The following is a 55,557-nucleotide window of genomic DNA, read 5'->3' on the forward strand; positions in this document are numbered from 1 at the left end:
AGCGGTGGCCGCTGTAGCCGTGGCGCCGGACAGGATCGCGACCATCAGGGCGAAGGGGGCGAATCGGGCGAGCTTGGGCATGGCGGGGCCTCCGTGGGTGCGGCAGGGGTGTGGCAGATCCGGGGATTCCGGCGCCGTATCCGTCCGGGCCCGTCGGCGCCTTCCGGTGAGTGAGAGTCTTCCGTGCAGGTCAGGGCTTCGGAAGAGATCGCCGGTGGCACGAAGGTTCCATGGCACGATCGCGCCACCGACGCCCCAGCACGACGGATGTTCAGCGGTCGCGCGGGCCTGACATCGACTTTGCGGGGCGTCACTGAGGGTGGCTATTGCCTGACTCCGCCCGGCCGTGGCAAGGTTCGAACGCGGGTTTGATGATCACCGGTGTGGGGGGACGCGCATGCTGCGTGAGCTGGGGCTGGACGAGGTGGCCGAGCAGGTCTACCGGACCCTGCTGGACCAGCCGACGATGACGGCCGCGGAGGTCGCCGATCAGCTGGGACTGTCGCAGGACCAGATCATGGGCGCGATGGACGCGCTGTCCGATCTGGCCCTGCTGCGGCTCTCGCGCACCGATCCGGGCCAGCGGCGCGCGGTGAGCCTGGAGCGCGGGATCGCTTTGCTGATCCGGCGGCAGGAAGCCGAGCTCGAAGCCCGGCGCCGGGCCCTGGAGGAGAGCCGCGCCGCCGCCGAGCGCACGGTGAGCACCAGGGCCCACGCGCTGCACCGGATGCCGGCCGGCGTGGAGCTGCTGCGGGATCTGGACGAGATCCAGAGCCGGATGGAGTCGACGACGCAGAGCGCGGTCACCGAGACCTGGTCGATCGTGCCGGCCCTGATGCCGGCCGAGGCGCTGGAGGCCTCACGCCAACTGGACGCCGAGATGGCCGCGCGAGGGGTCCTGCAGAAGGTGCTGTGCCACGAGCACACGCGCACCAACCCGGTCGCCCTGGCCCACAGCCGCTGGATGATCGGCCTGGGGGCCCGGATCCGCACGGCGCCGGCCCTGCCGCACCGGCTCCTGATCATCGACCGCACGACCGCCTTCGTCCCGGCCGACCCGGCCACCCCGCGCGAGGGCGCGATCCTGGTCACCGCGCCCGGGATCGTCGCCGCCCTGGCCGAACTCTTCGACCGGGTCTGGGAGAACGCCACCGATCTGCTCGAGGTCCCCATGCCGGCCGCGGACGGCGGCCTGAGCGTCTCCGAGCAGGAACTCCTCCGCCTGCTGGCGAAAGGCCTCACCGACGACGCGGCCGCCAAGCGGCTCGGCGTGTCGCTGCGCACGGTGAAACGCCGCATGGAGGAGTTGATGCGGCGCCTGGAAGCGGGGTCGCGGTTCGAGGCGGGATTGAAGGCGGGGCAGCGCGGCTGGTTGTAGCCGCCGCGCATGCGGACTGAGCGTTCCGAAGACGCCAAGGGTGGTCCGCTTCCTCAGAAGCGGACCACCCCACAGAGAATTCACGCGGCTTTCACCGCATTACATCAGAACCCTGCTATACCGTTCGGCGTTCCCCAGCCGGTCGGCCCGTCGTAGCCGGTGACCGCGTTGCACTGGTAGTCGCCGCCGCAGTCCTGGAAGACGCCGTTGTTACCGCCCACGACGTCGAACAGAGCACTGTGGTCACTGTAGAAGGCCGAGGCGTTCGGGAACTTCTGAGGGTTCCCGGCCAGGCCGATCACACCGGCGATGAACGGCGAGGAGGCGCTGGTGCCGCCGACGATGCTCCAGCCGGAGGGCAGGCCCTCCAGGTCGGGGGTGTCGGTGACGTAGATGGCCGGGCCGGTGTTGGGGTCGGCGTCGGCGGCCACGTCCGCGACCATGCGGCCGGGGCAGTTGGCGTCGGTCTGCCAGGCCGGCTTGTCGATCCAGGCGGAGCAGCCGCTGCCGGCGCCCTGCCAGGCGGTCTCTGTCCAGCCCCGGGTGGTGTTCGCGGCCTTGGTCAGCGACGTGCCGCCGACCGCGACCACGCTGGTGTACGCGGCCGGGACGCTCGGGATGCCATAGCCGCTGTCACCGGAGGAGGCGACGACCGCGACACCGGGGTGCGTGTAGTCCGGGGCGTAGGCGGCGACGCCGTTGGCCTCGGTGCCTCCGTAGCTGTTGGAGACCTCGGTCGCGCCCAGCGCCACGGCCTCGTTGACCGAGGCTCCCAGGTCGTCGAAGGAGGCTGAGTCGCCCTCGACGAGCAGGATCTTGCACTGCGGGCAGGCCGCCGAGACCATGTCCAGGTCGAGGGCTTCCTCCACGCCCCAGCCCTGGTCGGGCGGCAGCGGGGTGGCCGCGCCCTTCTCGTTCACCTTGTGGAAGCAGCCGTTCGCCGTGGTGCAGGCGGGCAGACCATAGGTGGAGCGGTAGACCGCCAGGTCCGCCTCGGCCGTCGGGTCGTCGCCGGCGTCGACGATCGCGACCGTCTGGTTGGCGCCGCCGGTGGTCGGCAGCTTGTAGGCCGAGCGCAGGTCCGCCGGGCCGAAGCCGGCCGGCAGGGCGGTCGCCGCAGCAGCCGTCTTGCCGGACGCCACGGCCGCCGCGGCCGCCGCGCCCCGGACGCCGGTGCCGCCGTGGACGTCGGTGCGCACCTCGGCGAAACAGCGGGCCTGGCCGGGCCGGGCCGGGCCGCAGGCGTTCTTGACGTTGCCCGCCGGCTTGCCGTGGCCGTTCGGCGCCGCGACGCCCGCGGTGGCCGTGGCCGCCGTGACCGTCAGCGCGGCCACCAGGGTCGAGGCCGCGGCGACGACGGTCGCCACGCGCAGCCCGCGCCGCGGCGCCGAGGCCGAGGCCGAGGCCGGAGCCGGGCTGGAGTTGTTCGGGTTCATCAGGCTCCTCATCGCGTCAGCCGACGGTGTACGGGTTGGTCACGGTCTGGGTGATCGAGCCGCCGAGGCAGTCGGTGGCGGTGACCCGCAGCTGCACCGGGGTGCCGGCCGCCGGGTTGCGCCAGAGCGCGTCGTAGAAGCCGTCGGCGCCGTGGGTCGGGACGTTCTGCCACGTCGTGCCGTTGTCGAAGGACACCGACACCTGCGCGGAGTCGATGTGCGCCCGCGAACCGACGCCGCCGTAGGACAGGTGGCCGACCTGCAGCACCAGGTTCTGCACCGGCGCGTGCGAGGTGTTCGTGTCGCTCAGGGCGTTGAGCTGGTAGTTCAGCGTCAGCGCCGGGAGGATCTGGCACGGCGCGGTCGGGGTGCCGGCGGCCTCGGCCGGACCGCAGCCGATGCCGGAGGGCAGGGCCAGCGAAGGATCAGTCTGCCCCGAGTACGGGACGGTGATGTCGGTGTGGATCTTCGAGGACTGCGTCACGGCGTCGGGGGTGCGGTCGTAGTCGAAGACGGTCCGCACGGTCCCGGGACCCGCCACGTTCTGGAGCAGGTAGCCGAAGTGGTCGGTGTCCGAGGAGACCAGCTGGCCGTTCCAGTACAGCTGCGAGGTGCCGGACGCGGTGAAGTCCAGACCGGTGGTGTCCCGGTTGCTGTCCCCGAGCATCCCGGGGGTCACGTTCAGGCTCCCGGCCCCGGAGCAGGCCTGGCAGCCGAACAGGTCCCCGGCCGGCGACGCGGAGTGCTGGCCGACGTTCGGGGCCTCCGGCGCGTAGGCCCAGGTGCGCTGGGCGAACTGGCCGGCGTGGTACACGGCGCCGTCGTCACTGAGGAGCGCGAAGCTGAAGATCGGGTTGGTGGGGTTGGGGACCGTGGGCAGGAACATGTTGCTGAACCACTGCAGCCCGCCGGTCAGGTATTCGGTGACCGACTTGCCGGGCGCCGGTATCCCCGACAGGGACCAGCCCATGGGCGTGCTGGCCGCGCTGCCGATGCCCGGCTCGTTGGCGCCGTAGGCCGGGTCCAGGTTGAAGGTGTGCCGGAGCGTGGCCAGCGAACTGTCGGCCACCGTGTAGGTCTGGTTCACCGAGATCTGGTCCGAGGACTCGATGAGGTTGTACCGGTACGGGCTGGCGGCCGCCGCCGGGCCGGCACCCACATAGTTGAGGTTGTAGCTGAGCGAACCGGTCGCGGGCTTGGCCTCGGGGCTGACGTACGTCTCCCCGCCGCCGCCGAGCAGCATCAGTCCGCCGCCGATCCCGTTCGGGTCCATGCGGTCGATCCCCACGTAGCCGCCGACCGCGGTCGAGGGCTTCTGCGTGGTGAAGGTGACCTGGCTGGTCGCGGTGCGCTCGTCGATGGTGGCCACCGGAGCGGTGCCCGTGGCCGGCACGCTGATGCCGTCCTGCGAGACGATGTTCGTCCGCGGGGTGTTGCCCGAGGCGTCGAAGGTGAAGTCGAACGCGATCGCGGCGTAGTTCCCGGCTGGCACCGCGACCTTGGCGATGCCGTCCGAGGAGAACACCTGCTGGTTGAACTCTTTCGCGTTGTCGGTGTTGATCAGGATGATCGGCACGCTGGAGGCCGCACCGGTGCTGTCCAGGGTGTTCACCTGCAGGATGTGCAGCGGGTAGAAGGGCTGGACCGGCGGCACGACCCCGGGCGCGGCCATCGACGTCAGGCCGCCGAACAGCGGCGCCGTCCCGGCCTTGTGGCCGGCGGCCAGGTCGGCCTTGATCGAGTCCCGCAGCGCCTGCGCGAACGCCCTACCGGAATCAGGGGTCAGATACCCGCTGGCGCTCTGGCCGCTGACCGAGGTGAGGGTGACGCCGGCCGGAGCGGTCGGCGTGACGCCCGCTGCGAAGGTCAGCTGCACCGGGATGTGCGCGCTCGGGGTGCCGGCGGCGGCCGGCTTGGTCACGTCGAACAGCGACAGATCCAGCGAGCGCCCCACGTACGGCGCGGCCTCCGACGGGATCACGTAGCGGTCCCCGCCGGCCTGGACGCTGGCGAACGCGCTGGACGAGCCGGGGCTCTGGTCGACAGCCAGCCCGGCGTTCGCACCGGTGCCGACCACCAGCCGGTCGCCGGTGGGCAGGACGACGGCGGCGGCGCGCGCACCGGCCGCCGTCACGGTGGGGGCGGCCGCCGGGGCGGTGCCGGAGCCGGTCGAGGCGGTGGCCGAGGCCGCCGCCGGAACAGTCAGAGCGACGGCCGTCAGCAGCGTGGCCGCCGCCGAGGTCGTTCGCATCCTGCGAGAAATCACCTGTGGTCCCTTCGGAAAATCCGTACAACAGGGTTCGCTCCAGTGATCTACCGGAAACCGTGAGTGATGTCAGCTATCTGATTTGACGGCTATACGACAGGAGCCTGATGCAACCCGGGAACGCCCCGCGCGCGTCTTGATATTCGAGGACCCGGCGAACGGAGGCGCCCGTGCCCGATACGATGACCTGGTCGAACCGCCTCGGTTCGGACCACCGCCAGACCCTGGCCAACCTGGTGGCCGGCCTGACCGACCACGCCAGCGCGCATCGCCTGGGGGTGAGCGAGCGCACCGTCCAGCGCCGCATCAGGGAGCTGATGGACTGGTCGGAGTCCGCCAACCGCATGCAGCTCGGCCACCGCGCCGCCCTGGCGGCCGTGGCCGACCTGGCCTGCCTGCCGCTGCCGCACCAGCGCCGGCCCGAGCCCGTGGCACCGCACACCCCCGACGCCTGCGGGATGCACCTGCTGCGGCTCCTGCTGGCCGACGCCGCCGCCGACCGGACCCTGAACATGAGCGCGAGCAGCGTCGAGCGCCGCATCAGGGACCTGATGAAACTGGCCGGCGCGCGGAGCCGGGCCCAGCTCGGATACCGCGCGACATGCTGGGGCTGGCTGTAGGGGCGGACCGGGGTGGGTCGGGGCGGATCCGGGTGGATCGGGTGGATCCGGCCGCGATCGGGGAAGAAGTCGTGCATGGGGACCGAACCCGCGAAGCAGCCTGTGCGCGCCGCCGTCATCGGAGCGGGCGTCCTCGGAGCCTGCGTGGGCTGGAACCTCGCCCGGCGCGGCGCCGAGGTGGTCCTCATCGATGCCGGCCGGCCCGGCGAAGGCGTCACCGACTGGACCTTCTCGTGGGTCAACGCCAGCAACAAGACCGTGCGCCGGTCCTACTTCGACCTGAACGTCGCAGGGCTCGCCGAGTACCGCCGGCTCTCCGAGGCCGTCGGTCCGGAGTCGTGGTGGTATCCCGGCGGCCACCTGCGCTGGTCCGACGATCCGGCGACGGAGGCGAAGTGGCTGCAGATCGCCGATCTGCTGGCCGACTGGGACTACCGGGTCGAGGTCCTGACCGGGGACGAGGCGCGCCGCCTGGAACCGGCGCTCTCCATGCCCGCGGCCACACCGGTCCTGTTCTATCCGGACGAGGCCTGGGTCCATGGACGCCATCTCGTTGAGCGCCTGGTCGGCGCGGCCGCCGCCGCGGGCGCCGAGTGCCGGTTCGGTACCGGGGTCAGCGCCATCCGCACCGACGCGGACGGGAGCGCGGACGGGAGCGGGGGCGGGGGCGGTGACGGGGCCGTACAGGCCGTCGTCCTGTCCGACGGGAGCAGCCTCGCCGTCGACGTCGTCGTGAACGCGGCCGGGCCCGACGCCTCCCAGGTGGCCGGACTCGTCGCGCGGGACCTGCCGATGCGCAGGGAGCCCGGTGCCGTCACGCGGATCGCCTGCGCCCGGGTGCCGATCCGGCACGTCATGCACGCGCCGCACATCGAGATCCGCCCCGACTCGGACGCCTCGATGGTCCTGCACAGCCGCGAGATCGACGCGCTCATCGACACCGTCGAGGATCCGGCGGAGCTCGGAGGGCTGCTGCACGAATCGGTGCGCCGCGTCCTGCCGGAACTCGAAGGCTCCCGCATCGTGGGCACGCGGGTGTCCAACCGGCCCATCCCGGCCGACGGATTCCCCTCGGTGGGGGCGGTGCCGTCCGTCCCCGGCTACTACGAGGCCGTCTCGCACAGCGGCATCACGCTCGGACCGGTGCTCGGCCGGCTGCTCGCGGTGGAGATCCTGAGCGGGACGCGTGATGCGCTGCTCGCGGACTTCCGCCCGGAGCGCTTCCCCGCTCGGTGAACGGCGGGGACCGTCGCGGCGGGCAGCCGGCCGGCCCTCAGATCTCGATGCTCTCGGCCACCACCCGCATCTGGTGGCGGGCCAGCGCCAGGTTCCCGCGGGTGCGGTCGATGGCCAGGTAGAGGAACAGGCCCGAACCGCTGCGGGAGGCCAGGGGCCTGATTATGTGGTACTGGCGGCCGAGGGTGATGAGGATGTCCTCGATGGTGTCGTTCATCTTGAGCATCTCCATCGTCCGCATCTTGGCCCGCACCACCTCGGTGTTGCCGGCCGCGGCGACCGTCAGGTCGAGCTCCTTGGAGACGCTGATCTCGCCGAGCGACATGCCGCTGCCGTAGTCGACCAGCGCGGCGCCGATCGCCCCCTCGGTGCGCATGGCTTCCTTCAGCGCGACGTCAATGGTCATCGACATGGAGTACTCCTTCTTCGCTGGGGACTGATTCGCCGCGCGGGCTGGGGGCCTGCGAGCGGGGACCGGGGCGGCCGCCTCATCGCTCCTTTTCCGTGCTGGCACGCTTCACCACCTTCATCCCGGACCGCCGGACGCGAACCGGGCGGACGTCGGCGTCCACACGAGGGTGGGACGCCTTCACGGGCCACGACCCTGGCACGGACGAGGGCCGCCGACGGTGTTCGAACAACAGAGTCCCCAAGGAGTCCGCTTCCGCCGAAAAGGCCCCAGACCGGTCGGCGGCGGCACAACGCGTAGGCCTGCGACAACGCGCCGTGCGCGGACGCGGATCCGGAAGTCACCCAAAGTAGTCGCGCAAACACCTGCGGGATCTTCGAGGTCTGCGATAGGGCTATGCGCTGTGACTCGTCGGGTGCGTTGGGTGACTGACGGGTGGGGCGGAGGATTCGATAGCGGTGGTGGGGACGGCGATGGGAACGGCGCTCGCCTTGTGCGGCGCCATGGCCGGCTGGGGCGTCACGGTACTGGTCACGCGTCAGCGCGTCGCGGTGCTGCGGGTGCGCTGCGCGGACGCCGAGGCCGAGAACGTACGCTGGCGGCAGGCGCACAGCGGCCGCGCCCGTGAGCCGGCCGAGGGCCCGGCGGCTCCGCGCGACCGGGAGCCGGCGGCCGGCGCAGGCACCGACGCAGGCACAATCACTGGCGCAGGTACAGGCGCAGGCGCAAGCGCTGATGGCGACACCGGCGCGGACTTCACCGAGCGCGCCTTCGTGAACATCGGGCGCCGGGTCCAGGCCATCGTCCACAAACAGCTCGGCGACCTCAGCGAGATGCAGGAGCGGCACGGCGGCGATCCGGCCATGTTCGCCGACCTGATGCGCCTGGACCACGCGACGGCGCTGATCGGCCGGTTCGCCGACAGCCTGGTGGTGCTGGCCGGCGAGCGCCCGGGACGCCAGTGGTCCGAACCGGTCCCGGTGTTCAGCGTGCTGCGCGGGGCGATGTCCAGGATCGTCGACTACCGGCGGGTGGAGCTGGCCGAGGCGCCCCAGGCCGAGCTGGCCGGGACGGCGGTGGAGGCGGTCGTGCACGCGCTGGCCGAACTGCTGGACAACGCGACCCGGTATTCGCCCCCTGACTCACCGGTGGCGCTCACGGCGCGCCGCACCGCCGGCGGGATCATGATCGAGGTGGTGGACGCCGGGGTCGGGCTGGCGCCGCAGGCGGCCGAACACGTCGCGCGGGTCCTGGCCGATCCCGGCGCGCCGGGCCTGGACCTCGCCGACGTGGGCGGCTCCCCCAGGCTCGGTCTGGCGGTGATAGGGCGGCTCGCGCACACGGTCGGTTTCCAGGCGAGTGTGCGGCCGTCGGCGGCCGGCGGGGTGAAGGCACAGCTGTTCCTGCCGGAGGAGCTCGTTCTCGTCGGGGCCGCCACGGCCCCGGTGGCGCCTCGCGTATCGGGATCGGCGGGGCGCGCGCCGGCGGATGACGCGCGGACGTCCGATGAGCCGGGTGTGCGGGCGAACGGTACGGCGGACGGACGGCCCGGCGGGCTGCCGCAACGGCGGAGGCGTCCGCCGACGGCGCCGCCGACGGTGGCCAGAACGGTTCGGGTGCCGGGTGTGAACGACCGCGACCGTGGTCCCTTCGACGCGAAATCCGGACCTGGGCCTGGCGCTGACCCTGGCGCTGGCCCCAACCATGGCCCTGGCCCTGGCCCTGGCCCTGGCTCTGGCTCTAGCTCCGGCCCCGAGCCAGAACCCGGCCCCGGGCAGTGGCTCGACGCCTTCCGCGGCGGCCCGGCCGCGTCCCCCGGCGATGACGACGACCGAGAGCGAGGTGCGGCTTCGTGATCCGGCCGCAGATGCAGATGGACTGGCTGCTCCAGGGTTTGGTGGACGGCGTTCCGGGGGCCCGCCACGCGCTGGTGCTCACCGCGGACGGGATGCGGCTGGCGCACTACGCGGTCGAGGAGGACGTGGCCGATCGCCTGGCCGCGATCTGTGCCGGCCTGCAGAGCCTGTCGGCGGCGGTGGCGGAGATGTTCCCCGGCGCGGACCAGCGGACGCGGATGATCGTCATCGAGGTCGGCGGCGGGTTCTTCTACGTGATGGCCGCCGGCGAGGGCGCGTACGTGGCGGTGGTGGCCGACGAGGGTGTGGACGCCGGGTTGATGGGGCGGCAGCTGCGCGATCTGGTGGTGCGGATAGGCGAGCATCTGGCGAGCCCCGCGCGCCGGGAGGGCAGGTGATCTGGTGAGTACCGGATCGCCGCCGCCCCGGACGTCGTGGCTGGGTTCCGGGCCGTCGCAGCAGTCGACGCCGCCCCGGCCCCGGCATGCCGCCGACCACCATGCCGGCCCAGACCATGCCAGCCCAGACCGTGCCAGCCCAGACCATGCCAGCCCAGACCGTGCCGGCGCCGAAAAGGCTCCGCCGGCCGCGGCCATGCCCCGCCGGGGCGAGACCACGAACCCCGAATCGCCGCCGTCCCCACGCCGCAGCACGCTGGAGCGCATCTACGTCATCACCGGCGGACGCTCCGCCCCGGCTGCCGACCTGGACCTGGTCACGCTGATCGTGGCGGCCGACGCGGCACCCCCCGGCCTGTCGCCGGAACAGGCCACGATCATGCGGCTGTGCCGCCGCCCCCTGTCGGTCGCGGAGGTGTCGGCCTACGTGCGGCTGCCGTTCAGCGCGACCGCGATCCTGGTCGCGGACCTGCTGGCGACGGGTCTGCTGGTCCAGCGCCGGCCGATCCGGGCCGCCGGCGTCGATCCCGAGTTGCTCAAGAAGGTGATCAATGGCCTCCGGCGCCTCTGACCGCGCCCTCGCCGCCGAGGTGCACGGTTCGCGCGACGCGACCGACACGGCCGAGCCGGCTGGCATAGCCGACACGGCTGACATAGCCGGCGCAGCCGAGCGCGGCGAAGCCGGCCTCCCCGAACCGCCGGGCGCCGCCGACTCCCCCGGTGCGCCCGGCCTGCCGGCGACCACCTCGGTCGCCCTGAAGATCGCCGTGGTCGGTCCGCTGGGCGTGGGCAAGACCACCTTCGTCACCTCGGTGAGCGACATCTCGCCGCTGACCACCGAGGAGCCGATGTCGGACCCGGCTCCGGCCGGCGCGCCGCCGACGAAGAGCACGACCACCGTCGCCATGGACTTCGGCCGCATCAGCATCGACGAGCACGTGGTCCTCTACCTGTTCGGCACGCCGGGCCAGGAACGTTTCTGGTTCCTGTGGGACGGCCTGGTGGAAGGGGCGCTGGGCGCGATCGTGCTCGTCGACGTCCGGCGCCTGGACGAGAGCTTCGACGTCCTGGAACGCCTGGAAGACCGCGGCGTCCCGTTCGTGGTCGCGGCGAACTGCTTCCCCGAGGCGCCGGTCTACCCGGTGGAGGAGCTGCGCGCGGCGATGGACCTGTCGGGCTGGGTGCCCGTCATCCTCTGCGACGCGCGCGAACGCTCCTCCTGCCGGGACGTCCTGCTCGATCTGAGCAGCTATCTGTTGGAGCTGGTGCCGAAAACGATGCGGTAGTCGCAGTCGCCCTTGCAGGACATGGTCGCCGAGTCGTCGAAGGCGTACGAGTACGCATAAGGCTCAGCGTCCTTGTACACCAGCTTCGCGTAGTCGACCGGCCACTTCGCGGGATCGCAGTTCTGGCGGCCGGACCACTGGCCGGTGCAGCAGTAGGCGTCGCCGCCGAACGCCGCGCACGGGGTCGTGCACGCCACGACCTGGCCGGCCGCCTTGACCTGCATGGGGCCCGGGCACACGATCGGCTTGGTGCACGAGCCCTGATAACAGCCGTCCTGGGAGACCGGGTCCGGTCCGACGCGGTGGCTGGTGTTGATGTACATCGGCAGGTTCGACCCGTCGACCAGGCTCACGTCGTAGAAGTCCAGGCCGTCGAAGGAGTCCAGGGTCAGCTCGGCGAGGGTCGCCGGCGGGGCTCCCGCGCCGCGGCACTGGAACACGCCGCCGCAGTCGCCGCTCAGGCAGTGGCCGGAGCCGGAGGCGGAGAAGGTGCAGCCGGTACGTCCCCAGACCCGGCCGCCCCAGCCCTGCGGGACCGCGAAGGTGACGCTCTGGCCCGGGTCGAGACGCCAGCCGGTCTGCGGGATCGGGTGCTGGGCGTTCGGGTTCGTCGCCGCCCAGATGGTCTGGGTGTCGGCGTTCACGATGGTGATCAGGTGCGCGCCGGCGGGGCGGGCGACGGATCCGGGACTGGAGGTGGTGCTGGATGTGCTGGACACGCTGGACGCGTTCTGTGTCGGCGAGCCGGCGCGCGCCGACGTCGAAGGCTGCGAGCCGGTCGCACTCGCCCGTGATGTCGAAGACGACGCCGATGTCGCCGAGGTGGAGGAACCCGCCGGGCTTTGGGCCGAGGAAGTCGATCCGGATCCCGACCCGGATGCGGTCTGCGCCACAGCCGAATTCGAGGCCTGATTCGCGCTGCCACGACTCGCTCCGAACCCGGCGAGCCACAGCACGAGCGCGAGCGCCGCCATGCCTGCCAGTCCGCCGGCCACGATGGGCCGATATCCGCGTCGTCCGCTGCGATGCCCGGTCATGGGCTCACTCCCCACGTAATCCGATAGCTGCACTCCCCCGTGCATGTCAGAACACTGGTGGCGTCGTCGTCCACGTACGAGTACGCGAACGGCTCGGCCTTCTTGAACACCGCGGCGGAATCGACCGGCCACTTGGCGGGGTCGCACGCGGCCCGGCTCGACCACTGGCCGAGGCAGCACATCTGGTCGCCGCCCAGGGCCAGGCACGAACTCTTGCACGCGGTGACCGCGCCGCCGCGGACCACTTGGAGCACCGACGGGCACGTGGCGCTGGCGTCGCGGGTGCAGCCGGCCTTGGTGCAGCCGTCCGGGCTCATCGGGTCCGGGGTGCGGCCGCCGGACTGGTTGACGTACATCGGCAGGTTGTTGCCCTCGACGAGGCTGACGTCGTAGAAGTCCATGCCCTGCCAGGCGTTGAGGTTGAACTCGGCCAGCGTGGAGGGGAACTCGCCCCAGGTGCTGCCGCACTGGAACTTGCCCTGGCAGTCCCCTGACAGGCAGTGGCCGGTCCCGGCGGAGTTGAACGCGCAGCCGGCGCGCGCCCAGACGCGGACGTCCCAGTGGTCGGGGATGCTGATGGTGACGCTGGCCCCCGGGGCCAGGACCCAGCCGGTCGCGGCGACGGGGTGCTTCGGGTCGGCGGCGACGGCGGGCCAGATGGTCTGGGAGAGCTTGTTGACCATGGTGAGGGTGCGCGGGCCGGTGGCGGGGCCGGTACCGGATGGGGCGGTGGTGGCGGTGCCGGGTGGGGCGGTGGTGCCGGTACCGGGCAGGGCGGTGGTGCCGGACTTCGGCACGGTGGCCAGTGGTGCGGTGGCCGTCGAGGCGCCGGTCTGTGACGTGGTGACCATCGGCGCACTGGTCGGCGGTGCGATGGATGGCGATGCGCTGGACGGCGATTGCTGTGGGCTGGATTGCGATGAGCCCGGCTGCTGCGAAGAGGGCTTTCCAGCCGTGACCGCTGTCCCGCTGGAGCACGCGGCCGCCGTGATGACACAGACCACGGCTGCGCTCAGCGCGAGCAGCCATCGCACCGATATCTCAGGATGCTTCATACGCCACCCCCATCGGAGTCGGCGAACCATTCTGGAACAACGCGGTGCCCGTCTGGGCACCCGACGCCGCCAGCCCGAACCACGCGTAGCGCTCGACGTACGGCAGCGAGTCGAGCATCGCCGCGGAGGCGGTGACGAAGGCGGCCTGCTGGTTCGGGGCCGGATACTGCGTGCCGCCGGAGAAGGAGATGAGCGCGTACTCGGTGACCCAGATCGGCAGGTGGTAGCGGTCGTGGATGGCCTGGAGGTAGGACCGAAGCTGATCGACCGCCGGGCCGGTCCGGAAGTCCGAGCCGTACCAGTGCACGGTGATGAAATCGACGCGGTAGCCGCGCGCCGCCGCACCGGCCATGAAGCGGTCGAGCCAGCCGCCGGGCGTGGCCGCGCCGGTGGCGACCGCCGGACTGCCCAGGCGCAGGCCGGTGGCCTGGAGCTTGGGCCAAAGGTCCAGCGCCTGCTCCACGGTCATGTTGGACTGCGCGCCCATGTCGGGCTCGTTGAAGCCGAGCAGGGTGGAGCCCTGCGAGCGGGCTGTGGCCAGCGTGGCGGGGTCGGCGTTCTTCGCGCCCCAGATCATCGGGACGAACTCCGGGCCCGCGTGGCCGAGCTGGTCGATGCGGCTGGGCGACCAGTCGTAGTACCAGGAGGCTTTGGACGCGGTCAGTGCGGTGTCGAGGGCGGGGGCGCCCCAGGCTGCGACGCCCTTTTTCGGGCCCGTGTGCGCGGTGGGCGATGCCGGCGGCTTCGGGGCGGAGCTGGAACTGAGGCTGGGGCTGGAGGCGGCCGGCGACGACGACGAGCTCGGCTTGGGGGTCGGTGAGGGGCTCGCTATGGACACCGCGCTGCGGGAAGTGGTGGTCACGGCGGCGATCGAGGTGGGTGCCGGCACAGCGCCGGATGTCGAGGAGCCGGCCCAGACCGCCGTGGCGGCCACACTGACAGCGCCGGCCGCGGCCACCGCCGCGATCACGGCCGGGGCTTTGGCGGGCAGGAACCCGAGAAGCTTGCCGGAGCCGTGGCCGAGAGCCGCCGAGCCCGCCGAACCCGCCGAACCGTGAGCACCGCCGGCCGAACCAGCCCCGTGCCCGACTCCGTGCCCGCCCCCGAGCCCCAGCACCCCCGATCCGCCGGCCGCCGCCGTCGCCGCCTTGAACACCGCGGCGGCCAGCGCCGTCGGCACCACCGCCAGCGGCAGCCCGGCCAGCAGCTTCTCGACCGGCACCAGGTCGCTCGAGCGCGCGTCGCAGATCTCGCAGTCCCGGGTGTGGCCCACGAACCGTTTGCGCCACAAGGCGTTGCGGTGGCCGTCCCACCTGCTCGTCAGGTCCGACAGGCCCCGGCATCTCTCCGGCGCCCGCAGTGCGCGCACGACCACGCGCGTGGCCGACAGCTGCTGCTTCAGCCGCTGGATGCGCACCGCGGCCTGGTTCTGCGGCACGCCGAGGGCCTCGGCCAGCTCGGCGCGGTCCAGGCGGCCGTGCTCGGCCAGCCACCACAGCCCCAGGAGCTCGCGGTTGCCGGCGTCCAGCCAGCCCGCCGCCTCGGCGACCTCCCGGCGCTGGCCGGTCAGTTCCAGGCGCAGGACCGTCAGGTCGGCGAAGTCGGCGGCGGGGTCGGCGACGGCCGCCGCCTCGTCCAGCGGCATGGTGCGGGCCTGCACCGCGCTGCGTGCGCGCTGGTGGTCGTGGACCTGGCGGATCGCGACCGCGACCAGCCAGGACCGGAACGCCGCCGGGTCGCGGACGTCGCCCAGGCTCCGGACGGCGCGGACCATGGTCTCCTGGACGGCGTCGTCCACGTCGGCGTGCGACTGGAGGGCGAAGCCGACGATGTTGTAGACCAGCGGCAGTGCTTCGGCGAGCAGATCGCGCAGCGCGGCCTGGTCGCCGCGCTGCGCCGCCCGCACGGTGGCGGCGTCGAATCCGCCCCGCGGTGCTCTCATGCCGGGCCGTCCTCTGTATCAACTGTGGTCGACGGTGGTGGTTGTGCGATGACCATATAGAGGAGACCGTGCGGGCCAGGCCCGCATAACACGAATTTTGACCGGCGTTCTGTTCAGGCCCGGTTCGGCGCGTACACCTGGACGTTCCCGGAGTCGACGCGGACCGCCAGCCGGGGCAGCGCGGGCAGCGGCGAGCCGCCGTGCGGGCGTGTCAGCGGTGCCCCGGCCAGGGTGAAGGTGGCTCCGTGGCAGGGGCAGGCGAGCTGATCGTGAGGGGTGTCCAGGCGCAGCCGGCAGCCCTGGTGCGTACAGAACCCGGACACGGCCTGGACGCGGCCCGACACCCGCCGGACGAAGCCGGTCACCGCGCCGAGGTCGAACGGCAGCACCGCGCCCTCCGGCAGATCCGCGGCGGCCGCGACCGTCTGCCAGCTGCCGACGGTCGGAGTCAGCTCCTGGTCGCCGCCCTCGCCCGCCGGGGACGCCGAACCGACCAGGGCCGCCTCCACGCCAACGCCCGCGACGACGCCGGTCGCGGTGAGGGCGGTCGCGGTCAGAAAGCGGCGGCGGCCCCGGATCCGGTGGGCCTCCGTCGTGGCCGGCGCCGGCGGCGGGGCGTCCTGCCGCTCGGCGAGGCGGCGGCGCAGGTCCTCGACGAACGCCTCGCGCGGGCGCTGTGCGTCGGGTGCGGCGGCGGCCAGGTCGATGGCGGCGCGGGCGACGGCGATGTCGTCCTCGGTGGGCGCGAAGGCCGCGGGGCGGCGCCGGCGCAGCAGGCTGTCCACGTAGCGGTCGATCGGGCGCTTCACGACGCTTCCCCTTCCTTGTCCAGTCCTGCGGCGCGGCGCAGGGCGCGGTGTTGCAGCACCTTGGCGTTGGCCACCGACACGCCCAGCTCGGCCGCGGCGGCCTTGATGGAGTAGCCCCGCAGGAAGCGCAGCGTCAAGATCGCCCGGTGCCGTTCGGGCAGCCCCGCCAGGATCGTCCCGATCCGCTCGGTCGTCCGGCCGGTCCGCTCGTCCTGCGCCGGTCCCGAGGAGAAGTCTTCCAGCCCGGCCTCGCCGACGTCGATCACCGTGACCTGGTGGCCCAGCGTCGAGCGCCAGTGCGTGGCCAGGACGGTGCGCGCCGTGGCGAGCAGGTAGGCCCGCACCTCCCCGACGCTGGCCGTGGTCCGCAGCGGGCCGAAGGCGGTCAGGAACACCTGGGAGGTCAGGTCTTCGGCGTCGTGGCGGTTGCCGACCTTGGCGTACATGAGGCGATAGATCCGCTCGACGTTGTCGGCGTAGATCGCCTCCCAGCCCGGGTACGCGGCCGTGGGCAGCGTCCGCGGCTCGTCGACGGCGACAGGGCGCTCGGGCACGGCGCCCAGCACTTCACGGCGCGGACTGGGCATGCCCTGTCCCAGAACTCTGACAAGCCGCGCCAGGCGCCCGCTGCTCACACCTCATCCTAGAGGGCCCATCTGTGATCGACGTCGCAGAGCGTCCGCCGGTGCCGGAAGGTCCGGTCTCACAGACAGATAGGGACCGGGGTTACACGCCGGCTTCTGTAACCCCGACGGCTATCGGTCTACGAACACGATCGAGCCGATATCAGGAGTCGAATTCCGATGAATCCCAGAGCCGACCGAAGCCCCGGCGGTGCCGGGCGGTCGCGCACAACGGCGCTGGCCGCACTGGCCGTGACCACCCTCGCGCTGGCGACCGCCTGCGGCGGTACCTCGCATCCGGCAGCCGCCGCGAACACCTCCACCGCGATCGAGCCGGGCAGCGGCCAGTCGCTGGCCGGCGCCCCCGGGGCGACCGCCACCAGACCGGTCGCCGGTGCCTCGGACATGCCGAGCATGTCGAGTATGCCGAGTATGTCCATGCCCACGGCGACCAGCGCCGGCGGCGCACCGGCGGCTCCGGTCGCCGGGAACGCCGTGCAGATCATGAACTTCGCCTTCTCCCCGGCCGCCCTGACGGTGAAGGCGGGGACCACGGTGACCTGGACGAACAAGGACTCCGACGCGCACACGGTCACGAGCCAGGGTCCGGGCGGGCCCTTGGGCTCGGCGGCGTTGGCCACCGGGCAGAGCTACTCCTACACGTTCACCAAGCCCGGCACGTACTCCTACCTGTGCACGATCCATCCGTTCATGACCGCGACAGTGACGGTGACCCCATGAGCAACGAGTTCACCCCCGACCTGCCCGACCTGCCCGACGCCCCGAAGGGCTCCGATGGCCCGAACGGCATGAGCCGCCGCCAACTGCTGCGCCACGCCGGCTGGTTCGGCTCGGCCGTCGTGCTCACCGTCGCCGGCGGCGAGGTGGTCAGCCATATCGCGCACGACAAGGACAGCGCCGCCGCGGCCGCGACCGCCGCCGACGCCGACGCGCTGCGCTTCGTGCAGATCTCCGACAGCCACATCGGGTTCACGGGACCGGCCAACACCGACGTCACCGCGTCGTTCAACGAGGCGATCGAGCAGGTCAACAGTCTGGGATTCCGGCCGGACTTCGTCATGCACACCGGCGACCTGACACACCTGTCCACCGCCGCGCAGTTCGACCAGGTCCGGCAGATGCTCACCCAGGTGCGTACCGGCCGGGTGTTCACCGTCCCGGGCGAACACGACTCGGTGGGCGACTCCGGGCGCGCCTACCGCCAGACGTTCGGCGCCGGTACGACCGGGGACGGGTGGTACTCCTTCGACACCCACGGCGTGCACTTCATCGCGCTGGTCAACACCCTGAGTCTGGAAAAGCTCGGGCATCTGGGCGCCGCCCAGATCGACTTCGTCCGCAAGGACGTCGCGGGCCTGAGCTCGGACACGCCGATCGTGGTCTTCAGCCACATCCCGCTGTTCGCGATGTATCCGGCGTGGGGCTGGAGCACCGACGACGCGCTGCAAGTGCTGGCGCTGCTGCGCAGGTTCGCCTCCGTCACGTGCCTCAACGGCCATGTGCACCAGCTGTTCAGCAAGACCGAGGGCAACGTCACCTTCCACTCGGCGACCACCACGGCCTACCCGCTCCCGGCCCCCGGCAAGGCCCCGGCACCGACCCCGCAGGTCCTGCCGGCCGGGCAGCTCAAGGACGCGCTGGGCATCCGGAGCGTGACGTACAAGGCCGGCGCGACGCCGCTGGCCATCACGGACACGAGGCTGGCATGACACGCAGAACCCTGACGGAGATCGGCCTGCGGGTCGCGCTGGCCGCCACCCTGGCCGCCAGCGGCTACATCCACGCTCAGCTCTACGTCTCCGGCTACCGCTTCATCCACGTCGTGGGGGTCTTGTTCCTGCTCCAGGCCAGCGCGTCCTTCGCGCTGGCGGCCCTGCTGCTGGTCGGTGGCCCGGTCTACATCCGCATCGCCGCGGCCGGAGCGGCAGCCGGCGCGCTCGGCGGGTTCGCCGCGTCGCGCACGGTCGGCGTGTTCGGCTTCACCGAGCGCGGATGGCAGCCCTCGCCGCAGTCGCTGGTCAGCGTGCTGGTCGAGGTGGCGACGCTGCTTCTGCTGGCGCCGACGGCGATCGGGCTGGTCAGGCGGCTGGGGCGGTAGCGGAGCGGGTTTATCCGAGCCCTGACTGAAGACCCGACTCCAGAGGGGGGAGCCGGGCCTTCAGTCAGCTCGGCAGTGGCGCGGCCCGGCCGTCCTCCCAGTGGTTGCCCGACCAGACGTTGCCCGGGCCTTGCGGATTCCATTCGGTCACGTAGCCGTACCCGTTCTTGAACTTGACCCCGAAGACGTTGTCCTTCACGACGATGTCGCTGGTCGCCGCCGTCTGGCCGCCGGCGTAGATCGCCCACCCCGCGGTCGCCATGTAGTTGTCCTCGACGGTGACCCGGGACGGGGTGCCGCCGTCGGCCTCGAACAGGCTGATCGCGCTGTTCGTGGTGGTGGTGTCTATCAGGGCATTGTGTTTGATGAGCAGCGACGTGCCGGGGTCGGGGGAACCGTCGACCCGGACCATGTCGATCTCGCCGTCGGCGGCGGCGAACCAGTAGGGGTCGTGGATGTAGTTGTCCTCGATGTCGCCCTGGCTGGTGTAAACGCCCTTCTTGCTCATCCCGTGGATATTGCACCGCAGCACCGTCACCAGCCCGCCGTCATTCATGACGGCCTGCCGGAGCTCGGTATCGGACCGTCCGCCGATCTCACTGTCCTCGACGGTCAGACCGGAATACCCGACCCATTGCAGAATTCCCCACTGATCGATATCCGAACTCTGCGGCGCCGAGATCCGCACGTTGCGGATGATGACGTTGTCAGCTTCCACCCGGATGTCGCCGACCAAGTCGATGTTCTGGATGACGGCGCCGTTCTCGGTCACCAGGATCTCGCCCTTCTTCGGCACGAGACCGGACCCCCGTTTTACGCCGGTGGTCGCGGCGTTCGGCCAGGCGGAGCCCGGTAGCGTCGCGGAATGCGACGACGATGACGATGACGATGGGAATGGCGACGGTGACAGCGATCTCGATGGCGACGGGGACTTCGGCGCAGCGACCGTTCTGGACGCGGACGGCGTTGTCAAGGAAGGAGTAGCGGAAGTACTGGGCGACGCAGTTATAGCCGCGGATCCCGAGTCACAACCGGCTTCCGCAGCCACACAGAAAAACACGATCACCACGGCCATGCCGGGCAAAAGAGTCCGAGGCACCGGCCGACCGTACCATTGATCAGGACAGAAAAATCGGGTTTGCCAGAGCCGCCATATGGCCTTCGGGGTGGCGAACCTCGATACGCACGAACGCTGATTCCGCCGCGCTGGTCTGCCATTGCGGCGAACCGCTGTGCATCGGACCGTCCTGGTTGTGGAAGGTCACCACGCCCGAAGGCACGCCGCGAACCTCAACCCGCGCCACGACCACCTCCCCACCGGTCGTCAGCCGCTCGCCGATTCCGGCGTGCCGGGGCCCGGCCGAAACGCTGAAAGTCACGTGCACCGCAGCCGATTCCGCGATCCAGCTCCGCCCCGCACGCAGGCCGGCGAGAAGGGCGTCGGCGCTGAGGCGGTCGGCGGCCACGACGGTGTGCGGGACCGCGATCTGGCCGTGGAGGTGGGTGTCGCTGTTGCCGATCACCGGGCGCCAGCGGCCTTCGGGGACGTCGGCGGCCAGGGCGCGGGCCCAGTCGGCCAGCGCTGCCTCGTTGTCCGCCTGCCAGGCGACGTCGGAGGTCCAGGGGCCGTTCCAGACCTCGACTACGTCAAAGCCCTGATAAGGGTGACGGAGAGTGCCGGTGGGATAGGGCGCGTAAGGGTGCGCGGCCACGCACAGGCCGCCGACGCGATGTACCTCGGCGAGTTGCCGCGCCAGGACACCTTCGCCCGCGTCGTAATCCCAGGCGACAAGCTGCCCGGGCGCCAGGCCGAGCGCGAGCCAGTGGCCGTCGCGGGTGACCACTTCCTGGCCGAGCAGCACCAGCAGGTCCTCGGCGTCGAGGCCGCGCCAGAGATCGTGCGCCTGCGCCGTGTTGTGCTCGGTGCCCGCGACGAAGTCCAGCCTGGCGGCCCGGGCGGCGGCCACCGCCTGTGCCGGAGTCAGCTCGCCGCCGTTGGAGTGCACTGAGTGGACGTGGCAATCGCCGCGGTACCACGTGATGTTCGGCACGGACAGATTCCTCCCTCAGGCCCTCGGCAACAGTACTGCTGGAAGCAGACCGAGCACCGCGACCACGGCCGGCGAGGCCGCCGACGGCTCCGGCGTCTACTGAGCGGCCTTCTTGCGGCGTGAGGTGAGGGTCATGCCCCAGATGAAGACGCCGACCATCCACGCCATCGGGCCGAGGAACAGTGAGAACCAGAGTCCTGAGGAATGGACTCTGAGCAGGACCAGCACGGGCACGATCGGCGCGATGACGAGGGTGATCGGCACGCAGACCGCGGTGAACACGTCGTGTCGCAGGGCCTTGACCACCGTTCCGGGCCGGAGCCAGCGGTCCACGCCGATCCAGATCGCCGGGACCAGCACGGCGATCGCGGCGAGCAGCAGGTACGACGCCACCGAGGACTGGGCGACCTTCTCCGCGCCGGGTATCGCCAGGGCCGCGCCTGGAAAGACCAGGATCGTCAGGACGGCCGCACCGGCCGGCGCCCTGAGCAGCATCTGCTCGTCGGTCGCCAAGCGCTTCCGGTGGAGCCTCCTCCTGATGTCCAGCGATTCTCTGAGCGACTGACCTTTGGCCCGCGCGCGGAATGTGCGCGCTGCGATGGCGAACGCGACGAACCCCACGTCCGCGATCACCCGGCCGATGCCGCCGCCGACGCCTTGGATCCCGAACATGAAGAAGAGCGTGGAGATCGGCCAGGAGATGATCACGGGCACCGAACCGCCCTCGACCCCGGCGCGCCGCTCGGCGAGGTCCCGCTGATCCATGCCCAGGAGTTCGGCCTTGTCGATCTCCGCGAACGCCTCCAACCTGGTCGTGATCCGGCGCGGCCAGACCGCCCGCAGCGCGTCGGCGAGCGCCAGATGCGCCTCGGGCTCGTCGGGGGCCAGCGCGACGGCCCGGCGTGCCGCGGCGACGGCCTCCCGGACCAGGTCCCCTCCGAGCAGGTCGGCCATCCGCTTATGGCGTGCGGCCAGGGCGCTGACGAGGTCCAGCTGCCGGCGCCAGTCGTCGGGATCGTCCTCGACCGCCTGCCGCGCGGCCGTGACGGCCTCGTCGAGGGCGCCGACCCCGCTCGCCGTCCAGGCGGCCATGGCAACCGCGTCCGGATTGTCGCGCGTCCCGAAATCCCCATTGGGCATCCAGCCGCTCCCCCTGCTCACCCGCACATCGTGTCACCCACACGTCGCCGTGGGAATGCGGTCGCGGCGCAGGCTGAGACGCAGACGCATGTTTTCGACACCCTCGGCTATGGATAGTCTCGCCGCGACCCGCGTTAGCTGGAGGCATGACACCGACCGAGCAGCTGACCACCATCGTGGCGACGGTCCTGACCGGGCTCGTCGCGGGTACCTACTTCGCTTACGCGACCTCCGTCATGCTCGCCCTGCGCGGGCTCGACGACCGCACGTTCATCGAGGTGATGCAGAAGATCAACGTCACCATCCAGAACCCGGTGTTCTTCGCCGCCTTCTTCGGCGCCCCGGCCTTCGCGGCCGTGACCGTCGGGCTCCAGGCCGCGAAGGACGGCGCGTCCGGCTGGACGATCGCGGCACTGGCGCTGAACATCGCCGCGCTGCTGATCACGGTGGCCGCGAACGTCCCGCTCAACAACGCGCTGGACGCGGCCGGCGAACCGGCGGCGATCGCCGAGCCCGGAGCTGTGCGCGCGCGGTTCGAACGAGCATGGAACGCGTGGAACGCGACGCGCGGGGTGGTGCTCATCACAGCCGTCGTCTGCCTCGGGATGGCGTTGCGGGGGCGGTAGCGAGCAAGCTTGCCCGGTGGACTGGACTGCCGCCGCGGGGCGGCTTCCCGCTGCCGGACACCGCGCACCTCGGCTGGCACCGGGCGCAGGTCTTCCGCCCTCCGACACGCCAGCGTCGCGTTCACTCTGTGTGACCGCACGTCCGGCACCTATCCGCAGGTCGGAACCCCCACCGATTCCTTTCCCGCCCGCGCCGAGTCTGCCTGGGTGACGGCGGTCGCCGTCCGCGAATGAGAGGATCGATGATGACGGAATCGAACACGTTCCCGGGTGTGGAGTTGAGTGCGGCCTTCGACAGCACGATGAGCGTCTTGCGGAAGGTCGAGCCGCATGACCTGGCGAAACCCACGCCGTGCGCCTCGTGGGACGTCCGGGCGCTCGTCAACCACGTCATCAGCGCGGCGCGCTGGTGGGCGTCGATGGTCTCCGGTGACAAGGGGCTTGAGGCCGCGGAGGGTGAGGACTATGCCGCCGGCGACTTCGTGGCCGCTTACGAGGAGAGCATCCGTGTCACGCTCGATGCCTTCGGGGCGGAGGGGGCGGCGGAGCGGATGGTGACGGTGCCCTTCGGGGAGTTCCCGGGTGCGGCGCTTGAGGGGTTCGCGGCCACAGACCAGTTCGCCCACGGCTGGGACCTGGCGCAGGCTCTCGGGCACGACACCGACCTGGCGCCGGAGTTGGCGGTAGCGCTGCTCGGGCTGGCCCACGTCTCCATCGACGACTCGCTGCGCGGGCCGGACACCGAGGCCTCGTTCGGGCCGGAGTGCGCGGCGCCTGAGGGCGCGTGTCCGGCGGACCGGCTCGCCGCGTTCCTCGGGCGAGAGGTGTAGGGACGCGCCTGTGGCCGACGCCGCCGAATTCGCCAGGGAGACAGAGCCGTACCGGCGTGAGCTGTTCGCCCACTGCTACCGCATGCTCGGTTCCGTCTTCGACGCCGAAGACCTCGTGCAGGAGACCTACCTGCGCGCGTGGCGTCACTACGACGGGTTCGAAGGCCGCTCGTCGGTGCGCACCTGGCTCCACCAGATCGCCACCAACGGCTGCCTGACCGCGTTGGCCAGACGGCGCGACGCCGATCGGCGGGTCCTGCCCTCCGGCCTGGGCCCGCCGCAGCCGGACGTGGAGACAGCGGCGCTCGACCCCGACCAGCGGCAGCACTGGCTCCAGCCGGTCCCGGACGCGTGGGTCACCCCCGAGTCCGGCGACCCGGCATCGGTGGTCGCGGCCCGCGAAGGGGTGCGCCTGGCGCTGGTCGCCAGCCTCCAGCACCTGCCGCCGAAGCAGCGGGCCGTGCTGGTGCTCCGCGACGTCCTGGCCTTCCCCGCCGCCGAGGTCGCCGACATGCTCCAGACCTCGACCGCGTCGGTCAAGAGCTCACTGCAGCGCGCCCGCGCGACGCTCAAGGAGCAGGCGCCGACCGCCGAGCGCACCACCGAGCCCACAGCGCCGCAGGCCCGAGCGGTCCTCGCGAAGTACATCAAGGCTTTCGAGAACGCCGACGCGGACGCCCTGACCCGCCTGCTGCTCCAGGACGCCTCGATCGAGGCGCCGCCGATCCGGGCCTGGTTCAAGGGCGTGGAGACCTGCATCCCGGTGCTGCGAGACCATGTCCTCGGCGACCCCGGGTTGTGGCGCATGGTCCCGGTCGCCGGCGGGGCCAACGGGCACCCGGCGGCCGTGGGGTATCTGCGCGACGAGGAGGGCCGGTATCAGCCCTATGGCGTCATCGTCCTCGACGTCGTCGGTGACCGCATCAGACGCATCGTCTCGTTCGGCGACCCGGATCTGGTCGCCGTTTTCCGGCGCGTGTGAAAGGCGAAAGCCAAAAGGGGCGGGAACCGGCGCACACGGTCCCCGCCCCAGCGCCTACAGCCGGCTGCGATCGGCTCCAGGCACTTCCCGCGTCACTCGTCGCCGCGAGGGCTCCGGGCGCGGGCGATCGTGTCGCGCAGCCACAGTGCGCTGCGCTTGGGGGTGCGGGTCTGGGTCTCATAGTCGGTGCGGACGATGCCGAACCGCTTGTCGTACCCGTACGCCCACTCGAAGTTGTCCATCAGGGACCACGCGAAGTAGCCGCGGATGTCCGCGCCCCGCTGCCGGGCCTGGGCGACGGCGGCCAGGTGGGTGGCGATGTACTCGGTGCGGTCCTCGTCGTCGACGAAGCCGTCCTTGTCCGGAACGTCGTCGTAGGCCGCGCCGTTCTCGGTGATGACCAGCGGCGTCCCCGGGTAGTCCTGGCTGATGCGGACCAGCAGGTCGGCGAAGTCGTCCGGCATGACCTCCCAGTCGATGTAGGTCTTGGGCCGGTCGCCGAAGTCGACGGTGCGGGTCACCGGCCGGCCGGCGGCGTCGACGGTGGAGCCGTCCTCGGCGAAGCCGGTGGTCTTCATCGAGCGGTAGTAGTTCACGCCGAGGGTGTCCAGGGGCGCGGCCATGATCTCCAGGTCGCCCTCCTCGATCGGGATGGCGACGTCGATCGCCTCCAGGTCGGCGAGCAGGTCCTGCGGGTAGGCGCCCTTGAACAGCGGGTCCATGTAGGCCCGGAAGTGCAGGGCGTCGCCGCGGCGCGCGGCCTCCAGGTCCACCGGCGAGTCGGAGGCCGGGATCGAGTTGCCCAGGATGTGCGTGATCGCCAGGTCGATCGGGCGGTCGGCGGCCGCGGCCGCGGCGCGCAGCCGGCGGACCGCCAGGCCGTGGCCGAGCAGCAGGTGGTGGATCGCGGCGATGCCGTCGGCGTAGTTCCGGCGGCCCGGGGCGTGCACGCCCTCGACGTAGCCCAGCCACGCCGCGCACCACGCCTCGTTGTGGGTCGTCCAGTGCTCGACGCGGTCGCCGAGGCGGTCGTAGACCAGTTCGGCGTAGTCGGCGAACCGGAAGGCGGTGTCGCGGTTCGGCCAGCCGCCCGCGTCCTCCAGCTCCTGAGGCAGGTCCCAGTGGTACAGCGTCAGCCACGGCGTGATCCCGGCGCTGAGCAGCTCGTCCACCAGCCGGTCGTAGAACGCCAGGCCGGCGGGGTTCGCCGGCCCGCTCCCCCCGGGCTGCACGCGCGGCCAGGACACCGAGAAGCGATACGTGTCGACGCCGAGCGACTTGATCAGCCCCACGTCCTCCGGCATGCGGTGGTAGTGGTCGCAGGCGACGTCGCCGTCCTCGCCGTTGTCGATCGCACCCGGAACGCGGCAGAACGTGTCCCAGATCGACGGGGTCCGGCCGTCCTCATTCACCGCCCCCTCGATCTGGTACGCCGAGGTCGCGACGCCCCACCGGAAGTCGCGGGGAAGCTCCAAAGACATGGTTCTCCTCAATATCCTTAACAAACTGACGCAGTCAGCTCACGCCGAAGGGTGCAAGTAGCAGGCCACGGACCGCTCCGGGTCCGAGGCCGGCCGGACCAGCGGCGGCGGCGAGACGCCGCAGGGGTCGAACGCTTTCGAGCAGCGCGGGGCGAACGCGCAGCCGGCCGGCATGTCCCGCAGGTCCGGGGGCGAGCCGGGGATTCCGGTGAGCTCCCGCCGCGGCCCGCGCAAGGCGGGGAACGAGTGCAGAAGCCCGTCGCTGTAGGGGTGCAGGGACTTGTCGTAGATCTCGACGGCCGGCGCCTCCTCGACGATCCGGCCGCCGTACATGATCGCGATCCGGTCGCTGAACTCCACCAGCAGCGACAGGTCGTGGGTGATGAAGATGACGGAGAAGCCCAGCTGCTCCTTGAGCCGGGACAGCTGCCGCATGATCTGCCGCTGCATCACCACGTCCAGCGCCGTGGTCGGCTCGTCCATGATGACCACCCGCGGCTCCAGGGCCAGCGCCATCGCGATCATCACGCGCTGCCGCATGCCGCCGGAGAGCTGGTGCGGGTAGCTGTCCAGCCGGTCCTTGGCGATGCCGACCAGGGTCAGCAGCTCGGCGGCGCGGGTCGTCCGCTCGAGCTTGGTGGACTTCGGCCGGTGCTCGGCGATGACGTCGGTGAGCTGCGCGGCCACGCTGGCCACCGGGTTCAGCGAGTTCATCGCGCCCTGGAAGACGATCGACAGCTCGCTCCAGCGGAACGCGCGCAGTTCGTTGTCCGTCATCCGCAGCAGGTCGACCGGGTCGCCCTGCTCCGGGTGGTAGAGCACTGATCCCCCGGTCACCACCCCTGGCGGCGGCAGCAACCGGGTGGCGCCGTAGGCCAGGGTCGACTTGCCGGAGCCGGACTCCCCGGCCAGGCCCAGGACCTCGCCGCGGTTGAGCGTCAGGTCCACCGTGTTGACCGCGCGCACGGACTGCTCGCCGACTCCGTAGTCGATCGACAGTCCCTTGATCTCCAGGACCGGGCTCATCGGCCGCCGCCCCCTTCTCCACTGTCCGTCCGCGGCGAGAGCACCGGGGTGAAACCGATCCGCATCCGGGCCTTGCGGCCGTCGGCGGTGCGGACCACGGTCTTGGCACCGCCGCGCAGCCGCGGGTTGACGATCTCGTCGATCCCGAAGTTGACCAGCGCCAGCGCCGTGCCCAGCAGGGCGATGCACAGCCCGGCCGGCACGAACCACCACCACGCGCCGATGGCCAGCGCCTGCTGGCCCTGCGCCCAGAAGAGCACCTCGCCCCAGTTCCACTCCGAGATGCCCGAGACGCCGACGTAGGCCAGCGCGATCTCGGTCATCACGGCGAACATCACGGTGCCGATGAACGAGGAGGCGATGATCGCGGTGAGATTGGGCAGGATCTCGGCCACCACGATGCGCCAGGTGGACTCGCCGTTGGCCTTCGCCGCCTGCACGAAGTCGCGGTTGCGCAGCGACAGCGTCTGGGCTCTGAGAAGCCGTGCGCCCCAGGCCCAGGAGGTGCAGCCGATGACCAGCGCGATGGCCCAGTCCCCGGAGTTCGGGATCACGTTGGTGACGATGACGATCAGCGGCAGCGCCGGGATCACGATGAACACGTTGGACAGCGTGGACACCGAGTCGCCCCAGAAGCCGGACAGGTAGCCGGAGGTGACGCCCACGAGCACGGCGATCGCCGTGGCCAGGATGCCGGCGAAGAAGCCGACGAACATCACCGAGCGGGTGCCGACCAGGATCTGGCTGAAGATGTCCTGGCCCAGGTGCGTTGTGCCGAACAGGTGCTTGGCGGACGGGCTCTGCAGGATGTCGTTGCTGCGCTTGGAGGGGTCGAAGGGCGCGAGGGACGCGCCGAAGAGCGCGACGAAGGTGAACACGAGCAGCATGCCCAGGCCGATCGAGACCTTGACGCTCGGCATCCGGAAGCGGAACTTCGCCCTCCCGGTTGCCGCCGCCGCCTGCGCGGACACCACGACTGGCTGGCTCATGGGGTCATCCCTCCTTCCGGGTACGCGGGTCGAGCGCCATGTAGGCGAGGTCGGCGAGGAAGTTCGCGGCCAGCACCGCGATCGTCACGACCAGGAAGATGCCCTGGATCAGCGGATAGTCGTGTCCTGAGATGGCGTTGATCAGCTGGAGCCCGACCCCGGGCAGCGAGAAGACCTGCTCCACCAGGAACGTGCCGCCGACCACCAGGCCCAGGGCCATGCCGAAGCCGGAGACCGAGGGCAGCAGCGCGTTGCGGGCCGCGTACTTGGTCATCACGCGGGTCCCGGACAGACCCTTGGCGTGCGCGACGGTGATGTAGTCCTCGGCGGTGACCGTGACCATCATGTTCCGCATCGACAGCAGCCAGCCGCCGACCGAGGTGACGATGATCGTCAGCGCCGGCAGGATCATGTGGCCGAGGATGTCCCCGGCGATGGACCAGCCCGGCGTGTTGCCGACGGTGTAGCCGCCGGACGTGGGCAGGCCGAGCGGGCTCGCGAGCCAGGCCACGGTGATCAGCCCGAGCCAGAAGTACGGGATCGAGGACAGGAACGAGGTCGCCGGCAGCAGGCCGTCCACCCAGGTGCCGCGCTTCCACCCGGCGAGCACGCCGAGCCCGGTGCCGATCAGGAACGCCAGGATCGTGGTGGTGCCGATCAGCCCGAGCGTCCAGGGCAGCGCCGAGCTCAGGACCGAGGTCACCGGCTCGGGGAAGTTGCCGAAGCTGATGCCCAGATCGCCGTGGGCGAGCTGGACCAGGTAGTGCCAGTACTGGGAGGCCAGGCTCTGGTGCTTGTCCAGGCCGAACAGGATGTTCAGGGATTCCACGGCCTTGCTGTCGACCTCGCCGCGGCGCTGCTCGATCAGCGAGTCGACGGCGTTGCCGGGGATCATGCGCGGGATGAAGAAGTTGATGGTGATGGCGGCCCAGAGGGTGAAGAGGTAGAAGCCGAGGCGGCGGGCGAAGAACTTCACGGCTCGGCTCCTTCCAGGTCGGGCGCTTCGGGATCGGGTTCGGTGGTGATGGCGGGTTCGGTGGTGGTGGCGCCCACGACCTCACTGCCGGATGCGTTTTCGGCGCCCGCGACCTCGGCGGTCTTCCCGCCCTCGCCCTGACCGTCCTCGAACAGCCAGCAGGCGACCCAGTGGTCCGGAGCATCCCCCACCAGCGTCCGCTCCGGCACCGTCGTCCGGCACACGTCCATCGCCTTCGGGCAGCGCGGGTGGAACCGGCAGCCGGCCGGCGGGTCGATCAGGCTCGGCGGCTCGCCGGTGTCCTCGTCGTCGTAGGGCACCGCGCCGCCGCGCACGCGTTCGGGATCCGGCGCCGAGTGGATCAGCAGGTGCGTGTAGGGGTGTGCGGGCCGCTGCGTCACCGTCTCGGAGTCGCCGCCCTCGACCATGCGCCCGGCGTACATCACCAGCGTCTCGTCGGCGAAGTAGCGCGCCGAGGCGATGTCGTGGGTGATGTAGAGCACTGCCAGGTCCAGGCGCTCCTTCAGGTCGGCCAGCAGGTTCAGCACGCCCAGGCGGATCGACACATCCAGCATCGAGACCGGCTCGTCGGCCAGCAGCGCCTCCGGGTCGGCCGCCAGGGCCCGGGCTATGGACACGCGCTGGCGCTGGCCGCCGGACAGCTCGTGCGGGTACTTGTCCAGGTACAGCGCGGCCGGCGTCAGCTGCACCCGGCCCAGCAGGTCGGCCAGCGACTGCTCGCCGTCGTAGCGGCCGTGGATCTTCAGCGCGCGGGTCAGGTGGTGGCGCACGGTGTGCACCGGGTTCAGCGACGCGAACGGGTCCTGGAAGATCAGCTGCACCCGGCGGGCGTAGGCCTTGAACTGCCGTCCGCCCTTCACCGCGGTGGACACCCCGCCGATGCGGATGTCGCCGCCGGTGCGCGGGTAGAGCTGCGCCAGCAGCCGGGCGACGGTCGACTTGCCCGAGCCGGACTCGCCGACCAGCGCGGTGACCCGGCCCCGGCGCAGGCTCAGGGTGACGTCGTCCACGGCGTGCACGACCTTCGCCCGGCCGGACAGGGCCGCCCGGCCGCGGGCGCGCACCGGGAAGTGCTTGGTCAGCGCCTCGGCTTCCAGGACCACCTCGTGGTCAAGCGCCGTCATCAGTGCGTTCCTTCCACGGGCTTTCGTCTTCCTTCCGCGGGCCGGGCGGCGGCGCCCCTCAACGCCGCCGCCCCGCCCTGTTCACTGTGGCTGTGGTGGTTCGCTGTCGGTCAGCTGGACGGGGTCAGGTGCAGGACGATGTCCTCCATGCCCCAGCGGGTCGGCTGCGGCGCCTCGTAGGCGTTGTCCGCGGTGGGCCAGCCGCTCCAGTTCTTCGTGGAGTACTCCGCCCCGAGGTTGCCGGCCGAGGTCGGGATCATCGGCATCTCCTGGACGAACAGCTGCTCCAGGTTGTCCATCGCGGTCTTGCGGCTGGCATCGTCGGTGGCGTTGGAGTACGCCTTCAGCGCGGCGTCCGCGGCGGGGTTCTGGTACCGGCCGAAGTCCCCGGTGGCCGCGGTGCCGATCGGCTCCAGGCCGGCGGAGTCCATGATCTGGTCGTACATGTCGTACGGCGTGGTGCCGGAGTTGGTCCAGTGCAGCGCCGCGTCGAAGTTGCCCTTGGCGACGTTGTCGAACCAGGCGTCGTCGTTGGCCTTGTCGACGGTGGCGTTGATGCCGATGGTCGCCAGGTTGTCCTTGATGATCTCCAGGTCGGTCTGGTAGTCGTTCCAGTCCGCCGGGTCGGTCATGGTCAGCGTCACCGGCTTGCCCGACGGGTCCATCAGGGTGCTGCCCTGGTAGGTGAAGCCGTTGTCGGTGAGCTCCTTCTTCGCCGCGTCCACGCCGGTGGTCGGCGACACGCCCTTGTACTGCGCGGCGATGTACGGCTCGCCCTGCGGGGTCGGGACGCCGGTGATGTTGTCGATCTCCGGCTTGAAGTAGCCGGCCTCGCCCTGGTTGAAGATGTCGGCGCGGTTGATCACCATGCTGATCGCGCGGCGCAGGTGCGGGTTGTCGTACGGCTTCTTGGTGGTGTTGAACCACAGGCCGTCCGCCGACAGCTGGGCCGGGAAGTAGAGCTTGTAGTGCGCCGGGTCCTTGGCCACGAACGTGCTCTTGGCGTCCGACATGAAGTAGTAGCTCCACTCGGCCGCGCCGGAGGTCAGCGCCGCGCCCATGGTGTCGTTGGAGCTGTAGGTGGTGAAGTTGATCGTCTTCACCTTCGGCGCCGAGCCCCAGTAGTCGCTGCGCGCGGCGACGGTGACCGTCGAGGGCGTCGTGGTCTTGATGGTGTAGGGGCCGGTGCCGACCGGGTTGGCGACCGTGTCCTTGGACGGGTCGGCCATCGCCGACCACTGCTTCTTGTTGATCACCTGGGTGGACAGGATCTTCGTGCGGTTCACGTACTGCGAGCCGTTGAAGGTCACGGTGACCTGGTTGCCGCTGGTCGCCACGTTGGTGATGGGCAGCGAGTAGTAGTTGACGTCCTTGTGGTCCTTCATGATCTGGAAGGAGTAGGCGACGTCGTCGGGGGTCAGGGCACTGCCGTCGGACCACTTCACGCCGTCGCGGACGGTCAGCGTCACGCTGCTGTAGTCCGAGGCCCACTGCCACTTGGTGGCCAGCCACGGCGCCGGGTCCTGGTCCGGCTTGGCCTCGTCCTGCATGGCCAGCGGCTCCCAGATCAGCCAGGTGTAGCCGAGCTTCTTGGCGAACGAGGAGTCCAGGTAGGGGTTGTTGTTCGCGGGCAGGGTCGCTCCGTCGGGCATTCCGACGTTCAGCACCGACTTGCCGCCCGCCGAACCGCCGCCGCTCTTACCGCTGCCGCAACCCGCGGCCAGGGTGAGCGCCAGGCCCGCGGCCAGCAGCGCGGCGAGCGGACGCCGGGCTGCGGTGCCGGATGTCGCGAGGGTCATTGCTTCTCCTCCAAGTGAGGGGATCCGTACCGCGCGCCCTGTGCGGGGGTGTGCGGTATCGCGGCGCGGCCTTGTCGAAGGCGCGCCGGGCGGATCGGGATGGGATCTAGTCCTGTGGTGCGGTGGAGCTCCGGACCACGAAGTCGGTCGGGATGACGACCGGTTCGGCCGGCAGGGGCTCGCCCCCGAGGTGGGCCGTCAGCAGCCGGGCCGCGGTGGCCCCCAGCTCGCGCAGGGGCTGGCGGACCGTGGTCAGCGGCGGCTCGGTCAGCGCGGTGAACTCGACGTCGTCGAACCCGACGACGGCGACGTCCCCCGGCACCGCCAGTCCGGCCTCTCTCAGCGCCTGCAAGGCGCCCGCAGCGGAGAGGTCGTTGTGCGCGAACACGGAGTCGAACTCGACCCCGTCGGCCACGGCCCGTGCCACAGCGGCATGGCCCGAGGCGATGCTGAAGTCGCCCTCCAGCACGGCGGCGGCCGGCAGCGGATGCCCGGCCTCCTCGAAGACCTCGGCGAAGCCCTCGAGCCGTTCGGTGACACAGCCGAAACCCGGCTTGCCGGTGACGACCACCGGGTGGCGGCGGCCGATCTCCAGCAGGTGGTGCGCGGCCTGCCGGCCCCCGGCGCGGTTGGTGGTCGCGACGGAGGCGAACTGCGGCCGGGCCTCCCGGTCGTCGATGAGCACCACCGGCAGTCCCCCGGTGTGCAGCTCGGTGATGTAGTCCAGGGTCCCCTCGGGCTCGATGACCAGCAGCCCGTCGAAGGCCTTGGCGTTCACCTGGCTGGCGAAGCGCCGCATCGACTCGTCGCCCTGGTTGCAGGTGAAGAGCATGACCCCGAGCTCGCCGCTCTCCACCACGTCCACCGCGCCCTGGATCACCTCGCCGATCCACGGCCAGGTGAGCGAGGGGACCAGCATCCCGATGACGCCGGTGCGCCCGCGCGCCAGGGACACGGCCCGTGCGCTGGGCACGTATCCGAGCTCGTCGATGACCTGCCGCACCCGCGCCACGGTGGACGCGTCGAGCTCGCCCTTGCCGTTGAGCACACGGGAGACCGTGGTCTTGCTGACCCCGGCCCGGGCCGCGACGTCGGCGATGGTGATCGGCATGAACGGCGCCTTTCGGATGGCTTGTACCGACAGGAGATGTCAGTGCTTTGGTGCTGTGTGCGGTACCGGAACCGGTCTCGCGACCGCTTACGGCACCGGTTCCGAAACCGGTTCCGGGGAGCAGTCAACACCCGGCGGCACGGCTGGGCAATAACAGCGGGGTAACGTTCTGGAAATCTCCGCGACGCCGATCACCGCGCAGTGGGTACTTCTCCCCTCGCACCGCGTTCGCGGCGCGGGCCATGCTGTGCCGGACACCACCGGAACCGGACGAGGAGAAAGCGTGGCCGACACTGCGGGTGCCTTCAGCATCGACCTGCCGCTGATGAGCATGGTCACTTCTGACCTGGAGGGTCTGTTCGGCACCGGCACCGGTGCGCTGGGCGAGCTCGGGTCGCTGGTCCTGGCCGGCGAGGCGTTCGGCCAGATCGGGTCCGTGGTCGGCTCGGTCAACGGGGAGCTGCACGACAACCTCATCAGCTCCCTGTCATCGGGCATGGGGCTGTTCGGCACCCTCAACGGCGCGCTGCAGACCTGCACCAGCGACTACGCCTCGCTGGACACGATGGTCTCGGACAGCTTCGCGAGCCTGGGCATCGGCGGGACCCTGCCCTCGACGCCGACGGCCGGCACCAGCCCCGCCGACGTGAACACGTGGTGGAACGGACTGAGCAGCGACCAGCAGGCCGCGCTGGTGGCCGGTGATCCGGCGAAGATCGGGGCCATGGACGGGGTTCCCGACACGGTGCGCGACAGCGCGAACCGCACGGTCCTGTCGAACCTGCAGACCCAGACCCAGCAGCAGATCACCGACCTGAAGAACACCCCGACCTCGCCGTACGACGACTACCCGATGGCCGCCGCGGCGCAGTCGAGTCAGATCGGCGCCCTGCAGACCAAGCTCGACGGGATGAACGAGCTGCAGAAGGTGCTCGACAACGGCGGGACCGACGGCGCGCCGCAGAAGTACCTGCTGGGCATCGACACCAACGGCATCGGCCACGCGATCGTGGCCAGCGGCAACCCGGACACCTCCGACAACGTGGTGACCGTCGTCCCCGGCGTGAGCACCGACCTGTCGGCGGGCCACGTGGACCAGTACACGACCGCCGCCGACACCATCGTCAACTCCGCGCACAACGCCGACCCGACGCAGTCCACCTCGGCGGTGGCATGGATGAACTACAACGCCCCCGGATCGGTCCCGGCCGCGCTGTTCGACGCGCCGGCCAAGGCCGGCGGCCCGGTCCTGGACAGCTTCCAGCAGGGCCTGTACGCCACCCACGATCCGAGCGACCCGCTGCACACCACGGTGATCGGCCACAGCTACGGCACCACGGTGGTCGGCGAGGCCACCCAGGCCCCCGGCGGCCTGCGCGCCGACGACGTGGTGCTGGCGGCCAGCCCCGGCATCGACGTCGACAACGCCGCCGCGATGCACGTCCCCGACGGCACCGCGCACGTGTGGGCCACCCGCGACGACAACGACCCGATCGTCTGGGCCGAGGGCTTCCACAACACCGACCCGGTGACCCCGGCCTTCGGCGCGCACGTCTTCGACGGCGGCGTCGGCCCCAGCGGCCTGGTGGCCGCGCACGACTACTACTTCGACCCGTCCTCGCCGGCCATGGCGAACTTCGGCCAGATCGCCACCGGCCACTACAACCAGGTGACCTCGCCGCCTCCGGTCAAGCCGGACCCGTCGTGGTCGTACCCGATGTTCGGGGGCGAGTGAGGACCCTGCGACAGGGCTGACAGCCTCACAAGGCCCACAAGGCCCACAAGACTCACAAGGCTTCGGGGAGAGAGGGCCTCCCCGACGAAGCGAGGTCCCGGTACGGCTCAGGCCGTGCCGGGACCACGCTTTTTTCATGCCTGTGTGCGGCACTGTCGCAAAACATTGTTTCCGTGACGGAAACATCCAGATGCCACGCTGTGTGCTGTTCCATCTTTTTGGTCTCATTCATCCGACCGATAGGTGAGAAGGCATGCCCGAGACTCCCGAGACTCCCGAGGCCCCCGAACCCCCCGCGCCGCTCGCGACCCGGCTGGCGATCGTCTCGACCTACGCGCCGCGCCGCTGTGGGATCGCCACGTTCTCGCAGGATCTGACCACCGCCCTGGCCCGGTCCGCGCCGGACGTGGCGGTGGAGATCTGCGCGCTGGACCGGGACGGCCTGGACTACCCGGCCGAGGTCCGCACCGTCATCGAGCAGGACTGCCATGCCGACTACCGACGGGCCGCCGCACACCTGGCCGACGCCGGGGTGGACGCCGTCGTCATCGAACACGAATACGGGATCTTCGGCGGCCCCGACGGGGCGTGGATCACCGGGTTCGCCGCCGAGCTGGCGCAGCGCGGGGTGCCGTATCTGGTGACGCTGCACACCGTGCTCTCCGAGCCGACCCACAGCCAGGCCGCGACGCTGCACCGGCTGTGCCGGGACGCGGCGGCGGTCACGGTGTTCACCGAGACGGCGCGCACGCTGGCCGTGCGCACCGGGATCGCGCCGCCGGACCGGATCGTGCATGTGCCGCACGGCGCGCCGACGGCGGTCACGGACTTCACGGACGCTACGAACTTCACGGACTTCACGGGCTTCACGGACTCCAAGCGCGCCACGGACGCCACGGCATCGCACGAGATCGGCACGGAGGTCCGGCGGACGCTGGACGGGCTCGCCGGGCGGCGTCTGCTGTCGACGTTCGGTCTGATCTCCCCCGGCAAGGGCCTGCAGACCGCGATCGAGGCCCTGGGGCTGATCGCCTCGGAGCACCCGGACGCCGCGTATCTGATCGCCGGATCGACGCACCCTGAGATCGTGCGCACCAGCGGCGAGGACTATCGCGAAACCCTGGTTCAGACAGCCGAACAGGCCGGGATCGCCGACCGCGTGGCGTTCCTGGACAGCTTCCTGACCGAGAACGAGATCGGCGCGATCCTGGCGCGGACGGAGATCTTCTGCACTCCGTACCGCTCGCGGGAGCAGATCTCCTCGGGGGCGCTCACTTTCGCCGTCGCCGCCGGAAAGCCGGTGGTGTCGACCGCCTACCACTACGCTGTGGACATGCTCGGTGACGGTGCCGGGATCACCGTTCCGCCGGAGGACGCAGAGGCCTTCGCCGGGGCGCTGCGCACGCTGCTCGGCGACGACGCGCGGCTGGCCGCCGCGGGCCGGGCGGCGCGGGAGCGCGGGGCGGATCTGCGCTGGGACGCGGTTGCGAAGCGGTTCGCGGCGATCGTCCGGGCCTGTGCGGAGCAGCGGCGGCGGGAGGTGCCGACGGTGCCGGCGGTGCCGGCCGGGAGCGTGCGGCCACCGCGGCTGAAGCTGAAGTACCTGACCCAGCTCACCGACTCCGGCGGGATAGTGCAGTTCGGGCAGGGGATGCGGCCGGATCCGGCGTCCGGGCACTGCGTCGACGACGTGGCGCGGCTGGCGATCGTCGCGGCCGGACTGTGCGCGGAGCCGCCGCAGGCGCTGCGCGGGGCGGCGCCGCACGAGTGGCTGGACACGAGCCTGGACTTCCTGCAGGCGGCCTACGATCCGGACGCGCGGGCGGCGCGGAACATGCGCACCGTCGAGGGCGCCTGGCTGGACGAGCCGCATTCCGGGGACCATGTCGGGCGGATGATCTGGGCGTTGGGCGAGATCGCGGCGACGCCGGCGGTCCCGGACAAGTTCCGGGAGCGGGCGGCTGAGCAGCTGATGGAGGCGCTGCCCGCGGTCGGGGGGCTGCGCGATCTGCGGAGCGTGGCGTACGCGGTGCTCGGGCTGGTGCAGGTCGCCGAGCCGACGCGGGAGCTCGAGCGGTGCGTGGCGCGGCTGGACGCGGCGTGGCAGGACGCCGCCATCGAGGGATGGCCGTGGTTCGAGGAGCAGTTGTCGTACGACAACGCGCGGCTGGCGCAGGCGCTGCTGGCCGGCGGGGCGCGGGCCGGGGACGCGGCCGTGGCCGGGCGGGGGTTGAGGGCGCTGGACTGGTATCTGGCGCAGGTGGGGCTCGGGGTCCGCGCCGACGACGCCAACGCTGATGCCAACGCCAACGTCCGGCTCGCACTCATAGGGAATCTGTGGCGGCGCAAGGGGGCGGCGCGTCCCGAGTACGAGGGCGCGGAGCAGCCGGTCGACGCCGCGGCGGCGGTGGAGGCGTGCGCGGCTGCGTGGCGGGTGACCGGGGACACGCGGTACGCCAGGTGCGCGAGACGTTCGTTCGGCTGGTTCCTGGGGGAGAACCGGCTAGGACTACCGCTGTACGACTCCGGTTCCGGCGGGTGCCGGGACGGACTGCAGGCCGGGGACACCAACCCCAACCAGGGGGCGGAGTCGACGCTGGCCTATCACCAGGCGCGCCTGGGACTGATCCGGGCGGGCCTGGCCGACGACAGGGACGAAGCCATTTCACGATGAGGGGAAGCGGCCTTGCCGACCAAGGACGACGCCATCCGGGACCTGTTCACGCGGGAACCCGCCAATCCGATTCTGACCGCCGAGGACTGGCCCTACCGGGTGAACACGGTGTTCAACCCGGGCGCGGCCACCCACGGCGCCGAGACCGTACTGCTGTGCCGGGTCGAGGACCAGCGCGGGATCTCCCACCTGACGGTCGCGCGCTCGCCCGACGGCGTGCACGGCTGGCGGGTGGAGCCCAAGCCGCTGCTGGCCGAGGACCCGGGCGACCACACGTCGATGTGGGGCGTGGAGGACTGCCGGGTGACGTGGGTGCCGGAGCTGGCGAAGTACGTGATCGCCTACACGGCGTACGGACCGTCAGGGCCCTGCGTCGCCCTGGCCACCACCGAGGACTTCCAGTCGGTGGAGAAACTGGGCGCGGTGATGCCGCCGGACGACAAGGACGCGGCACTGCTCCCCCGCCGGGTGAACGGCGACTTCATCCTGTACCACCGCCCGGTCAGCTCCCGCGACGGCAACCGGGGCAACATCTGGCTGTCCCGCTCCTCCGACCTGCACCACTGGTCGGCCCCCGAACCGGTGATGGCCAGCCGCGAGGGCCCGTGGTGGGACGCCGCGCGCATCGGCCTGGGCCCGGCCCCGATCGAGACCGAGCACGGCTGGCTGGGCGTCTACCACGGCGTGAAGCAGATGCCGGCGGGCCCGCTGTACCGCGCGGGCCTGGTCCTGTTCGACCTGGACAACCCGGCCCGGGTCGTCCGCCGCTCCCCGGCCTGGGTGATGGGCCCGGCCGCGGAGTACGAGACCCGCGGCGACGTGCCGAACGTGGTGTTCCCGACGGGGATGGTGCACGACGAGGACAGCGGCGAGGTGCGGTTGTACTACGGGGCCGGGGATTCGGTGGTGGCGCTGGCGACGGCGCGGTTGGGGGAGTTGTTGGATCACTTGTGGCAGTACGGGTGAGGGCGGGGGCTGACGCGCAGAGATCGGGCGCGCGGGCCGAGGCACCGGTCCGGCTCGCGCGCCCACGCGAAAGGCGCGAAAGGCGAGCCCCTCCCGCTCAGTCGGCCTCGTCGATCTGGAAGCCGACCTTCAGCCCGACCTGGAAGTGCGCCACCTCGCCGTCCTTCAGATGGCCGCGGATCTGGGTCACCTCGAACCAGTCCAGTTTGTGCAGGGTGGTGCCGGCGCGCTTGATGGCGTTGCGGATGGCGGCGTCGATGCCCTCGTGGGAGGAGCCGACGATCTCGGTGACGCGGTAAGTGTGCTCGCTCATGGTGGTCTCCCGGCTGGTCGTCCTGGGGTCCAGGCTGGGGCCGGGGGGCTGGGGGCGCATCCGGAGGGCGCGCGGGGTGGCGGCCAAGCGGGTGACGGGCGGCGGGGCGGAAAGCGGTGGTCGTGCGATCACCCCGCTGGCATGCTGGCTCCGTGGCGAAAGCGGATATCAGCATCACCTTCGACCCCGGGTTGCACATCTTCCTCGCGGCGGCGAACCGGCGGGCCGGGGCGGCTGTGGAGACCGATGCCACCTCCAGCTTGGGGCACGTCGTGGAGGCGCTCGGCGTCCCGTTGGTCGAGGTCGGCGAGTTGCTGGTCGACGGGCAGCCCGCGGCGGCCGGGCGCGTGCCGGTCTCCGGCGAGCACGTCGAGGTCCGCAAGCTGGTCTTTCCGCAGCGTGTTCCGGGTCCGCTGCGCTTCCTGCTGGACATCCACCTCGGGACGCTCGCGCGGCGGCTGCGGGTGCTCGGCATCGACGCCGCGTATGAGACCCCTGACATCGGGGACGCGGCGTTGGCGGCGCGTTCCGCGCAGGAGCAGCGGGTGATGCTCTCGCGCGATCGCGGGCTGCTGCACCGGCGCGAGCTGTTCGCCGGGGCCTACGTCTACAGCCACAAGCCCGCGGTGCAGCTCGACGAGATCCTGGACCGCTTCCAGCCGGAGCTGGCGCCGTGGACGCGCTGCACCGCGTGCAACGGCGTGCTGCGGCCGGTGCCCAAGGAGGAGATGCGCGACCGGCTGGAGAGCGGCACCGCCAAGTCCTACGACGCCTTCGCCGAATGCGAGTCCTGCGGCCACGCCTACTGGCGCGGGGCGCACTCGGCCAGCCTGGACGCGATCGTGGAGCAGGCGACCCGGCACCGGTAGAAATACCTGATCCCCCAGAGCGCTGCGGGTAGTTCTGCCGGTGTGCCCCCACTACGGAGCGGGTTAGGGTCCCGTGTCCATCCGGGAATGGCGAGGGGAACATCCGTGGGCATCTTGGGCAGACTGAAGAGCATCGTCGACGTCGGCTTCAAGGTGCTGCCCGACGCACCGGCGCTGACCCCGCAGCAGGAACGCGGCCTCGCGCTGGGCGCCGTGTACGCAGCCGGCGACTACCTGCCGATCAACGCCCTGACCACCGCGGCCGAACCACACATCGCGGCCAAGATCCTCGAGCAGTCCTGGGACGTCCACGACGCCCACTCGGCCCGCGCCACCTACCGCTTCCTGCTCGACGACGGCGGCCATCGCGCCATCTACTCCTGCCTACGCGGCTACCTGAACGCCGGCTGGGACCTCAGCCGGGCCGACGAGCGAGCCCGGGTCGAGCAGGCGACGCGGGAGATCCCGGCGATCGCCGTCCAGCGCGGCGAGCGCCCGGATCTGGCGCTGAACTACTTCCAGTCGGCATGGCCGCTTCGGGCGATGATGCAGTGGTACCACCCGCGGCGGATCGTCGACAGTGTCGCGGCCTGGGACGCGGCGCGGGTGGTGCACGTCAGCCGGTTCGTCGTGGACGCCGGGTACCTGCCGGCGGACGAGGCGTGGGCGGCGATCGACGCGGCGGTGCGGATGGTGCGGCCGGAGTACCCGTCGTGGGCGGAGTTCCAGCTGGGGTTCCTGGCCGGGCGGGTCTTCTGGCAGGCAAACGCGGGGTTCGACGCTCAAGAGATCAGCGCCGACTACCGGAAGTACACCAACGCAGGGAAGTCGTTGCTGGGCAAGGCGGAGAGTCCTTGGCTGCGGCTGCCCTGGTAAATCAGGCCCGCACCACCCGCACCCCGGCGTCCCCGAACTCCCCTGCGGTCTCCTCGTCCAGACCGGTGTCGGTGATGAACAGGTCGACGTCGCTCAGCCCGCCGAAGCGCGCCATGCAGTCGTTGCCGACCTTCCCGTGGTCGGCCAGCAGCACGGTGCGCCGGGCGGCGCCGATCATGGCGCGCTTCACCGCCGCCTCGGTGATGTCGGGGGTGGTCAGTCCGCGCGCCACCGAGACCCCGTTGGTCGCCAGGAAAGCCACGTCGACGCACAGCTGGGACAGCGGCGCCAGTGCCCAGTCGTCGACCGCCGCCATGGTCCGGCCGCGGATGCGGCCGCCGAGCATCAGGACCGTGAGATTCGGGCGGGTGGCCAGCTGGGCGCCGAAGGCCGGGGCGTTCACCACGACGGTCAGCTCCCGGTCCACCGGCAGGATCTCGATCAGGCGCCCGGTGGTGGTGCCGGCGTCGATGATGATCGAGCCCTCCTGCGGCAGCTCCGCCAGGGCGGCTTTGGCGATGCGCTCCTTCTCCGCGGTCATCACCGCGTCCCGGGCCGCGACGCCGGGCTCGAACCCGAGGCGCTCGACGGGAATCGCGCCGCCGTGCACGCGCCGGACGACCCCGGCGCGCTCCAGCACGGTCAGGTCCCGCCGGATGGTCTCGGTGGTGACCGACAGCTCCTCGGCCAGCCCCACCACGTCGACCCGTCCGGCGGCCCGCGCCTTCGCCAGGATGGCCTGCTGGCGCTCCTCCGCGTACATGTCTCCACCCCTGATGTCGCCGCGCCGATCACCGCAATTGTAGGGGGCCGGGGCGGGCAGACTGATGGTCGAGGGTTTTTCACCGGGGAGGAAGACTTCGTGGCGGGGTCGAAGCCGAAAGGCGTCGCGCAGCAGCTTTTCGAAGCGCAGCAGCGCAGAGCGGCGCACAAGGCGGCGTTGGAGAAGGCTGCCCTGGCGGCGCGGGAGAAGGAGAAGCGGGCTGCGGCGCGTCGGGAGGAGGCCGCCGCTCGGCAGGCCCGGCGGGCCGCGGAGGAGTCGGCCAAGCGGCAGCAGGCGTCCGACGCGCGCCAGGTGCAGCAGGTGCTCCGGGAGATGGAGAAGCGGGAGACGCTGCGCCAGCAGGCCGAAGCGCGCGAGGCCATGGTCCGGGAGCGCAATGCCGCTCGGGACGAGAAGGCGCAGGCTGTGCAGCGGCTCAAGGACGAGGCGGCGGAGCGCACCCGGGAGATCGAGCGGCGGGTTGAGGCGATCGGCAGTGTCCTGGCCGGTCGTGACCGCGGATTGGAGCCGCTGCGTGCGGACTCCGGCGCCGCTCTCGACAGCGGCGGCGCCGAGGGCTTCGCCGACCGCGTCTCGCAAATCCTCGCCGAGCGCGCCTTCCTCAAGCGTGCGCGTCCAGAGGTGGCCTACTCCCCCGACACACGTCGTCTGACCGTCGCAGTCGATCTGCCGCGGCCTGAAGGCGTCCCGGCCGACAAGGCGTTCCGCTACGTCGCGGCGCGAGGCGAGATCGTGGCGATACCGAGGCGTGAGGCGGAGAAACAGAGTATCTACCAAGACGCCGTGGCACGCCTTGCCCTGTGCGTCGCCGACTACGCCGCCGCCGTCACCGCACCGGAGGCCGTCGATGTCATCGCCGTCAACGGCCACGTGCGCGCCACCGATCCGGCGACCGGCCGGCCGGTGCGGCCGTGTCTGGTGAGTCTTCTCGTGGAACGCGACGTCTTCGAGCGCGTCGCGCTGGACGAGCCGCGTCTGGATCCGGTGCAATGCCTGATACATCTCAGGGCCCTGTTGTCCGACGATCCCTGCGGCCTCCAGCCGGTGATCCCGTTCGCTGATCCCGGCCTGGAGCGCCGCCGGCCCGCCGAAGCAGCGGCCGTCCTGGACCTGGCGACCATGGACCCCTACGACTTCGAACGCCTCATCCGCGACCTGTTCCTCGCCATGGGTTTCAGAGCCTGGAAGACCCCGGACAGCCGTGACGGCGGTGTCGACGCGGTGGCGGTCCGCGACGACATCGCCATCGGCGGTGTCTGTGTCATCCAGGCCAAGCGCTACACCCACACCGTGCCGGTCGAGGCGGTGCGCGCGCTGTACGGCACGATGCAGGAGCACAAGGCCTACACCGGCCTGGTCGTCACCACCTCGTCCTTCGGACCGGCCAGCCACGCCTTCGCCGCCGAGGTCGGGCGGATCACCCTGGTCGACGGCGCACGCCTCAGGGCCCTGATCAAGGAGCACCTGGGCATGGACGCGGTGATCAGCGGACGCAGGACAGCGACGAGCTGACCGCCAGAGCCATCGGGCCGCCGCCGCGGGAGAGGCGACGGAAGAAGCTCAGGATCCCGGTCAGGCCGTAGGCCCAGGACGCGCTGTACTCGCCGGGGTTCTCGCGCACGAAGACCGGGTGGTCGGCCGGTCCGGCGCTGCGGACCAGCAGCTGCGCCACCACGGCGCGCGCCGCCTGCCAGTACCGCTCGTCGCCGTCGCGGGTGGCGAGGTCGATGAGCATGTTGCCGATCCCGGACAGACCGCAGCACTGGGTGGGCTTGTCCATGCGCGGGATCAGGGCGGTGCAGGCGTCCGCCGCGCGCCGTGCGGCATCGGTGTAGGCGGAGTCGTTCAGGTACTCCCCGGCCGTGAACAGGCTGGTGGCGATGCCGGCCAGGCCCTGGCACCAGGAGGCGGCTAGCGGTGCGGTCGTGGGCCGGGCGGACAGGGCGGCGAGCCGGTCGGCGCGCCGCAGGAGTTCGCGGGCGCGTTCGTCGGCGCCGGCCAGGATGGTGTCGTCGGCCAGGCGGGTGCCGATGACGGCGAGCGCGTCGACGGTGCCGGCCAGGCCGTGTCCGCGCGCGGTGGAGGGTTCGACGCCCGCGGCGTCGCCGAGCAGGCCGGGCTGGGATTCGGCGTCGGGCATGGTGTTGGCCAGGACGTGGTAGGCGCACAGCCGGGCGATGTCCAGGTGTTCGGGGCGCCGGTCGAGGTCGTGCAGCAGCAGGTGGCCCAGGCCGATGCCGGAGGCGCCGCTGATGAGGTCGGAGTATTCGGGTTTCCAGTCCGTGCCGATGGTCTGCGCGGGGCGGATGTCGGTGTCGGCGCGGGAGACGGCCCCGGGCGCCAGGCGCCGTGCCGCGCTGAGCCGGAAGACGTCCAGTCCGGTGCGTCCGGTCCACAGGCCCGGTCCCAGGCGGACGACGGCGGCTCCGCGCCGGCTGAACAGCACCAGGTCGGCGACGAGGCCGGGGACGCCCGGGGTGTCCAGGTGCTCCAGCAGTTCCAGGCCGATGCCGGCGCCGCCGCGGTAGACGCAGCCGTCGACGCCGACCTGTTCGGTGCGCGGCACCTCGGTCAGGATTCTGCGGGTCTGGTCGGTGAGGTCGGCGAGCAGGTTCGAGCCGATCTCCTCGATCAGCGCGTCGGTGACCGGTGCGGAGGGCGCGAGGGCGGTGCGGGTGCGCCGAGCGAGGGAGAAGTCGCCGGCGGCCATCCGCCGGGCCGCGTCCTGGACCCGGGTGTCGTCGGTGCCGAGCAGGTCGCAGATCAGCCCCAGGACTGCGCCCGGGGCTTCGCCGCAGCGCGCTCGGATCATGCGTAAGGCGATCCGCCGCGGCTCGTCCATATCGCTGCTGAGCACCACTGCCGGCAGGGCCGACCAGGCGTAGCACAGCGTGGCGCCCAGGGCGTGCAGGTCGTCGCCGGTGGTGGGCTCCTGGTGCCGGAACTGCCGGGCGCTGGAGTAGCCGGAGGTGCCGCCGGGCAGGTACAGGCCGTTGTGGCCGGCCAGGCCCAGGTCGATCAGCTTGGCGCTGCCGTCCGGGGCGACGACCACGTTGCGCGGGTTCAGGTCGCGTATCAGGACGCCGCGCTCGTGCACGGCCAGGATGATGGTGGCCAGTTGCCGCGCGAGCTGTTCCAGGGTGCGGCCGGGGACGGCGCGGGGGTCCGCGGCCGTGGCGTAGCGGCCGTTCTCCATGACGTCGTCGGCGAGGTTGTACCGGCCCACGTCGCGGGTGACCAGGAACTCGTCGGTGCCGGCGCGGAAGTGGTCCACGTAGCCGGCGACGCCGTCCACGCCTTCCAGCACGGCCAGCACCCGGCGCTCGTTGCGCACCCGCAGGCGGGTGTCGACGCCGTCCTCGCCCTCGTCGACCAGGGCCCGCGACTGTTTGACGATGACCCGGGCGCCGTCGCGCACGTCCACGGCGCGCATCACGTCGCCGCGGCCGGCGTGCACGATGCCGGAGTCGATCTCGTAGTAGTCCCCGAGCCGGGTCGAAGGGCTCGGCGACCGCTCCCAGTCCCGCGCGCCCGGCTCGCCGGTGAACGGGTCCACGGCCCAGGTCGGCTGGCGGTAGCGCAGGGTCGCCAGCGCCGGGAACTCCTCGCCGTCCGGACCGGTCAGGGTCATCACGAGCTTGCCCTGGGCGTCGGCGCCCCAGGGCTTGTCGATGGGTCCGTAGCGGTAGTAGACCGGGGCGTCGGCGGCCACGCGGCGGTCGCTGAGCACGCGCGGCGCCGCCCGGCCGCGTAAGAGGCGGGCGAGCATCAGCCCCACGTCGCGTACGCGGTCCTGTTCGGGGTACACGGTGAACGCCTTGCCGATCGAGGACGGCGTGGTGGTGCCGTCGTTGAGCCAGGCCAGAACACCGGTGGAGGCGGCCATCTTGAAGGCGCAGCCCTCGGCCAGCAGGGCCGGCACGATCACGTCCGCGGTCTCGGCCAGGGCGCCGGTCCGGCTGGAGACGTGCAGCTTCCACCCTTGTTCCACCACGTGCGCACCCGGCGGGCGGACGCCCAGCCAGGTGGTCCCTTCCTTGAGCCCGATCTCGACGCCGGCCGCGGCCGCGTGTTTTCGGATCAGCCGCTCCACATCCTCAGGCGACAGCCCGCCGTTCATATCGAACGTCCTTCTTTCGTGGTGCTGCGTTGCCGTGTCGCCGTCAGTCCTGACGCGGGTCGCCCCCAGCGCTGGTCGGTCAGGGACTACCAGGGGATGCTGGTCGCGAAGAACCAGTGGCTGACGTCGTCGCCACAGCAGTGCAGACACTGGCTGTGGTCCCGAGAGGCGTCAGCGATCCCGCTGAAGGCGGTGTCCACGTCGAGCTCGTCGGCATCGGTCTCGCGTGGCTCCAACTCGAGCAGTTCGTTCATCTTCGCACTCCTATTGAGAGGCGTCCGATGCTCGGACTCTGCCCTGTCTAACCGCCCTCGGCGCGGGCGTCAATGGGTGATCGACTCTCCGTGTGAAGACGGGCCCGGTCGCTGACGGCGCCGGGCGTTCTCCTCCGCCACCAGCATCAGGACCATGACAAGCGTGAGTCCCAGAAGTTCCGCCGCCGCCGAAGCGCCTGCCAGCGGAATCGTGGCGAGCACGGCGAGCGCGCCGAGGGCCCGGAAGAACATGGGAGAAATGCGCAGGCTCAGCCGGAAACACAGATCGCCGAGGAGGTAGACCGCGACGCCGCCGGCGAGCGCGACCCCGGCGGCGGTCGGCAGCGCGTCGCCGAGATGGCCGATCGCCTTCTTCAGACCGGCGGCCAGAATCGCGATGCCCAGCAGCATCGGGATGAAGCTGTAGTAGTAGGCGCGCATCCCCAGGCGGAAGCGCCGGATGCCGGTGACGGCGGCGAGCGCGTGCTCCGCGGCGGACTCGTCGTGCCCGAAGTAGGTCCACCACAGCGTGACGGCCAACGCCAGCGCGAGCGCGATCCCGGCGGCCAGGCCCCAGTCCAGCCGGGTGCCGGCGGCGCCGGCGCCGATGGCCACCACCGACTCGCCGAAGACGATGATCAGAAGCAGGCCGTGGCGCTCGACGAAGTGCGCGGGGTCCAGGTCGCCGACGTTCTCGGTGACCCGGGCGCGGCTCTGCCCGTAGTCGCCGGTGATGCGGCCGGAGACCACCGGCGCGAGCTGCTGCAGCAGTACCGCGGCCAGCCACAGCAGATCCGAGGCGTTGCCCCGTACGGCCCCGGCGGCGGTGACGCATCCGGCGGCGGCCAGGTTCGGCACGGCGAAGCTGAGCACGTACTTGCGATGGATCAGCGCGTACAGGGCGCTGTGGACGGCGGTCACCACCAGGAAGGCCAGACCGAAGGCGACGCCATCGACGCCGAACACCTTCGGGATCGCCAGCGCGCACGTGAGGAACCCGAACATGCCGACCATCAGGATGACGCGTCGGCTCAGGTTCTCCGGCGGCACCTGGTTGGTCAGGTAGGCGTAGGCCCCGTACATCCAGTAGAGCACCGCGAAGATCAGCAGCACGCGGCCGACCTGCACGAAGGACAGATCGTCGGCCAGCAGCACGGTCAACTGGGTGATGGTGAACACGAAGACCAGGTCGAAGAACAGCTCCAGAGTGGTCACCCGGCGCGGAGCGGCCTTCTCGTCGGAGGCGGGGTGGTCGCTCGCGACGGGAGCCGGCGTGGCGGTCATGGCCCTCACCCTAACCATGGGGGAGAACAAGCGAGCGGCCCGCCATCCCCCGTGGACAGCGGGCCGCGGTCATCGGTTCAGCCCCGCGCGAGCCGCTCGGTCAGGCGCGCCTTGGCCGGCGGCCACTCGTCGGCGAGCATCGAGAAGTAGACGCTGTCGCGGAACGTCCCGTCGGGCCGCATCCGGTGCCGCCGCAGCACGCCCTCGCGCTGCGCGCCGAGCCGCGCGATGGCGTTCTGCGAACGCTGGTTCAGGTGGTCGGTCTTCCACTGCACGCGCCCCATGCCCAGGTCCTCGAAGGCGTGCGTGAGGAGCAGGAGCTTGGCCTCGGTGTTCACCGGGGTGCGCCAGTACGCGCTGCCGTACCAGGTCCAGCCGATCTCCAGGCGCTCGTCGGCGGGGCTGATGTCGAGGTAGGTGGTCCAGCCGACGGCCTTCCCAGTGGCGAGCAGGATGACGGCGAAGGCGACGAAGGAGTCGTCGGCGAGCAGCGTGTCCAGCTTCGCCCCGAGCTCTTCCTCGGTCGTGGGCGTCGGGCCGCCCTGCCACCGCCAGACCGCGTCGTCGTTACCGCCGGCCGCGAACAGGTCCGGGAGGTGGCCTCGGGTCAGGGGCTCCAGACGGATGTGGGAGCCGGTGAGGGTGATCGGCGCGGGCGTCTTCGCTGTCATGATCGTGAGGCTATCCCCATTTTGAACTAGTGGCAATCTAATTTGTACTAGTTCATTCTGCGGCGTTCAGTTCCCGCCACAGCTCGGCGTGCTCGGCGGCGTACTGCGCGAAGCTGCGCGGCGCGCGGCCGGTGACCCGCTGGACGACGTCGGTCACCGGGGCGTTCCCGCCGTCGCGCATGACCTGGAACAGCCCGCGCTGGGAGATGACGGTGCGCTCGCCGGCACCGGCGGCCCGCGAGTCCGCCTCGGCCTGCTCCGGGTCCACGGCCTGGTAGGCCAGGGGACGCTCGGCGACGTCGCCGAGCATGGCGACGGCTTCGGCGTGGGTCAGGGCGTCGGGCCCGGTGATGGTCAGGATCCGGCCGGCGTAGCCGTCCTCGGTGAGCGCCGCGGCCGCCACCTCGCCGATGTCGCGGGTGTCGACGAAGCTCACCGGCGCCTGGCCGGCCGGCAGCGCCAGCACCCCGCGGTCGCGCAGCGCCGGCAGGAACCCGGTGCCGAAGTTCTGGAAGAACCAGTTCGGGTGCAGGATGATCCACTCCTTGCCGGAGGCGCGCACCGCACGCTCCCAGTGCGCCATCATCGCCTCCTCGGGCAGCAGTTCCGCGCCGATCACCGACAGCAGGACCACGCGGCGGGTGTCGTGCGCCTCGGCGAGCAGGTCCGCGACCAGCCGCTCGCCGGTGGGGTGGGCGTAGGGGCCGACGATGTAGAGGGCTTCGGCACCCTCCAGGGCCGGCGCCCAGGTGGCTCGGTCGGCCCAGTCGAAGCGGACCGGCAGGACGCCGTCGGTGCGGGAGCCGGCGAAGCCGGTCTCGGGGTCGCGGCTGGCGGCGGCGACCTTCGCGCCGCGGGCGGAGAGGGCCTCCACCACGGGCCGGCCGGTCTTGCCGGTCGCGCCGATCACCAGAATCGCCATCGTCATCAGCTCCCTGCGTTCGCTTCCCTGAGTTCGTCGTCTTGGTGACGTCTTCAACGGTAGGGCGATGGTGGCGGATGATGAATGTCGTCGAGTCCTGAGAACATGTCCGATCGTCCGGCGCGGCGCTAGCATCGGGCCATGGACGTACTCACCGACGCCCTCGCGGCGATGCGCACCGGCCAGGCCCGCTCGGCGCGCACCGAGGTGCACGCGCCGTGGGGCCTGCGGTTCGCGGCCGTCAGCGGAACGACGTTCCACGTGCTGCTGCGCGGCCGGTGCTGGCTGCTGCCGCCGGACGGCGAGCCGGTCCCGATGGCGGTCGGCGACGTGACGCTGGTCCGGCACGGCAATTCCGTGGCGCTCGCCGACGATCCGGCCACCCCGCTGCGCGACTTCCGGCCGGCGGCGTGGCGGGCGGGGCAGACGATCGGGCGGGTGGACGTCGAAGGGCCCGGCGAACGGTCGCTGCTGATCTGCGGGGCCTACCAGCTGGGACGCACACGGCCGCACCCGCTGCTCGCCCGACTACCGGACCTGTTGCTGCTGCGCGCCGAGGAGACGCCGGGGCTGGCCGCGACCGTCACCCTGCTCGGCCAGGAACTGGAACAAGCGCGGCCGGGCCAGGACGGCGTGGTGCCGGCGCTGGTCGACGCGCTGCTGCTGCTGATCCTGCGAGGCTGGATCGAGCGCTCGGCGCGCGCCGAGCCCGCGCCGGGGTGGCCCGGCGCACTGACCGACCCCGCGATCGGCAGCGCGCTGACGGACCTGCACGACGATCCGGCGCGCGCCTGGACCGTCGCAGAGCTCGGCGATCGCGCGGGCCTGAGCCGGTCGGCGTTCGCGCAGCGGTTCACGGCGCTGGTCGGGGAGCCGCCGCTGACCTACCTGACGTGGTGGCGCATGACGGTCGCCGGCCGCCTGCTGCGCGAGTCGGACGCGCCGCTGAGCGCGGTGGCCCAGCGGGTCGGGTACGCGTCGGAGTTCGCGTTCGCGAAGGCGTTCAAGCGGGAGTTCGGAATCGCGCCGGGGCGGTATCGGCGGGAGGTCGCGGCGGCAGCGGCAGCAGCAGGCTGACTGCGCCGGAGCCCGCTCCGGAGCTCACGCCGGGGCCCACGCCAGCCGCCCACACCCGAAAAGACAGCGCCGCCCCGGCTCAGGAATTCGGGGCGGCGCTGTCCGGACGCCGCCCCGGCTCAGGAATGCGGGACGGCTTCCGCGGAGTCGCCCCGGCTCAGGAATTCGGGGCGGCACCGGGTGGCGTCGTCCCGGCTCAGGAATTCGGGACGGCACCGTCTGGGGGTGCGGGATGGCTCGTGGCTAGGCCGCGCTATCACCGGCCTCGTCGGCGCCGGCGGGCATCGTGATGACGACTCCGAGTTCCTGGCGGATGGCGTGGGCCGCGGCGCCGAAGACCAGGCTGTGGGTGCCCAGCGTGGAGGCGCGCAGGACCAGTTGCTCGAAGCCTGACATGACGCGCAGCGCCAGCAGGTCGTTGATCTCGCGCATCAGCGCGGGTCCGAGGGGGTCGCCGGCGATGGGGCCGCCGAGGATGAACTCGGTGACGTCCAGGGTGCCGGCCAGGGTGGACAGCAAGCGGGCCACCTCGCGGGCGGCCCGGTTCACGCGCTCGCCGAGCGCGCGGGCGTCCTGGCCGTCGCCGCCGGCCAGGTAGCGCGTCACCGTGTCCTCGGTGGCGTCGCCGAGGATGACGGGCTGCACCGCGACCGTCTCCAGGCAGCCGATCAGGCCGCAGCGGCAGCGCAGCGAGGTGCCGATGTCGATGTGGCCGATCTCGCCGCTGCGGAAGTTGCCGCCGTGGTAGAGCCGGCCGTCCAGCACGATCCCGGCGCCGATGCCGGTGCCGATCCACAGCACCGCGACCGTCTTGTCGCGGTCGGCGACCAGCGCGACCTCCGACAGCGCGACGGCGTTGGCGTCGTTGACCACGTGGACCGGCAGGCCTCCGCAGAGCTCTGAGAGCTCGTGGCCCATCGACACCATGTGCCAGTCGTAGTTCACCGCCTCGCGGATCACGCCGTCGTCCCCGACGATGCCGGGCACCGCGACACCGACCCCGGTGATGCGGCCCGGCGTCGGCGCGGCCATGCGGCGCACCATGTCCGGGACCGCGGTCAGCGCCGGGGCGTCGAGCGGGCGCGAGACCGTCTCGGTCTGCTCCATGTGGCCGTTGAGGGTGAACCGGCTGGCGGTGATGCGCTCGTTGGCCACCTGCACGCCGATGAAGCGGTGGTGCGCGTCGTCCAGGTCGAGCAGCACCCGGGGCTTGCCCACCGGCTGCGCCTCGCGTCCGGCCTCGCGGACCAGCTTGCGCTCGATCAGATCGCTGACGATCTCCGACACGGTGGCGGTCGGCAGCCCGGTCTCCCGGATCACGTCGGTGCGCGAGAACCGGCCCTCACCCGCGGCGACGCACTGGAGCACCAGCACGTCGTTGCGCGCCCGAAGGGAACTCTTGGTCCCCTTCTGGGTGAACCGGAGCTGGGTCACGCTGGCCGCCATTCTTGCATCGTTCATCGATGTAACATCGCGGGAACTGTAGGGCGGACCTGCTGTAGCGGTCAAGGGGACACGGTGAGCAACCCCGTTTCACCTGCGCGGATCCCAACTCGTCACACAGCGTTCTGGGCGGCTCCGCTGCGGAGCCGCCCAGAACTATCGGAGACCGAAGTAGCCCGGCGTGGCCAGACCGACCTGGTCAGACCGGCCTGGTCAGACCAGCGCGGTCAGACCAGCGGTGGCAGCGGGGCCGCACCGGGGTGGAAGGCGGTCGTGGGACCGGTGGTCACCAGTTCCGCGGCGCCGCGCGGGACGCCGTTGATCGGCACGCCGAAGGACACCCCGCGGGCCCAGGCCATGACCACCCGGTCCAGGGTGTCCACCAGCGCGGCGCTGGTCGCGTTGCCGCGGATCACGTACCGGGCCCCGGCCGCGCAGGCCGTCCCGCACACCGTCAGCCGCGGCTGGAAGTGGAAGGACTCGGTGGGCGCGTCCCGGGTGACCGTGGTCTGGAACACCCGGGCGGCCGGGCCGTCCAGCAGATCGATGTCCTTGATCCGCTCGGAGACGATGTCGTGCCTGGCCGGGTCCAGGATCTCCTCGGCAAGCGCCTCAGCCGGGGGTCACCGGCTCGTCGCGGTTGTCGAAGACGGAGAAGCCGACCCACACGTGTTCGGCGGTCCGGTTCGGCTCCGGGTACAGGACGGCGGAGTAGGCACACTCCAAGTCCTCGGCGGCGTACAGCCCGCCGCGCAGGTCGTCACGGAGTTCGCCGACAACCTCGGTGCGAGGGCTGGGACCCAGGTCCAGCAGTCGCAACGCGGCGTCGACGCCGTCGTCGTAGCGGACCGGTGGAAACTCCAGCTCGGTCAAGTCGACCGCGTGTCCGGGATAAGCGGTCTGCCAGCTGGTGTAGGTGTAACGGACATCTGCGGTGTTCCGCATCCCGATGCACTCTCCCCGCGCTTTCGCGCATGACTCGTGTTTATCGGGTACACAATACCCAAGGGGATGACATAGCTCGATCTGTGCAAACGAGACCCAAATGGTCCGGGTCGGAATCCTCACGCGAACCGAACGGCGACATCACAGACCGTACACCGTCGTCACCTGCAGTTGCGCCCCCTTACCCGAAGACGTCACCGGTATTCGGCGAGCCTGGGGCGCACGCCGGCCACCGCGCACCCGATCGCCAGCAGGCACGCCGCGAGCGGCAGCCACCGCCACAGCGTCAGCTCGTCCACGCCGGCGTTGATGTCGCCGGTGAAGGCCCTGGCGTTGATGTCGATGACGTTCTGGACGGCCGCGGCGTAGGCGGTGAAGGCGCCGTCGGAGTCCGAGGCGGCGGGACTGGTGTCGAAGCGGACCGCTTCGGGCACGTCGGTGGCGAGCTTCTGGCGGAAGACCCGGTCGTCGAGCTCGTAGGCCTGGTACGTGCGCAGCATCTGTTCGGCGGCGGCGCGCTCGCCGGGGAAGGTGATGTTCTTCATCTCGGTGCCGAAGTAGCCGCCGAAGTCGACCGGGTGGGAGGGGTCGGCGAAGTACGCGTCCAGGTCGGTGCGGACGGCGGCGTCGTAGGTGTCGAGGGTGACGTTCGGACCCGGGTCCAGCAGCGCGCGGCTCTTCGCCAGGAACGAGGCCTGATACTGCGCGGCCCGCGCGGGATCGACCACCAGGCGGCTCTCGTCGGCGTTGGCGTCGGTGCTCTCGGCCTTGGCCGCGGACAGGGCGGCGACGGAGTCGTAGGCGTCCTTCTTCGCGGCGCGCAGGTGTTCGGCGGCCGAGCCCATGGAGACGGCGCCCCAGACCATCACGACGAGGGTGAGCAGCGTGGCGCCGGCGAGCGCCGGGTTCAGCGCGCGGCGGGTGCGGCGGGTGAGCCAGAGTTCGAAGCCGACCAGGGCGGCCAGGGCGAGCACGCCGGTGAGTACGATCCACCAGACGGCTTGCCGCGCCAGGCCGTGGCGGTCCTGGTAGGAGGTCTCCAGGGCGGCGCCGTTGCTCTGGGCCACGGCGTGCGCCGCCGGCAGGACCGTGCTGCGCATCAGGTCGGTCGCCTTCGCGTACTGGGCCGACTCGGCTTGCGGGAGGTCTCCGGCGGGGCGGGCGGCGGAGCCGGAGTCGACGTACATCACCTGCGCGGCCAGGGCTTCGTAGTCGCCGAGCGCGTTGAGGGCGTCGCCGACCTGCTGCGCGCCGGTGCCGGCGGCGCCGGCGTGCAGCGCGGCGAGCTGCAGGTCGTGGTCGGCCTCGGCGCGGTCGGCCTCGAAGAGCTTGGTGAAGGCGGCGCGGTCGACGCCGGGGCCGAGGGCCTTGCCGCCGACCATGAGGATGTTGGCGAGGTTGGCGTCCATGTCGTTGAGCGCGTAGATCAGGTCGTTGCCGGCGGAGACCTGCGGTTCCTCGGTGCTGCCGATGGCGTCGAAGCCGGAGCGGACGTCCGCGGCGGCGAGGGCGGCGATCACGGCGAAGAGCACGGAGGCCGCGACGGCCGCGGCGGTGAACGCCTTCAGGAGCCACGGCGTGGGGCGTCGCCGCCACCTGGCGGGACGCGGCGCGGGCTGCGGCGCGGGGTGCGTGGTGTCTTGCGAGGCCGGCGGGGGCGCGACGACGGTCATGCCCACAGCAAAGGGCCTCGCGCGCACGAGGACCTGTTCTGCTCGCGCGATACGCGCGCGCCTGCGCACAACGCAAACGCGCCGCACATGAGCGCCCTGATCGCCGGCGGCCGAGCCAAACCGCCTCGTTCCCGCCCACAACCCCCTTGGCCAGGCAATGAATTGGTGTAGACCCTTGACGGTGGGAATGGTCTAGTCCACGCTCCACGGTGCGGGGTCGCTCAGGAGACGCAGCAACGAGGAGACCTGATGAACAGGGAGCTCAGTACAGCAGGAGGCAGAGGCCGGCCACCGGCGGGATCGCGGCGGACGGCGGGTGTGGTGAGTGTGGTCGCGGCAGGGGCTCTGGCTGCCGCGGGCGTGGCTCTCGCGGCGGGCGGGGCGAACGCCGCCCCCGCCAACCTGGTGGCGAACCCGGGATTCGAGACCGGGACGCTGTCCGGGTGGACGTGCAGCGCGAACAGCGGTTCGGTGGTGTCCAGTCCGGTGCACTCCGGGTCGCACGCGCTCAGCGCGACTCCGGCCGGCTCCGACGACGCGCAGTGCACGCAGACCGTGAGCGTGCAGCCGAACTCGTCCTACACGCTGTCGGCGTGGGTGCAGGGCAGCTACGTGTACCTCGGCGCCAGCGGGACCGGCGGGACCGATCCCAGCACGTGGAGCAGCAACGGCGCCTGGAACCAGCTCAGCACGTCGTTCACCACCGGGGCCTCGACCACGAGTGTCACGGTCTACCTGCACGGCTGGTACGGCCAGGGCACGTACTACGCCGACGACGTCAGCCTGCTGGGGCCGGCCGGCTCGGGCTCGTCGAGCACCCCGCCGACCACGCCATCGACGACACCCACCAGCACGCCGTCGACCACGCCGTCGACCACCCCGACGACGCCGCCCACCACCCCGACCACCCCGACCTCGTCGTCCAGCTCCACTCCCCCGCCCCCGCCGAACTCCGGGTTCAACCATCCGGCGTACTTCATGCCGCTGGACAACAGCCCGCAGGCGATCTCGGACATCGTCAACGCCGGGGAGAAGGAGCTGAACCTGGCCTTCGTCCTGGACTCCGGAGGCTGCACCCCGGCCTGGGGCGGCAACGCCTCGACGCCGGTCTCCTCGGACACCACGGTGCTGGCCGACATCAGCGCGCTGCGCGCGGCCGGCGGCGACGCCGCGGTCTCCTTCGGCGGCTACAACGGCACCGAACTCGGTTCCTCGTGCGGCAGCGCCAGCGCCCTGGCGGCGGCCTACCAGCAGGTGATCACCAAGTACCAGCTGAAGCACGTCGACTTCGACTACGAGAACACCGCGCTGGACAGCAACACCGCCGTGCGCTTCGGCGCCATCAAGATCCTGGAGCAGAACAACCCCAACCTGGTGGTCTCGCTCACCATCCCGATGACCACGGTCGGCTTCCCCGGCTCCGGCGTCGACGAGATCAAGCAGGCGGTGGCGGCCGGCGCGCGGCTGGACGTCGTCAACATCATGGACTTCGACACCGGCCTGACCTCCGGCACCGAGGTCGGCCAGACCGAGGCGATCGCCGACGACGCGATCGCGCAGCTGCAGTCGATCTACGGCTGGAGCACCGCGCAGGCCTGGTCGCACCTGGGCCTGCAGATCATGAACGGCCACACCGACCAGCCCTCGGAGCTGTTCCAGCAGAGCGACTTCTCGGCGCTGCTGGGCTTCGCCCAGGCGAACCACCCGGCGTGGTTCTCCTACTGGTCGGCCAACCGGGACCGCGCCTGCGACCCGAGCGTGCCGCACAACTGGGCCGACGGGACGTGCTCCAGCGTGACGCAGAACCCCTGGGACTTCACGAAGATCCTGGTGCAGTACACCGGCTGAGCCCGGCCGTTTTCAGTTCGCCGGGGCGTCACTGACACAAGATGTCAGTGACGCCCTCTTACGGTCGGTCCATGAGCTACCCGACTCCCATCGCCTGGCACGCCGGCACCGACGTCATCGACGGCCGCCAGGTCAAGCGCTACCACATCGCCCGCGACGCGACCCCGATCAACCCGGACTGGGAGCAGGCCGCCGCCGAACTGATCCCCGGCATGCTCGCCCCGCGCGACGAGACGCCGCCGGCGGCCTTCACCGTGCTGTTCCGCAGCGGCGCCGGACTGCACCTGAACGTCTACAGCTGGTACTGGGACAACGTGATCTACGGGCAGTTCGCGACCGGCGGCGTGCCGTTCCTGGGCAGCCCGGACGAGGACCCCGGAAAGCTGGCCCCGGTGAAGCCGCCGGTGATCGGCTGCGTGTACGAGCTCGCGGTGCTGGTGCACGAGCGGTCGGCGTGGATCCGGCACATGCTGATGA

54 protein-coding genes (2 of these 54 only partly in view) are annotated in these 55,557 nt (G+C 71.3%); 24 read left to right on the top strand and 30 right to left on the bottom strand.

The annotated features are described in order from the left end of the window. On the bottom strand, nt 1-81 hold the 5' portion of the coding sequence (locus ABH926_RS10850; RefSeq protein WP_370365305.1) for a hypothetical protein. It extends 66 nt beyond the left edge of the window; 81 of the gene's 147 nt are visible here — the first part of the coding sequence; it begins with the start codon at nt 79-81; its stop codon lies beyond the left edge, outside the window. Nucleotides 82-397: 316 nt separating this feature from the next. Here ABH926_RS10850 and ABH926_RS10855 point away from each other — a divergent pair, with 316 nt between their 5' ends. Next, nucleotides 398-1,378: a LuxR C-terminal-related transcriptional regulator gene (locus ABH926_RS10855; RefSeq protein WP_370365306.1), complete on the top strand. Its 981-nt coding sequence runs from the start codon at nt 398-400 to the stop codon at nt 1,376-1,378. Between the two features lie 104 nt (nt 1,379-1,482). On the opposite strand, the gene ABH926_RS10860 is transcribed toward ABH926_RS10855, so the two are convergent. Both ABH926_RS10860 and ABH926_RS10865 read right to left on the bottom strand, forming a co-directional pair. Next, nucleotides 1,483-2,814 (bottom strand): peptidase S8, encoded by a 1,332-nt coding sequence (locus ABH926_RS10860; protein WP_370365307.1) that lies wholly within the window; start codon nt 2,812-2,814, stop codon nt 1,483-1,485. Between the two features lie 16 nt (nt 2,815-2,830). Beyond that, the gene (locus ABH926_RS10865; protein WP_370365308.1) at nt 2,831-5,065 is read right to left on the bottom strand and encodes a hypothetical protein; all 2,235 of its coding nucleotides are present in this window, start codon (nt 5,063-5,065) and stop codon (nt 2,831-2,833) included. 185 nt (nt 5,066-5,250) lie between these two features. Here ABH926_RS10865 and ABH926_RS10870 point away from each other — a divergent pair, with 185 nt between their 5' ends. Beyond that, the gene (locus tag ABH926_RS10870; RefSeq protein ID WP_370365309.1) at nt 5,251-5,700 is read left to right on the top strand and encodes a hypothetical protein; all 450 of its coding nucleotides are present in this window, start codon (nt 5,251-5,253) and stop codon (nt 5,698-5,700) included. Nucleotides 5,701-5,775: 75 nt separating this feature from the next. Continuing rightward, a complete protein-coding gene (locus ABH926_RS10875) occupies nt 5,776-6,936 on the top strand; it encodes an NAD(P)/FAD-dependent oxidoreductase (protein ID WP_370365310.1) in 1,161 nt (386 codons plus the stop codon). 37 nt (nt 6,937-6,973) lie between these two features. On the opposite strand, the gene ABH926_RS10880 is transcribed toward ABH926_RS10875, so the two are convergent. Continuing rightward, nucleotides 6,974-7,348: a hypothetical protein gene (locus ABH926_RS10880; RefSeq protein ID WP_370365311.1), complete on the bottom strand. Its 375-nt coding sequence runs from the start codon at nt 7,346-7,348 to the stop codon at nt 6,974-6,976. A gap of 470 nt (nt 7,349-7,818) precedes the next feature. Between ABH926_RS10880 and ABH926_RS10885 the strand changes: the two genes are divergently transcribed. The 4 genes from ABH926_RS10885 to ABH926_RS10900 are packed head-to-tail and all read left to right on the top strand — an operon-like array spanning nt 7,819 to nt 10,885. Next, nucleotides 7,819-9,201, top strand: coding sequence for a sensor histidine kinase (locus ABH926_RS10885; protein WP_370365312.1), 1,383 nt, complete (start codon nt 7,819-7,821; stop codon nt 9,199-9,201). 17 nt (nt 9,202-9,218) lie between these two features. Next, nucleotides 9,219-9,599, top strand: a complete 381-nt coding sequence (locus tag ABH926_RS10890) for a roadblock/LC7 domain-containing protein (protein WP_370365550.1) — start codon at nt 9,219-9,221, stop codon at nt 9,597-9,599. Nucleotides 9,600-9,603: 4 nt separating this feature from the next. After that, nucleotides 9,604-10,170 carry a DUF742 domain-containing protein gene (locus ABH926_RS10895; RefSeq protein ID WP_370365313.1) on the top strand — a complete coding sequence of 189 codons (567 nt, stop codon included), beginning with the start codon at nt 9,604-9,606 and terminating at the stop codon, nt 10,168-10,170. Next, nucleotides 10,151-10,885: an ATP/GTP-binding protein gene (locus ABH926_RS10900; RefSeq protein ID WP_370365314.1), complete on the top strand. Its 735-nt coding sequence runs from the start codon at nt 10,151-10,153 to the stop codon at nt 10,883-10,885. The genes ABH926_RS10895 and ABH926_RS10900 overlap by 20 nt, the downstream gene beginning before the upstream one ends. Here ABH926_RS10900 and ABH926_RS10905 read toward each other — a convergent pair. After that, the gene (locus tag ABH926_RS10905; protein WP_370365315.1) at nt 10,849-11,604 is read right to left on the bottom strand and encodes a thaumatin family protein; all 756 of its coding nucleotides are present in this window, start codon (nt 11,602-11,604) and stop codon (nt 10,849-10,851) included. The two genes, ABH926_RS10900 and ABH926_RS10905, sit on opposite strands and share 37 nt — an antisense overlap. Here ABH926_RS10905 and ABH926_RS10910 point away from each other — a divergent pair. Beyond that, entirely contained in the window at nt 11,594-11,797 is a 204-nt protein-coding gene (locus ABH926_RS10910; protein ID WP_370365316.1) for a hypothetical protein, read from the top strand. The two genes, ABH926_RS10905 and ABH926_RS10910, sit on opposite strands and share 11 nt — an antisense overlap. 121 nt (nt 11,798-11,918) lie before the next feature. Here ABH926_RS10910 and ABH926_RS10915 read toward each other — a convergent pair whose 3' ends face one another. The 4 genes from ABH926_RS10915 to ABH926_RS10930 all read right to left on the bottom strand — a co-directional run bounded on the left by ABH926_RS10915 (nt 11,919) and on the right by ABH926_RS10930 (nt 16,315). Continuing rightward, on the bottom strand, nt 11,919-12,773 hold the full coding sequence (locus tag ABH926_RS10915) for a thaumatin family protein (RefSeq protein ID WP_370365317.1): 855 nt from the start codon (nt 12,771-12,773) through the stop codon (nt 11,919-11,921). Nucleotides 12,774-12,963: 190 nt separating this feature from the next. Continuing rightward, nucleotides 12,964-14,919, bottom strand: a complete 1,956-nt coding sequence (locus ABH926_RS10920; RefSeq protein WP_370365318.1) for a sigma-70 family RNA polymerase sigma factor — start codon at nt 14,917-14,919, stop codon at nt 12,964-12,966. Between the two features lie 113 nt (nt 14,920-15,032). Then, the gene (locus ABH926_RS10925) at nt 15,033-15,728 is read right to left on the bottom strand and encodes a Rieske (2Fe-2S) protein (RefSeq protein WP_370365319.1); all 696 of its coding nucleotides are present in this window, start codon (nt 15,726-15,728) and stop codon (nt 15,033-15,035) included. Further along, nucleotides 15,725-16,315 (bottom strand): RNA polymerase sigma factor, encoded by a 591-nt coding sequence (locus ABH926_RS10930; protein WP_370365551.1) that lies wholly within the window; start codon nt 16,313-16,315, stop codon nt 15,725-15,727. Before ABH926_RS10930 ends, ABH926_RS10925 begins: the two co-directional genes overlap by 4 nt. A gap of 216 nt (nt 16,316-16,531) precedes the next feature. Between ABH926_RS10930 and ABH926_RS10935 the strand changes: the two genes are divergently transcribed. The 3 genes from ABH926_RS10935 (at nt 16,532) to ABH926_RS10945 (ending at nt 18,470) form a co-directional block, all read left to right on the top strand. Then, nucleotides 16,532-17,092: a plastocyanin/azurin family copper-binding protein gene (locus tag ABH926_RS10935; RefSeq protein WP_370365320.1), complete on the top strand. Its 561-nt coding sequence runs from the start codon at nt 16,532-16,534 to the stop codon at nt 17,090-17,092. 68 nt (nt 17,093-17,160) lie between these two features. Then, the gene (locus ABH926_RS10940; RefSeq protein ID WP_370365552.1) at nt 17,161-18,081 is read left to right on the top strand and encodes a metallophosphoesterase; all 921 of its coding nucleotides are present in this window, start codon (nt 17,161-17,163) and stop codon (nt 18,079-18,081) included. Next, complete coding sequence (locus tag ABH926_RS10945; RefSeq protein ID WP_370365321.1) at nt 18,078-18,470, top strand: hypothetical protein; 393 nt, start codon at nt 18,078-18,080, stop codon at nt 18,468-18,470. Before ABH926_RS10940 ends, ABH926_RS10945 begins: the two co-directional genes overlap by 4 nt. A gap of 64 nt (nt 18,471-18,534) precedes the next feature. On the opposite strand, the gene ABH926_RS10950 is transcribed toward ABH926_RS10945, so the two are convergent. Beyond that, entirely contained in the window at nt 18,535-19,242 is a 708-nt protein-coding gene (locus ABH926_RS10950) for a hypothetical protein (protein ID WP_370365322.1), read from the bottom strand. Between ABH926_RS10950 and ABH926_RS10955 the strand changes: the two genes are divergently transcribed. After that, on the top strand, nt 19,220-19,588 hold the full coding sequence (locus ABH926_RS10955; protein WP_370365323.1) for a hypothetical protein: 369 nt from the start codon (nt 19,220-19,222) through the stop codon (nt 19,586-19,588). The genes ABH926_RS10950 and ABH926_RS10955 overlap by 23 nt on opposite strands. Here the strand turns inward: ABH926_RS10955 and ABH926_RS10960 are convergent, their stop codons facing one another. Both ABH926_RS10960 and ABH926_RS10965 read right to left on the bottom strand, forming a co-directional pair. Beyond that, entirely contained in the window at nt 19,589-20,521 is a 933-nt protein-coding gene (locus ABH926_RS10960) for a CehA/McbA family metallohydrolase (RefSeq protein WP_370365324.1), read from the bottom strand. It abuts the gene before it with no gap. 96 nt (nt 20,522-20,617) lie between these two features. Next, on the bottom strand, nt 20,618-21,661 hold the full coding sequence (locus ABH926_RS10965; protein ID WP_370365325.1) for a hypothetical protein: 1,044 nt from the start codon (nt 21,659-21,661) through the stop codon (nt 20,618-20,620). 146 nt (nt 21,662-21,807) lie between these two features. Here ABH926_RS10965 and ABH926_RS10970 point away from each other — a divergent pair, with 146 nt between their 5' ends. From ABH926_RS10970 to ABH926_RS10980, 3 genes are all read left to right on the top strand, one after another. Beyond that, nucleotides 21,808-22,287, top strand: coding sequence for a DUF1772 domain-containing protein (locus ABH926_RS10970; RefSeq protein WP_370365326.1), 480 nt, complete (start codon nt 21,808-21,810; stop codon nt 22,285-22,287). A 242-nt stretch (nt 22,288-22,529) separates the two neighbouring features. Beyond that, nucleotides 22,530-23,117 carry a TIGR03086 family metal-binding protein gene (locus tag ABH926_RS10975; RefSeq protein WP_370365327.1) on the top strand — a complete coding sequence of 196 codons (588 nt, stop codon included), beginning with the start codon at nt 22,530-22,532 and terminating at the stop codon, nt 23,115-23,117. Nucleotides 23,118-23,127: 10 nt separating this feature from the next. Continuing rightward, on the top strand, nt 23,128-24,099 hold the full coding sequence (locus ABH926_RS10980) for a sigma-70 family RNA polymerase sigma factor (protein WP_370365328.1): 972 nt from the start codon (nt 23,128-23,130) through the stop codon (nt 24,097-24,099). Between the two features lie 92 nt (nt 24,100-24,191). On the opposite strand, the gene ABH926_RS10985 is transcribed toward ABH926_RS10980, so the two are convergent. From ABH926_RS10985 to ABH926_RS11015, 7 genes are all read right to left on the bottom strand, one after another. Then, complete coding sequence (locus ABH926_RS10985) at nt 24,192-25,580, bottom strand: GH1 family beta-glucosidase (RefSeq protein WP_370365329.1); 1,389 nt, start codon at nt 25,578-25,580, stop codon at nt 24,192-24,194. Between the two features lie 39 nt (nt 25,581-25,619). Further along, nucleotides 25,620-26,606: an ABC transporter ATP-binding protein gene (locus ABH926_RS10990; protein ID WP_370365330.1), complete on the bottom strand. Its 987-nt coding sequence runs from the start codon at nt 26,604-26,606 to the stop codon at nt 25,620-25,622. Further along, on the bottom strand, nt 26,603-27,595 hold the full coding sequence (locus ABH926_RS10995) for an ABC transporter permease (protein WP_370365331.1): 993 nt from the start codon (nt 27,593-27,595) through the stop codon (nt 26,603-26,605). The genes ABH926_RS10990 and ABH926_RS10995 overlap by 4 nt, the downstream gene beginning before the upstream one ends. 4 nt (nt 27,596-27,599) lie before the next feature. Next, on the bottom strand, nt 27,600-28,571 hold the full coding sequence (locus ABH926_RS11000; protein ID WP_370365332.1) for an ABC transporter permease: 972 nt from the start codon (nt 28,569-28,571) through the stop codon (nt 27,600-27,602). Beyond that, nucleotides 28,568-29,716, bottom strand: coding sequence for an ABC transporter ATP-binding protein (locus ABH926_RS11005; RefSeq protein WP_370365333.1), 1,149 nt, complete (start codon nt 29,714-29,716; stop codon nt 28,568-28,570). Before ABH926_RS11005 ends, ABH926_RS11000 begins: the two co-directional genes overlap by 4 nt. Nucleotides 29,717-29,826: 110 nt before the next feature. Then, nucleotides 29,827-31,515, bottom strand: a complete 1,689-nt coding sequence (locus ABH926_RS11010; protein WP_370365334.1) for an ABC transporter substrate-binding protein — start codon at nt 31,513-31,515, stop codon at nt 29,827-29,829. Nucleotides 31,516-31,621: 106 nt separating this feature from the next. Then, nucleotides 31,622-32,626 (bottom strand): LacI family DNA-binding transcriptional regulator, encoded by a 1,005-nt coding sequence (locus tag ABH926_RS11015; RefSeq protein ID WP_370365335.1) that lies wholly within the window; start codon nt 32,624-32,626, stop codon nt 31,622-31,624. A 283-nt stretch (nt 32,627-32,909) separates the two neighbouring features. Between ABH926_RS11015 and ABH926_RS11020 the strand changes: the two genes are divergently transcribed. From ABH926_RS11020 to ABH926_RS11030, 3 genes are all read left to right on the top strand, one after another. Further along, nucleotides 32,910-34,361, top strand: a complete 1,452-nt coding sequence (locus ABH926_RS11020; protein ID WP_370365336.1) for an alpha/beta hydrolase — start codon at nt 32,910-32,912, stop codon at nt 34,359-34,361. 253 nt (nt 34,362-34,614) lie between these two features. After that, complete coding sequence (locus ABH926_RS11025) at nt 34,615-37,035, top strand: glycosyltransferase (RefSeq protein ID WP_370365337.1); 2,421 nt, start codon at nt 34,615-34,617, stop codon at nt 37,033-37,035. 12 nt (nt 37,036-37,047) lie between these two features. Continuing rightward, complete coding sequence (locus ABH926_RS11030) at nt 37,048-38,001, top strand: glycosidase (RefSeq protein ID WP_370365338.1); 954 nt, start codon at nt 37,048-37,050, stop codon at nt 37,999-38,001. Between the two features lie 97 nt (nt 38,002-38,098). On the opposite strand, the gene ABH926_RS11035 is transcribed toward ABH926_RS11030, so the two are convergent. Then, nucleotides 38,099-38,314, bottom strand: a complete 216-nt coding sequence (locus ABH926_RS11035; protein ID WP_370365339.1) for a dodecin — start codon at nt 38,312-38,314, stop codon at nt 38,099-38,101. A 152-nt stretch (nt 38,315-38,466) separates the two neighbouring features. On the opposite strand from ABH926_RS11035, the gene ABH926_RS11040 reads away from it, so the two are divergent. Together ABH926_RS11040 and ABH926_RS11045 are read left to right on the top strand one after the other, a co-directional pair. Next, entirely contained in the window at nt 38,467-39,183 is a 717-nt protein-coding gene (locus ABH926_RS11040; RefSeq protein WP_370365340.1) for a Mut7-C RNAse domain-containing protein, read from the top strand. Nucleotides 39,184-39,288: 105 nt separating this feature from the next. Beyond that, complete coding sequence (locus ABH926_RS11045) at nt 39,289-40,059, top strand: DUF1266 domain-containing protein (RefSeq protein WP_370365341.1); 771 nt, start codon at nt 39,289-39,291, stop codon at nt 40,057-40,059. A 1-nt stretch (nt 40,060) separates the two neighbouring features. Here ABH926_RS11045 and ABH926_RS11050 read toward each other — a convergent pair whose 3' ends face one another. After that, nucleotides 40,061-40,822 (bottom strand): DeoR/GlpR family DNA-binding transcription regulator, encoded by a 762-nt coding sequence (locus ABH926_RS11050; RefSeq protein ID WP_370365342.1) that lies wholly within the window; start codon nt 40,820-40,822, stop codon nt 40,061-40,063. Nucleotides 40,823-40,921: 99 nt separating this feature from the next. On the opposite strand from ABH926_RS11050, the gene ABH926_RS11055 reads away from it, so the two are divergent. Further along, nucleotides 40,922-42,355: a restriction endonuclease gene (locus tag ABH926_RS11055; protein ID WP_370365343.1), complete on the top strand. Its 1,434-nt coding sequence runs from the start codon at nt 40,922-40,924 to the stop codon at nt 42,353-42,355. On the opposite strand, the gene ABH926_RS11060 is transcribed toward ABH926_RS11055, so the two are convergent. The 5 genes from ABH926_RS11060 to ABH926_RS11080 form a co-directional block, all read right to left on the bottom strand. Further along, a complete protein-coding gene (locus ABH926_RS11060; RefSeq protein ID WP_370365344.1) occupies nt 42,327-44,963 on the bottom strand; it encodes a lanthionine synthetase LanC family protein in 2,637 nt (878 codons plus the stop codon). The two genes, ABH926_RS11055 and ABH926_RS11060, sit on opposite strands and share 29 nt — an antisense overlap. Before the next feature lie 86 nt (nt 44,964-45,049). Beyond that, nucleotides 45,050-45,217: a hypothetical protein gene (locus tag ABH926_RS11065; RefSeq protein ID WP_194915901.1), complete on the bottom strand. Its 168-nt coding sequence runs from the start codon at nt 45,215-45,217 to the stop codon at nt 45,050-45,052. Nucleotides 45,218-45,286: 69 nt separating this feature from the next. Further along, nucleotides 45,287-46,501, bottom strand: a complete 1,215-nt coding sequence (locus tag ABH926_RS11070; protein ID WP_370365345.1) for a low temperature requirement protein A — start codon at nt 46,499-46,501, stop codon at nt 45,287-45,289. A 77-nt stretch (nt 46,502-46,578) separates the two neighbouring features. Further along, the gene (locus tag ABH926_RS11075) at nt 46,579-47,172 is read right to left on the bottom strand and encodes a GNAT family N-acetyltransferase (RefSeq protein WP_370365346.1); all 594 of its coding nucleotides are present in this window, start codon (nt 47,170-47,172) and stop codon (nt 46,579-46,581) included. 52 nt (nt 47,173-47,224) lie between these two features. Further along, entirely contained in the window at nt 47,225-48,100 is an 876-nt protein-coding gene (locus ABH926_RS11080; RefSeq protein ID WP_370365347.1) for an NAD(P)H-binding protein, read from the bottom strand. Between the two features lie 135 nt (nt 48,101-48,235). Between ABH926_RS11080 and ABH926_RS11085 the strand changes: the two genes are divergently transcribed. Beyond that, nucleotides 48,236-49,171 carry an AraC family transcriptional regulator gene (locus ABH926_RS11085; RefSeq protein WP_370365348.1) on the top strand — a complete coding sequence of 312 codons (936 nt, stop codon included), beginning with the start codon at nt 48,236-48,238 and terminating at the stop codon, nt 49,169-49,171. A 243-nt stretch (nt 49,172-49,414) separates the two neighbouring features. Here ABH926_RS11085 and ABH926_RS11090 read toward each other — a convergent pair whose 3' ends face one another. The 4 genes from ABH926_RS11090 to ABH926_RS11105 form a co-directional block, all read right to left on the bottom strand. Then, nucleotides 49,415-50,632, bottom strand: coding sequence for an ROK family protein (locus tag ABH926_RS11090; RefSeq protein WP_370365349.1), 1,218 nt, complete (start codon nt 50,630-50,632; stop codon nt 49,415-49,417). A gap of 209 nt (nt 50,633-50,841) precedes the next feature. Next, nucleotides 50,842-51,132, bottom strand: coding sequence for a hypothetical protein (locus tag ABH926_RS11095; RefSeq protein ID WP_370365350.1), 291 nt, complete (start codon nt 51,130-51,132; stop codon nt 50,842-50,844). A 94-nt stretch (nt 51,133-51,226) separates the two neighbouring features. Beyond that, a complete protein-coding gene (locus ABH926_RS11100) occupies nt 51,227-51,559 on the bottom strand; it encodes a hypothetical protein (RefSeq protein WP_370365351.1) in 333 nt (110 codons plus the stop codon). Nucleotides 51,560-51,753: 194 nt separating this feature from the next. Beyond that, nucleotides 51,754-53,232, bottom strand: coding sequence for a hypothetical protein (locus tag ABH926_RS11105; protein WP_370365352.1), 1,479 nt, complete (start codon nt 53,230-53,232; stop codon nt 51,754-51,756). A 321-nt stretch (nt 53,233-53,553) separates the two neighbouring features. Here ABH926_RS11105 and ABH926_RS11110 point away from each other — a divergent pair, with 321 nt between their 5' ends. Further along, a complete protein-coding gene (locus tag ABH926_RS11110) occupies nt 53,554-55,080 on the top strand; it encodes a carbohydrate binding domain-containing protein (protein WP_370365353.1) in 1,527 nt (508 codons plus the stop codon). 71 nt (nt 55,081-55,151) lie between these two features. After that, nucleotides 55,152-55,557: the 5' portion of a hypothetical protein gene (locus tag ABH926_RS11115; protein WP_370365354.1), read on the top strand. 98 nt of this gene lie beyond the right edge of the window; only the first 406 of its 504 coding nucleotides appear in the window; its start codon is at nt 55,152-55,154; the stop codon falls past the right edge of the window.

The sequence above is a fragment of the Catenulispora sp. GP43 genome (genome assembly GCF_041260665.1).
GTDB lineage: Bacteria > Actinomycetota > Actinomycetes > Streptomycetales > Catenulisporaceae > Catenulispora.

Excerpts from the sequence above, each read along its gene's own strand:
- ABH926_RS10855 (WP_370365306.1), top strand. The coding sequence starts at position 398 with ATGCTGCGTGAGCTGGGGCTGGACGAGGTGGCCGAGCAGGTCTACCGG.
- ABH926_RS10860 (WP_370365307.1), bottom strand. The coding sequence starts at position 2,814 with ATGAACCCGAACAACTCCAGCCCGGCTCCGGCCTCGGCCTCGGCCTCG.
- ABH926_RS10865 (WP_370365308.1), bottom strand. The coding sequence starts at position 5,065 with ATGCGAACGACCTCGGCGGCGGCCACGCTGCTGACGGCCGTCGCTCTG.
- ABH926_RS10875 (WP_370365310.1), top strand. The coding sequence starts at position 5,776 with ATGGGGACCGAACCCGCGAAGCAGCCTGTGCGCGCCGCCGTCATCGGA.
- ABH926_RS10880 (WP_370365311.1), bottom strand. The coding sequence starts at position 7,348 with ATGTCGATGACCATTGACGTCGCGCTGAAGGAAGCCATGCGCACCGAG.
- ABH926_RS10885 (WP_370365312.1), top strand. The coding sequence starts at position 7,819 with ATGGGAACGGCGCTCGCCTTGTGCGGCGCCATGGCCGGCTGGGGCGTC.
- ABH926_RS10890 (WP_370365550.1), top strand. The coding sequence starts at position 9,219 with ATGGACTGGCTGCTCCAGGGTTTGGTGGACGGCGTTCCGGGGGCCCGC.
- ABH926_RS10900 (WP_370365314.1), top strand. The coding sequence starts at position 10,151 with ATGGCCTCCGGCGCCTCTGACCGCGCCCTCGCCGCCGAGGTGCACGGT.
- ABH926_RS10915 (WP_370365317.1), bottom strand. The coding sequence starts at position 12,773 with ATGGTCACCACGTCACAGACCGGCGCCTCGACGGCCACCGCACCACTG.
- ABH926_RS10920 (WP_370365318.1), bottom strand. The coding sequence starts at position 14,919 with ATGAGAGCACCGCGGGGCGGATTCGACGCCGCCACCGTGCGGGCGGCG.
- ABH926_RS10930 (WP_370365551.1), bottom strand. The coding sequence starts at position 16,315 with ATGCCCAGTCCGCGCCGTGAAGTGCTGGGCGCCGTGCCCGAGCGCCCT.
- ABH926_RS10935 (WP_370365320.1), top strand. The coding sequence starts at position 16,532 with ATGAATCCCAGAGCCGACCGAAGCCCCGGCGGTGCCGGGCGGTCGCGC.
- ABH926_RS10940 (WP_370365552.1), top strand. The coding sequence starts at position 17,161 with ATGAGCCGCCGCCAACTGCTGCGCCACGCCGGCTGGTTCGGCTCGGCC.
- ABH926_RS10945 (WP_370365321.1), top strand. The coding sequence starts at position 18,078 with ATGACACGCAGAACCCTGACGGAGATCGGCCTGCGGGTCGCGCTGGCC.
- ABH926_RS10955 (WP_370365323.1), top strand. The coding sequence starts at position 19,220 with ATGACGGCGCCGTTCTCGGTCACCAGGATCTCGCCCTTCTTCGGCACG.
- ABH926_RS10965 (WP_370365325.1), bottom strand. The coding sequence starts at position 21,661 with ATGCCCAATGGGGATTTCGGGACGCGCGACAATCCGGACGCGGTTGCC.
- ABH926_RS10970 (WP_370365326.1), top strand. The coding sequence starts at position 21,808 with ATGACACCGACCGAGCAGCTGACCACCATCGTGGCGACGGTCCTGACC.
- ABH926_RS10975 (WP_370365327.1), top strand. The coding sequence starts at position 22,530 with ATGATGACGGAATCGAACACGTTCCCGGGTGTGGAGTTGAGTGCGGCC.
- ABH926_RS10985 (WP_370365329.1), bottom strand. The coding sequence starts at position 25,580 with ATGTCTTTGGAGCTTCCCCGCGACTTCCGGTGGGGCGTCGCGACCTCG.
- ABH926_RS10990 (WP_370365330.1), bottom strand. The coding sequence starts at position 26,606 with ATGAGCCCGGTCCTGGAGATCAAGGGACTGTCGATCGACTACGGAGTC.
- ABH926_RS10995 (WP_370365331.1), bottom strand. The coding sequence starts at position 27,595 with ATGAGCCAGCCAGTCGTGGTGTCCGCGCAGGCGGCGGCGGCAACCGGG.
- ABH926_RS11005 (WP_370365333.1), bottom strand. The coding sequence starts at position 29,716 with ATGACGGCGCTTGACCACGAGGTGGTCCTGGAAGCCGAGGCGCTGACC.
- ABH926_RS11010 (WP_370365334.1), bottom strand. The coding sequence starts at position 31,515 with ATGACCCTCGCGACATCCGGCACCGCAGCCCGGCGTCCGCTCGCCGCG.
- ABH926_RS11015 (WP_370365335.1), bottom strand. The coding sequence starts at position 32,626 with ATGCCGATCACCATCGCCGACGTCGCGGCCCGGGCCGGGGTCAGCAAG.
- ABH926_RS11025 (WP_370365337.1), top strand. The coding sequence starts at position 34,615 with ATGCCCGAGACTCCCGAGACTCCCGAGGCCCCCGAACCCCCCGCGCCG.
- ABH926_RS11035 (WP_370365339.1), bottom strand. The coding sequence starts at position 38,314 with ATGAGCGAGCACACTTACCGCGTCACCGAGATCGTCGGCTCCTCCCAC.
- ABH926_RS11050 (WP_370365342.1), bottom strand. The coding sequence starts at position 40,822 with ATGTACGCGGAGGAGCGCCAGCAGGCCATCCTGGCGAAGGCGCGGGCC.
- ABH926_RS11060 (WP_370365344.1), bottom strand. The coding sequence starts at position 44,963 with ATGAACGGCGGGCTGTCGCCTGAGGATGTGGAGCGGCTGATCCGAAAA.
- ABH926_RS11065 (WP_194915901.1), bottom strand. The coding sequence starts at position 45,217 with ATGAACGAACTGCTCGAGTTGGAGCCACGCGAGACCGATGCCGACGAG.
- ABH926_RS11070 (WP_370365345.1), bottom strand. The coding sequence starts at position 46,501 with ATGACCGCCACGCCGGCTCCCGTCGCGAGCGACCACCCCGCCTCCGAC.
- ABH926_RS11075 (WP_370365346.1), bottom strand. The coding sequence starts at position 47,172 with ATGACAGCGAAGACGCCCGCGCCGATCACCCTCACCGGCTCCCACATC.
- ABH926_RS11080 (WP_370365347.1), bottom strand. The coding sequence starts at position 48,100 with ATGACGATGGCGATTCTGGTGATCGGCGCGACCGGCAAGACCGGCCGG.
- ABH926_RS11085 (WP_370365348.1), top strand. The coding sequence starts at position 48,236 with ATGGACGTACTCACCGACGCCCTCGCGGCGATGCGCACCGGCCAGGCC.
- ABH926_RS11090 (WP_370365349.1), bottom strand. The coding sequence starts at position 50,632 with ATGAACGATGCAAGAATGGCGGCCAGCGTGACCCAGCTCCGGTTCACC.
- ABH926_RS11100 (WP_370365351.1), bottom strand. The coding sequence starts at position 51,559 with ATGCGGAACACCGCAGATGTCCGTTACACCTACACCAGCTGGCAGACC.
- ABH926_RS11105 (WP_370365352.1), bottom strand. The coding sequence starts at position 53,232 with ATGACCGTCGTCGCGCCCCCGCCGGCCTCGCAAGACACCACGCACCCC.